At 60.8% G+C, this 57275-nt stretch carries 52 protein-coding genes (2 of these 52 running past the window's edge); 32 read left to right on the forward strand and 20 right to left on the reverse strand.

Translation table 11 applies throughout. From position 1 onward, the window contains the following. Positions 1–117, forward strand: the final stretch of a protein-coding gene (locus tag K2Q04_RS13840; RefSeq protein WP_291164840.1) for a TetR/AcrR family transcriptional regulator. The gene continues 480 nt to the left of window position 1, outside the view; the window shows 117 of its 597 coding nt (coding positions 481–597); its start codon lies off the left edge, out of view; its stop codon occupies positions 115–117. Here K2Q04_RS13840 and K2Q04_RS13845 read toward each other — a convergent pair. Next, positions 98–1033 (reverse strand): metal-dependent hydrolase, encoded by a 936-nt coding sequence (locus K2Q04_RS13845; RefSeq protein WP_291164843.1) that lies wholly within the window; start codon positions 1031–1033, stop codon positions 98–100. The genes K2Q04_RS13840 and K2Q04_RS13845 overlap by 20 nt on opposite strands. Positions 1034–1256: 223 nt before the next feature. Between K2Q04_RS13845 and K2Q04_RS13850 the strand changes: the two genes are divergently transcribed. Continuing rightward, positions 1257–2174 carry a cation diffusion facilitator family transporter gene (locus K2Q04_RS13850; RefSeq protein WP_291164846.1) on the forward strand — a complete coding sequence of 306 codons (918 nt, stop codon included), beginning with the start codon at positions 1257–1259 and terminating at the stop codon, positions 2172–2174. Here the strand turns inward: K2Q04_RS13850 and rimO are convergent. Then, on the reverse strand, positions 2171–3562 hold the full coding sequence (gene rimO / locus K2Q04_RS13855) for a 30S ribosomal protein S12 methylthiotransferase RimO (RefSeq protein ID WP_291164848.1): 1392 nt from the start codon (positions 3560–3562) through the stop codon (positions 2171–2173). The genes K2Q04_RS13850 and rimO overlap by 4 nt on opposite strands. Positions 3563–3633: 71 nt before the next feature. Between rimO and K2Q04_RS13860 the strand changes: the two genes are divergently transcribed. Together K2Q04_RS13860 and K2Q04_RS13865 are read left to right on the forward strand one after the other, a co-directional pair. Next, on the forward strand, positions 3634–4662 hold the full coding sequence (locus K2Q04_RS13860) for an XdhC family protein (protein WP_291164851.1): 1029 nt from the start codon (positions 3634–3636) through the stop codon (positions 4660–4662). After that, a complete protein-coding gene (locus K2Q04_RS13865; RefSeq protein ID WP_291164854.1) occupies positions 4659–5270 on the forward strand; it encodes a nucleotidyltransferase family protein in 612 nt (203 codons plus the stop codon). The genes K2Q04_RS13860 and K2Q04_RS13865 overlap by 4 nt, the downstream gene beginning before the upstream one ends. On the opposite strand, the gene K2Q04_RS13870 is transcribed toward K2Q04_RS13865, so the two are convergent. The 5 genes from K2Q04_RS13870 to K2Q04_RS13890 are packed head-to-tail and all read right to left on the reverse strand — an operon-like array spanning position 5249 to position 11393. Further along, entirely contained in the window at positions 5249–6352 is a 1104-nt protein-coding gene (locus K2Q04_RS13870) for a DUF1513 domain-containing protein (protein WP_291164857.1), read from the reverse strand. The two genes, K2Q04_RS13865 and K2Q04_RS13870, sit on opposite strands and share 22 nt — an antisense overlap. Then, a complete protein-coding gene (locus K2Q04_RS13875; protein WP_291164859.1) occupies positions 6342–7412 on the reverse strand; it encodes an imelysin family protein in 1071 nt (356 codons plus the stop codon). Before K2Q04_RS13875 ends, K2Q04_RS13870 begins: the two co-directional genes overlap by 11 nt. Next, complete coding sequence (locus K2Q04_RS13880) at positions 7409–8572, reverse strand: di-heme oxidoredictase family protein (RefSeq protein ID WP_291164861.1); 1164 nt, start codon at positions 8570–8572, stop codon at positions 7409–7411. The genes K2Q04_RS13875 and K2Q04_RS13880 overlap by 4 nt, the downstream gene beginning before the upstream one ends. A gap of 8 nt (positions 8573–8580) precedes the next feature. Further along, on the reverse strand, positions 8581–10059 hold the full coding sequence (locus K2Q04_RS13885) for a multicopper oxidase family protein (RefSeq protein WP_291164863.1): 1479 nt from the start codon (positions 10057–10059) through the stop codon (positions 8581–8583). A gap of 47 nt (positions 10060–10106) precedes the next feature. Continuing rightward, complete coding sequence (locus K2Q04_RS13890; RefSeq protein ID WP_291164865.1) at positions 10107–11393, reverse strand: imelysin family protein; 1287 nt, start codon at positions 11391–11393, stop codon at positions 10107–10109. A 215-nt stretch (positions 11394–11608) separates the two neighbouring features. On the opposite strand from K2Q04_RS13890, the gene K2Q04_RS13895 reads away from it, so the two are divergent. The 8 genes from K2Q04_RS13895 to phoB all read left to right on the forward strand — a co-directional run bounded on the left by K2Q04_RS13895 (position 11609) and on the right by phoB (position 19075). Further along, positions 11609–12106 (forward strand): Rrf2 family transcriptional regulator, encoded by a 498-nt coding sequence (locus tag K2Q04_RS13895; RefSeq protein WP_291164867.1) that lies wholly within the window; start codon positions 11609–11611, stop codon positions 12104–12106. A 48-nt stretch (positions 12107–12154) separates the two neighbouring features. Beyond that, positions 12155–13420: an ATP-binding protein gene (locus K2Q04_RS13900; protein ID WP_291164869.1), complete on the forward strand. Its 1266-nt coding sequence runs from the start codon at positions 12155–12157 to the stop codon at positions 13418–13420. A 396-nt stretch (positions 13421–13816) separates the two neighbouring features. Then, positions 13817–14845, forward strand: a complete 1029-nt coding sequence (pstS, locus tag K2Q04_RS13905; RefSeq protein WP_291164951.1) for a phosphate ABC transporter substrate-binding protein PstS — start codon at positions 13817–13819, stop codon at positions 14843–14845. 83 nt (positions 14846–14928) lie between these two features. Next, positions 14929–15921 (forward strand): phosphate ABC transporter permease subunit PstC, encoded by a 993-nt coding sequence (pstC, locus tag K2Q04_RS13910; RefSeq protein ID WP_291164871.1) that lies wholly within the window; start codon positions 14929–14931, stop codon positions 15919–15921. Between the two features lie 2 nt (positions 15922–15923). After that, positions 15924–16775 carry a phosphate ABC transporter permease PstA gene (pstA, locus tag K2Q04_RS13915; RefSeq protein ID WP_291164873.1) on the forward strand — a complete coding sequence of 284 codons (852 nt, stop codon included), beginning with the start codon at positions 15924–15926 and terminating at the stop codon, positions 16773–16775. Then, positions 16772–17557, forward strand: a complete 786-nt coding sequence (gene pstB, locus K2Q04_RS13920; RefSeq protein ID WP_291164875.1) for a phosphate ABC transporter ATP-binding protein PstB — start codon at positions 16772–16774, stop codon at positions 17555–17557. Before pstA ends, pstB begins: the two co-directional genes overlap by 4 nt. A 62-nt stretch (positions 17558–17619) precedes the next feature. After that, positions 17620–18333 carry a phosphate signaling complex protein PhoU gene (gene phoU / locus K2Q04_RS13925; protein ID WP_291164877.1) on the forward strand — a complete coding sequence of 238 codons (714 nt, stop codon included), beginning with the start codon at positions 17620–17622 and terminating at the stop codon, positions 18331–18333. Between the two features lie 34 nt (positions 18334–18367). Further along, on the forward strand, positions 18368–19075 hold the full coding sequence (gene phoB, locus K2Q04_RS13930) for a phosphate regulon transcriptional regulator PhoB (RefSeq protein ID WP_291164879.1): 708 nt from the start codon (positions 18368–18370) through the stop codon (positions 19073–19075). Between the two features lie 33 nt (positions 19076–19108). On the opposite strand, the gene K2Q04_RS13935 is transcribed toward phoB, so the two are convergent. Next, the gene (locus K2Q04_RS13935; protein WP_291164881.1) at positions 19109–20095 is read right to left on the reverse strand and encodes a zinc ABC transporter substrate-binding protein; all 987 of its coding nucleotides are present in this window, start codon (positions 20093–20095) and stop codon (positions 19109–19111) included. A 180-nt stretch (positions 20096–20275) separates the two neighbouring features. Here K2Q04_RS13935 and K2Q04_RS13940 point away from each other — a divergent pair, with 180 nt between their 5' ends. From K2Q04_RS13940 to K2Q04_RS13970, 7 genes are all read left to right on the forward strand, one after another. Continuing rightward, entirely contained in the window at positions 20276–20938 is a 663-nt protein-coding gene (locus tag K2Q04_RS13940; RefSeq protein WP_291164883.1) for a DUF1007 family protein, read from the forward strand. Positions 20939–21043: 105 nt separating this feature from the next. Further along, positions 21044–21436 carry a hypothetical protein gene (locus K2Q04_RS13945; RefSeq protein WP_291164885.1) on the forward strand — a complete coding sequence of 131 codons (393 nt, stop codon included), beginning with the start codon at positions 21044–21046 and terminating at the stop codon, positions 21434–21436. Between the two features lie 163 nt (positions 21437–21599). Next, the gene (gene purE, locus K2Q04_RS13950) at positions 21600–22097 is read left to right on the forward strand and encodes a 5-(carboxyamino)imidazole ribonucleotide mutase (RefSeq protein ID WP_291164887.1); all 498 of its coding nucleotides are present in this window, start codon (positions 21600–21602) and stop codon (positions 22095–22097) included. Further along, positions 22094–23203, forward strand: a complete 1110-nt coding sequence (locus K2Q04_RS13955; protein ID WP_291164889.1) for a 5-(carboxyamino)imidazole ribonucleotide synthase — start codon at positions 22094–22096, stop codon at positions 23201–23203. Before purE ends, K2Q04_RS13955 begins: the two co-directional genes overlap by 4 nt. A 187-nt stretch (positions 23204–23390) precedes the next feature. After that, positions 23391–24059 carry an intradiol ring-cleavage dioxygenase gene (locus K2Q04_RS13960; RefSeq protein ID WP_291164891.1) on the forward strand — a complete coding sequence of 223 codons (669 nt, stop codon included), beginning with the start codon at positions 23391–23393 and terminating at the stop codon, positions 24057–24059. A 335-nt stretch (positions 24060–24394) separates the two neighbouring features. Beyond that, positions 24395–24733 carry a hypothetical protein gene (locus tag K2Q04_RS13965; protein WP_291164893.1) on the forward strand — a complete coding sequence of 113 codons (339 nt, stop codon included), beginning with the start codon at positions 24395–24397 and terminating at the stop codon, positions 24731–24733. A gap of 150 nt (positions 24734–24883) precedes the next feature. After that, on the forward strand, positions 24884–25012 hold the full coding sequence (locus K2Q04_RS13970; protein WP_291164895.1) for a hypothetical protein: 129 nt from the start codon (positions 24884–24886) through the stop codon (positions 25010–25012). 17 nt (positions 25013–25029) lie between these two features. On the opposite strand, the gene K2Q04_RS13975 is transcribed toward K2Q04_RS13970, so the two are convergent. The 4 genes from K2Q04_RS13975 to K2Q04_RS13990 all read right to left on the reverse strand — a co-directional run bounded on the left by K2Q04_RS13975 (position 25030) and on the right by K2Q04_RS13990 (position 29196). Next, positions 25030–25404, reverse strand: a complete 375-nt coding sequence (locus tag K2Q04_RS13975) for a GIY-YIG nuclease family protein (RefSeq protein ID WP_291164897.1) — start codon at positions 25402–25404, stop codon at positions 25030–25032. A gap of 175 nt (positions 25405–25579) precedes the next feature. Next, positions 25580–26554 carry an HAD family hydrolase gene (locus tag K2Q04_RS13980; protein WP_291164899.1) on the reverse strand — a complete coding sequence of 325 codons (975 nt, stop codon included), beginning with the start codon at positions 26552–26554 and terminating at the stop codon, positions 25580–25582. A 115-nt stretch (positions 26555–26669) separates the two neighbouring features. After that, entirely contained in the window at positions 26670–27341 is a 672-nt protein-coding gene (locus K2Q04_RS13985) for a TlpA disulfide reductase family protein (protein WP_291164902.1), read from the reverse strand. Between the two features lie 85 nt (positions 27342–27426). Further along, a complete protein-coding gene (locus K2Q04_RS13990; protein WP_291164904.1) occupies positions 27427–29196 on the reverse strand; it encodes a glycosyltransferase family 39 protein in 1770 nt (589 codons plus the stop codon). Positions 29197–29256: 60 nt separating this feature from the next. Here K2Q04_RS13990 and pyrE point away from each other — a divergent pair, with 60 nt between their 5' ends. Beyond that, complete coding sequence (gene pyrE / locus K2Q04_RS13995) at positions 29257–29835, forward strand: orotate phosphoribosyltransferase (protein WP_291164906.1); 579 nt, start codon at positions 29257–29259, stop codon at positions 29833–29835. Positions 29836–29852: 17 nt separating this feature from the next. On the opposite strand, the gene K2Q04_RS14000 is transcribed toward pyrE, so the two are convergent. Continuing rightward, entirely contained in the window at positions 29853–30524 is a 672-nt protein-coding gene (locus tag K2Q04_RS14000; RefSeq protein ID WP_291164908.1) for a dienelactone hydrolase family protein, read from the reverse strand. Between the two features lie 156 nt (positions 30525–30680). After that, positions 30681–32270, reverse strand: coding sequence for a phosphoenolpyruvate carboxykinase (locus K2Q04_RS14005; RefSeq protein ID WP_291164910.1), 1590 nt, complete (start codon positions 32268–32270; stop codon positions 30681–30683). A gap of 458 nt (positions 32271–32728) precedes the next feature. Between K2Q04_RS14005 and K2Q04_RS14010 the strand changes: the two genes are divergently transcribed. The 5 genes from K2Q04_RS14010 to K2Q04_RS14030 all read left to right on the forward strand — a co-directional run bounded on the left by K2Q04_RS14010 (position 32729) and on the right by K2Q04_RS14030 (position 36591). After that, positions 32729–33433, forward strand: coding sequence for a response regulator transcription factor (locus K2Q04_RS14010; protein ID WP_092863498.1), 705 nt, complete (start codon positions 32729–32731; stop codon positions 33431–33433). Between the two features lie 26 nt (positions 33434–33459). Beyond that, entirely contained in the window at positions 33460–35307 is a 1848-nt protein-coding gene (locus tag K2Q04_RS14015; protein WP_291164913.1) for a stimulus-sensing domain-containing protein, read from the forward strand. A 37-nt stretch (positions 35308–35344) separates the two neighbouring features. Beyond that, the gene (locus K2Q04_RS14020) at positions 35345–35767 is read left to right on the forward strand and encodes an aldolase (protein ID WP_291164953.1); all 423 of its coding nucleotides are present in this window, start codon (positions 35345–35347) and stop codon (positions 35765–35767) included. Positions 35768–35874: 107 nt separating this feature from the next. After that, positions 35875–36276 (forward strand): PTS sugar transporter subunit IIA, encoded by a 402-nt coding sequence (locus K2Q04_RS14025; RefSeq protein WP_092863489.1) that lies wholly within the window; start codon positions 35875–35877, stop codon positions 36274–36276. Positions 36277–36285: 9 nt separating this feature from the next. Then, positions 36286–36591: an HPr family phosphocarrier protein gene (locus K2Q04_RS14030; protein WP_291164915.1), complete on the forward strand. Its 306-nt coding sequence runs from the start codon at positions 36286–36288 to the stop codon at positions 36589–36591. 74 nt (positions 36592–36665) lie between these two features. Here the strand turns inward: K2Q04_RS14030 and K2Q04_RS14035 are convergent, their stop codons facing one another. Then, positions 36666–38093 carry a pilus assembly protein gene (locus K2Q04_RS14035; protein WP_291164917.1) on the reverse strand — a complete coding sequence of 476 codons (1428 nt, stop codon included), beginning with the start codon at positions 38091–38093 and terminating at the stop codon, positions 36666–36668. A 359-nt stretch (positions 38094–38452) separates the two neighbouring features. Between K2Q04_RS14035 and ahcY the strand changes: the two genes are divergently transcribed. The 7 genes from ahcY (at position 38453) to trxA (ending at position 52046) form a co-directional block, all read left to right on the forward strand. Continuing rightward, the gene (ahcY, locus tag K2Q04_RS14040; protein WP_291164919.1) at positions 38453–39862 is read left to right on the forward strand and encodes an adenosylhomocysteinase; all 1410 of its coding nucleotides are present in this window, start codon (positions 38453–38455) and stop codon (positions 39860–39862) included. Between the two features lie 204 nt (positions 39863–40066). After that, the gene (locus tag K2Q04_RS14045) at positions 40067–42580 is read left to right on the forward strand and encodes an ATP-binding protein (RefSeq protein ID WP_291164921.1); all 2514 of its coding nucleotides are present in this window, start codon (positions 40067–40069) and stop codon (positions 42578–42580) included. Positions 42581–42591: 11 nt separating this feature from the next. Further along, the gene (gene tsaE, locus K2Q04_RS14050) at positions 42592–44139 is read left to right on the forward strand and encodes a tRNA (adenosine(37)-N6)-threonylcarbamoyltransferase complex ATPase subunit type 1 TsaE (protein WP_291164923.1); all 1548 of its coding nucleotides are present in this window, start codon (positions 42592–42594) and stop codon (positions 44137–44139) included. 22 nt (positions 44140–44161) lie between these two features. After that, positions 44162–44902: a nucleotidyltransferase family protein gene (locus K2Q04_RS14055; protein WP_291164925.1), complete on the forward strand. Its 741-nt coding sequence runs from the start codon at positions 44162–44164 to the stop codon at positions 44900–44902. Then, complete coding sequence (gene addB, locus K2Q04_RS14060) at positions 44902–48033, forward strand: double-strand break repair protein AddB (protein ID WP_291164927.1); 3132 nt, start codon at positions 44902–44904, stop codon at positions 48031–48033. The genes K2Q04_RS14055 and addB overlap by 1 nt, the downstream gene beginning before the upstream one ends. After that, on the forward strand, positions 48030–51614 hold the full coding sequence (addA, locus tag K2Q04_RS14065; RefSeq protein ID WP_291164929.1) for a double-strand break repair helicase AddA: 3585 nt from the start codon (positions 48030–48032) through the stop codon (positions 51612–51614). The genes addB and addA overlap by 4 nt, the downstream gene beginning before the upstream one ends. A 99-nt stretch (positions 51615–51713) precedes the next feature. Then, positions 51714–52046, forward strand: coding sequence for a thioredoxin (gene trxA, locus K2Q04_RS14070; protein WP_291164931.1), 333 nt, complete (start codon positions 51714–51716; stop codon positions 52044–52046). Positions 52047–52138: 92 nt separating this feature from the next. Here the strand turns inward: trxA and K2Q04_RS14075 are convergent, their stop codons facing one another. The 5 genes from K2Q04_RS14075 to accD form a co-directional block, all read right to left on the reverse strand. Continuing rightward, complete coding sequence (locus K2Q04_RS14075) at positions 52139–52738, reverse strand: cysteine hydrolase family protein (RefSeq protein WP_291164933.1); 600 nt, start codon at positions 52736–52738, stop codon at positions 52139–52141. Between the two features lie 35 nt (positions 52739–52773). Continuing rightward, a complete protein-coding gene (locus K2Q04_RS14080; RefSeq protein WP_291164935.1) occupies positions 52774–53169 on the reverse strand; it encodes a DUF779 domain-containing protein in 396 nt (131 codons plus the stop codon). 78 nt (positions 53170–53247) lie between these two features. After that, positions 53248–54768, reverse strand: coding sequence for an aldehyde dehydrogenase (gene adh, locus K2Q04_RS14085; protein WP_291164937.1), 1521 nt, complete (start codon positions 54766–54768; stop codon positions 53248–53250). 246 nt (positions 54769–55014) lie between these two features. Then, positions 55015–56364 carry a folylpolyglutamate synthase/dihydrofolate synthase family protein gene (locus K2Q04_RS14090; protein ID WP_291164939.1) on the reverse strand — a complete coding sequence of 450 codons (1350 nt, stop codon included), beginning with the start codon at positions 56362–56364 and terminating at the stop codon, positions 55015–55017. Between the two features lie 24 nt (positions 56365–56388). Further along, on the reverse strand, positions 56389–57275 hold the 3' portion of the coding sequence (accD, locus tag K2Q04_RS14095) for an acetyl-CoA carboxylase, carboxyltransferase subunit beta (RefSeq protein WP_291164941.1). The gene runs 199 nt beyond the window's last position; only the last 887 of its 1086 coding nucleotides appear in the window; the start codon falls outside the window, past its right edge; its stop codon occupies positions 56389–56391.

A 57275-nucleotide genomic window follows, 5' to 3' on the forward strand; every position in this document is an offset into this window, starting at 1 on the left:
CTCAACGGCATCACGGCGATTGCGGCAACCGAGAAGGGCGTCTACCTCACACCCGCGACCGCGCAATCATTCGCCAAGGAATTGACGACCATCTTTATTAGGGGTTTGCGCTGCTAGGCAGGACATCACTGGCCGGAGCGGGAGCCGGAAGCGGTGCCGCTTCTGCCGCCGGCTGAGGCTGCGCAATTGGAGCTGCGGTGTCCTTCGCCTCTCCAGCATGACCGACTGAATGCTCGCCGATCGAACTCGTCGTTATACCGCTCTCACTATCAGGCTTGCTGCTCGCAAAGTGCGGACCTTGAACGATGCCGAACCACTTGTCGGTCGGCAGCATCCGCTGCTGCAAGCCCGTCCACATGCTGTGCGAACTAAGCCCGTCGACGAATGTCGTTGTTTGCGGTGAAATCATGATGGCCGCCGCAGTGGCCCCCGCCATCGCGAGCGAAGCACCGAGATGCCGGCGATCGAAAAACTTCAACGCCGTGCCGAATGACGATTTGATGCGCGTGTCCATCACGTCGACCGAATAGATCTCATCGAGCGTCAGATGGGTTATGTAGCCGACGAACATGAACGCGGCGGCGAGCCACGAAACGCCCTCGGGCTTGCCGAGCAGATACCGAAACACGATGGCCGTCGCGACTGATGAAAAGACCGCCGCAAGGATCGAATGCCAGATCCCTCTGTGCACCGAGATACGATGGAAGATCGCGTGCAAACCGTATCGAACGACGAGAAGCGTTCCAAGCCACAGCACCCAAAGCTCGGCAATAGAGAACTCCGTCGCCGCATTGAACAGCACCGCGAATGAAAAGAAGATCGCAAGCCCCGCGAACATCGCCCGGCTCGGCCGCGAGTCCTTGAGGTCGATGTCGGGCAGCACGGAACCGAGAACGCCGGCTAAAGTTACCGCGACCAGATTCTGCGGGGCGACGACGTCCGCGGCGAGGGTCAGGGTTGCAAGCGCGCCCGTTACAACGGTACCAATCGCGATGTGAGTGGTGAAATTCGCCATCGTTGCCACCAACCGCATTTGCCCGCTCGCAAACCGAGACGTATGGACTGGCTAGCGGCCCTCTCTTCGGTTAATGGAGCATCAGATTCGCACCGCCCCGGCGAGGGCCTGATGCGGCACGGATGTGGATAATCCTCCAACGAACACGGCCTGCTGAGGCCGAAACGCTCTTTCCAATTGCGGCGCTGCGATTCGACTATAAGACCTGGGCGCAGCCATCGACGACGGAACACCGCTTTTAATGTCCACCGCCTCTAAAAATGAACACGACAGGATCGCACGCATAGCGGTGATCAATATCGCTGTCGCGCTGACCGTCGTGACGTTGAAATATATCGCCTACGCGGTTTCGGGATCGGTCGCCCTCTTCTCCGATGCGCTCGAAAGCATCGTCAACGTGATGACCGCCATCGCGGCCTTTAGCGCTATCCGCCTCAGCGCCAAACCGGCCGACGCCGATCATCCCTTCGGCCACTACAAGGCCGAATTCCTCGCGGCCATGTTCGAAGGCGCAATGATCGCCGTCGCCGCGGTGCTCATCATGATCAAAGCCTATTCGGGCCTGGTCAACGGCGTCGAACTCGCGCATCCGGGTCTCGGCCTCGTAATCAACATCGTGTCGACCGTGATCAACGCCGGTTGGGCTTGGGCGTTGATCAAGTGGGGAACGAACTGGCGCTCGCCTGCGCTCGTGGCGGATGGCCAGCACTTGTTTACGGATGTCATCACATCAGTCGGCGTCGTCGCTGCCTTGATCGTGGCTATCCTCACGGGCTGGACAATCCTCGACCCATTGATCGCCGCCGTGGTAGCGACCCACATCCTCTTCATGGGCTACAACATCGCGACGGAATCCATGTCGCGATTGATGGATCAGGCGGCGAGCCCGGAGATCGAGGGCCGCATCAGGGGCGTCATCGAGGCGAACGGCCACGGCGCGCTAGAAGCACATGATATCCGCACCCGCCAAGCCGGACGCGCCCTGTTCATTGAATTCCATCTCGTCGTGCCAGGCACCATGACCGTCGACGACGCTCACGTCATCTGCGACCGGCTCGAGGATTCGATTGAGCAGAGCATCGAAGGCTCGGAGGTCGTCATTCACGTCGAGCCGGAACACAAGGCAAAGCCCGAGGAATCCGGCGCCGTACCGCTTTAGACGCGTTCGGCCCAGAGATCGTACTCATCGGCTTCGACGACCTTGCCGCGGATAATCTCCCCGGCATTCAGATCGTCTTCGCCGTTGAGAAACACGTTGCCGTCGATATCTGGCGCGTCCCACTTCGAACGGCCAATGGCGCCGTCTTCGTCGACTTCATCGATGATGATGTCGATCGTCGATCCGACCTTTTCTCGCAGTATCTCGCTGCTGACGTCCTTCTGCGCGGCCATGAAGCGGTGCCAGCGTTCCTCTTTCACCTCTTCCGGAACCGCGCCCTCGATAGCGTTGGCCGTCGCGCCCTCGACGGCTTCATATTTGAAGCATCCGGCGCGATTGATCTTGGCTTCCTTCAGCCAGTCGAGCAGGAATTGAAAATCCTCTTCGGTTTCGCCCGGGAACCCAACGATGAACGTCGAGCGAATGGCGAGATCCGGACACACGTCACGCCAGCGGCGAATGCGTTCCGCCGTCTTCTCCTGCGACGCGGGCCGCCGCATCGCCTTCAGGACTGACGGAGAGGCATGCTGAAACGGGATGTCGAGATACGGCAGGATCTTGCCTTCCGCCATCAGCGGGATGACGTCGTCGACATGCGGATAGGGGTAGACGTAGTGCATCCGCACCCATGCGCCGAGATCGCCCAGCGCCCGCGACAAATCGAGAAAGCGCGCTTTGAGCGGACTGCCCTTCCAAGGGCTCTCCGCGTATTTCAGATCGAGGCCGTATGCGCTCGTATCCTGGCTGATAACGAGCAGCTCTTTGACGCCCGCGCTGACGAGACGCTCTGCCTCGGTCATGACGTGGTTCGACGGCCGGCTCGCGAGATCACCCCTGAGCGAAGGGATGATGCAGAACGTGCAGCGATTGTTGCAGCCTTCCGAAATCTTCAGATAGGCGTAATGGCGCGGTGTGAGCCTAAGCCCCTCGGGCGGCACGAGATCCAGAAACGGATCATGGAGCGGCGGCACGGCGTCATGCACGGCTTCGACGACCTGCTCGTATTGATGCGGCCCCGTCACCGCGAGAACACCCGGATAGGCTTCGCGAATTCGATCCTCTTCCACGCCGAAACAGCCGGTCACGATCACCCGGCCGTTGCCGTTCATCGCTTCGCCAATGGCGTCGAGACTTTCCTTTTTGGCTGAATCGAGAAAACCGCACGTGTTCACCACGACGACGTCGGCGCCGTCGTAATCGCGGGCTATCGAATAGCCTTCCGACCTGAGCTTGGTGATGATGCGTTCGCTGTCGACCAGGGCCTTCGGACACCCGAGAGATACAAACCCGACTTTGGGCGTGCGTGGTTGCGGCGCGGCCGCGCCATGCGCCAGCCGCCGCACCTTTGCACTTGCCTTTGCCTTGATCTTTACTGAGGGTCTCGCCATCTTCGCGCTTCTAGCCTTCGGGCCGGACAAGCGCAATCGCGACACTATGGCCGTTATCCAAAGATAAGCCCGTGACCGACCTCCAAGCCGATCAAGTTGCTTCCAAAACAGACGCTCCGCTCACCAATGCAAGGGCGGCTGCCAGAGCCTGGCTCGAAGCCGGGCGGCCCGTTGCCATGGCGACGGTGATCGACACCTGGGGCTCGGCGCCCGTCCGCGCCGGCGGCCAAATGGCGATCGCCGATATCGACGAGTTTCAGGGCTCGGTTTCCGGAGGCTGCGTCGAAGCCGACGTCATCGCCGCGGGCATAGACGTCATCGAAAACGGCAAACCGCAGATCTTGAGCTTCGGCATCGCCGACGAGACCGCCTGGCGCTCCGGCCTCGCCTGCGGCGGCAAGATACGCGTCTACGTCTCGCGGCTCGACCCGGGAACCGACCTCGAATTCATCAAGCGATTGGACGAAGCCACGGCCAACCGGTCCCCACTCGTGATTGCGACGCGTCTCTCGGACGGCGCCCGCGAGATCCACGATGGAACCGCAGCCACCGACCCGGCAATTGCCGAAACGGTCCGCCGCGCCCACAGCGCCGTCGACAAGAGCGGAGAGACATTCCTGCACGCGTTGACGCCGCCGCCACGCATCATCATCGTCGGCGCAACGCACATCGCCCAGCATCTCGCGACGATGGCGACGGCAGCCGGATACGACGTCAAGGTGATCGATCCGAGAACCGCGTTTGCAAGCCCCGCACGTTTCGATCCCTCGCAGATCATCGCCGGATGGCCGGAAGAGTGCTTCAGGAAAATGACCGCCGATCCGTTCTCGGCAGTCGTGACGCTGACCCACGTCAATCATATCGACGACGAAGCTCTGTCCGTCGCGCTCAAATCACCCTGCCGTTACATCGGCGCGCTCGGCTCGCGAAGAACGCACGCAAAGCGCGTCGCCCGTCTGCAGGCCGCCGGTTTTACCGACGCCGACATCGCGCGCATTAACGCCCCCGTGGGTCTCGATATCGAAGCCGAGACGGCAGGAGAAATAGCAACCTCGATCCTGGCGCAGATCATCTCGGCATTCCGGAAAGCGCCGGAGTGAAGCTGGCCGCGGTCATTCTCGCCGCCGGAAGCTCGACGCGCTTCGAGAATGGTCACAAGCTGCTCGTGGAGATCGATGAAGTCCCGATCGTCAGGCGCGTCTGTTCCGCCCTCGCACAATCGAAAATCGATGACATAATTTTAGTGACCGGCGGAAGTGACGACCGAGTTGCAAAGGCCGCTGGACAAGGCCGCTGGCGGGTCGTCGAAAACCCTGACGCTGGCGAAGGACTTTCCACGTCACTTCGTGCCGGGCTTCGCAATGTCGACCGCACTGCCGACGGCCTCCTCATCGCGCTCGCCGACATGCCGGGACTATCGAGTGCCTTGGTTGATAAATTGGTGTCGGCTTTTGAGATCAACCCTGATGCGATCGTCTTTCCCGCCTCGCCGGACGGTCGCCGGGGCCATCCGATCATCTGGCCCCGCTCGCTCTTCGCGGCACTTGAGGGAGTGAGCGGCGATAAAGGCGGACGGGAGATCTTAGCCCAGCATCAAGATCTTTTGTGCCCGGTCGCGTGCGAGGACCCGGGCGCCTTCGCCGACATCGACACCCGCGCTGATCTCGCAACGTTTATCGCGCCGGATCAGCCGACGCGCCGCAAGTGATTGTCGAACGAGATGTCTTGGAGCTCGTGCTCCGTGATCGTCGAAGCGCGCGCCGTTTCGTAACGCACGACGCCGAAGCCCGATGACGCCGCGAAATCTTGCTGGCCCTCGGGCGCAATTCCGCACACGTCCTTCAAGTTGCTCTGCCCCACGACGGTTGCGGTCGTCGTATCGACGTAGAGCACATGTCCGGCTTTCGGAGCGCTGGCCGCGATGTAGCGCCCGTCGGCGCTCACCGCCATCGCGCCGATATATCCCTTGAGATCGCTGCCGCCCTTCCCCTGCGGCTCGATGAGCTTCGGCGCACGATCCACACCCGCGCTGCCGACGAGCTGCGGCGTCTCGCTCGGGCTGCCTTCCCATTGGGCGCCGAACCACACGAGGCCCGTGGCGTCCTGCGTGACGTGGCGAATGGAAAGCGATTGGAGATCGCCCGTCATCGTGTGCTTGGCGATCAGCTTCCCGCTTTCACGATCGACGAACGCCAGCGATGGTTCCATCGTATCGACGTTCAGATTCTCGCGCCCGGCATCCGGCACGGTGTCGAGACCGCCGTTCCCGACGGCAATCGTCTTGCCGTCAGCCAGCAACATGATCTCGTGCGGCCCCGTACCGTAACTCGGATGTTCGCCGATTTTCTTGAAACCCGAAGCGACATCGTAAATGCCGATCACGCCGTCGCCGCTGTCGATATCGTTTTCGGAAGCGTAGAGCACCCGGCCGTCCTGCGAGAAGCTGCCGTGACCGAAGTAATGCCGCCCCTCGCCCGGCGTGAAGACAACCGGCTGACGCGTCGTTTCCAGATCGAAAGCGACCCCGAAGGCTCCCGGCCGCCGCGCAAAGACCGCAACCTTGTTCGAGGGCCGGTGAATGGCGATGTCATGTCCACGGCCCGAGAGCGGAACGTCCCTGAGGACGGATCCGTCAGCGCGAAGAAGAAGAACCGTGTACGAGCCGTCCGCGCGACGGGCGGCCGTCACGTAGGCGATATCGTTTGCACCCAATGCGAGCGCGCCGCGCATCGGCGTCGCGCCGACGAACGCGAGCGTGCCGAGCAACAACGACCTGCGGTCAATCGCCATCGAGTTCATTGAACCCCACAGTCAGCTTGGCCGCCACCGACAGCCTGTTGGACACCATGTTGCGAAGGCCGTTTGCCCGGTCGAAAATTTCACGCGGCGTCGGAGAATCGTCGCGCTCCATATGCGATGAATGACCGCCCGCGCCGTCGCTCGCCTCGAGCGCGCGCCAGGTTCCTGCAACCCAATCTTTCATCCATCGCCTCTCGGGCGGCAGATAGCTTTCGAGCTGCAAGGCATCGTAAAGCTGGTGCAGTGACGCGATGTATGCGGCATAAAACGGCTTCTGAAGCCCCGACTTGTCGTACGGCGGCTTCAGCCGGATCTTGGGATCGATCTGCGGCTTGATCTGAAGATCCGCCATCAGCGACAGCCCGACGATCAAAGCCTTGACGACCTCGACCGCGGCTTCACTGTCATTCTTGTAAGTGTCGTTCTCCGGCCCCGGATGAAGCATCTTGTCGGCCCAGCCGCCGGGCTTTTCCCATTCCGTTGAGACTTCACCCACGAGGCGAACGATGTTCCCGGCAATCGCCTTCGCGACGACGCAACGATAACGCGCAGCCTCGTCCGGCCCGAGCGGCACGTCTTTATCCTGGATCAGATATTCAAGTGCGACGAGACCCTGCACAGCCGCGCTCTGCTTGGCGAGCGCCCCAGGCTGAGCAATCGCATCATCCTTCGCCGTCAGGATGAGGCGCATCTGCCGCCCGAGAAAACCGCGCGGGTCAGGCCAGAATGAAATCTGCTCGCGACGGCCTTTTTCCAGCATTGGCCCGAAGCGAAGAAAATCGATTCCGGCATAGGCTTCGACCGCTTTCGCAAATTGCTGTGAAAGCTGCTGCCGCGATTCCGCCGATCCGCTTTTGCAAACGCTTTCAACAGCAGCCGGCAAAGGCTCTGCGGCAGCCTTCAGAGCGTCGATGTGCGGAATGATGTGCTGCTCGATAGCCGCCTTCACCATCGCTGCGTGGCTGACCGGTTCGCTCGCCCTAACGCCGGCAACTTGGCTGATCAATGCGAGGAACGACAACCCGACCAGCAGCACTCTATGTACCATCATAACCCGTTCACATATTCGACGAGCCGCTTCTTGTCGTCAGGCGAGAGCGCCTCGAAAAGATTGCGGCTGCGTTCAGCTTCGCCGCGATGCTTCCCAATCGCTTCCTCGACGGTCTCTGCCGACCCGTCATGAAGAAAACGCCGCTGCTCCGAAGGCAAGCGGTGACCGATAAGCGGTGCGGTTCGCCATTCCGATGATTTGACGCCCGGCTCTCCGACACCGTCATCGAGCCGAGGACCCATATCGTGAAGAAGCAGATCGGTGAAGGCCGGAATTTGCCGCCCATCGCGCGTTGCAAGCGTCGGCACATGACAACTGGCGCAACCGCTCGCCGCAAAAATCGCTTGGCCCTCCGAAGATTCAGCGTCCGCAGGCACCCGGAGCGTTTTGAGGTAGCTCTCGACCATTCTAAGCATCAGGGACGAAATTTCGCGCCCCTCGAACTCCGGGCTCTCGCCATTGGGCGCGGCCAGGCACTCGGTCTGGAGCTTCGTGCAATCGCCGTAAGGGAACGGCATTTTCGGACTGGACATGCCAATGTCGATCGCGAAAGCATGCGCGACCTGTTCGTCAAGCGTCACGTGCCCGGCTTTCCAGCCGTATCGCCCAATCCCCCGTGGCGTCACGTTCGCACGCCCCTTGATGCCGTCGCCGTTGCGATCGTCAGGATCGGCGCGCTTCAAAATCTCTTCGTCGGCAACGTCGTCGAACGCCGCCCTGCCAAACAGCGGGGGCGCGAGCCGAATGCCCGCGTGCATGCCGGCAGCCAGCGCCGGACCCTCCAAGTTGTATTTAAGCTCCGGAAGGAAGCGCGCCTGCCCCTCCGGCATCAATCCGGGCACGGCATTGGTTTGCAGCTGCAGCCCGTAATAGGGATCGGTCGCCCCACCGGCATTGCCGAAACGCACGACAGCACCCGAAATATCGGCCTTCCCGTCATCGCGCGTCACGACGCGCGCACCTTCACCGCGCGAATGGCAGCCAGTGCAGGATCGCGACGAGAAAAGCGGCCCCAGTCCGTCGGTGGCTTTGGTCGAGGCCGGCGCGGGAATCCATTGACGGTCGAAAAGCGCCTTGCCGACGGCTGCATCGAGTTGGTCGGCGAGCGGCGCATAAGCAGGCACAAAGGTGAAAAAGAAAAGCGTAAGCGCAACGCGCATGCGGCCCTTCACACGACCTCGATGTAGCCCATCATGCCGGCTTCTTGATGTTCGAGAATATGGCAATGGAACATCCATTTTCCGGGATCGCCCGCAACGAAGCCGACCTCAATTCGCTCATTCGGGAGCAGGAGCACCGTATCGCAGCGAACACGCGGAATGCGACGCACGCTCGAATTCAATACTTCGAATGTATGCCCGTGAATATGGATCGGATGCGCCCGCGGCGTCGTGTTCTTCAACTCGAAAATATAGCTCTGCCCCGCCTTGAGAACGGCGAGCGGCGGTCCGAGATCCTTATGTTCGTGTCCCGGCCAAGCCTGCTTGTTGATCGCCCAGAACGTGTGCTTCGTGAGGCACAGCGGCCCAATCTCAATGCCCGAATTCGACGCGTTCTCCGCAATTGCAGCACCCGTCGGCGTGGCGGAAAATTCGATCGGTATACGCTGGGCGTTGGCCTCGTCGAGTTTCGCGAACGGCATGACCTTAAGGGGCGTCGCCTTGAACTTGCCCTTACGCTTCGCCGGCCCCTCGGACTTGAACTCTGCCAGAACGTACGGCTCCTTCGAAAAATAATCGAAGAGCTTCACGGACTGGCCCTTGGGCGCCGTGCGCAGCAAGACGTCGAGACGCATGGCGGTACCGAGCCGCCAGGATTCGAGCGGCATCGGCGGGATTCCGTTGCCGTCGACGGCGATGATTGCAGCTTCCGCGTTCTCGAACCCGATTTCGGATACGCGCATCGGATCGAGATTGTAAAAGCGAATGCGGACGTCGGCCGACGATGGCACGGTGATGACCGGAGATTTCTCGCCGTTGACGGACCGGACTGTCCCGGCCGTGCCGCTACGTGCGGCGCCCTCATCCGTCGTGAATGGCAGGAACGCACCGTCGGGCCCGATGCGCCAGTCCTTCATCAGCAGCACATATTCCGCGTCGGGCGGCGCGATCTCGTCGCCCTCGACGATCAGCACACCAACCAAACCTCGCCCGAAATGCTCGGTCGAATTGCAGTGCGTGTGAAAGAAGAACGAGCCCGTGTCGGGCGGCACGAAGGAATAGCGCCCTTCCGCACCCGGAGGTATGGGCTGCTGCGTCATATACGGGACGCCGTCTTGATCGTTGGGAATGCGCAGGCCATGCCAGTGGATCGACGCGACCTCGCCCGCAACCGGCAAATTATTTTTGAAAACCGTATCGAACCGCTCACCGAGCTTGAGGCGCACGATCGGAAAGGTCGTGCCCTCTTCGAACGTCCACAACGGCAGCGTCTTGCCATCGAAACACGGCAACGCCGTCGGCCGCTCGGCAAGATCGAAGGTGACGGATTTGACGCCGTTTGCGATCGGCTTCGCGATAACTTCGGGCGTGCCGGCCGCCTTGGCTTTGGTTTTGGCTTCGACTGTCCTCGCGACGCCGAGGAAACCGGCGGCGGCACTTGCCGAAAATGCTGCCGCACCGGCGATGAGGTCTCTGCGTGTCACCATGCGAAGACCTCATCTGATACAACGGCTTTTGTTACGAGGCAGGTCAACTATTTCGCCTTGGCGACCTTGGACGGATCATCGAGACTGTCCGAACCCTCGATCTTCACCTTGAGGTTCAGCGCAGCAACGACCGATTCGATGGCACGCGCCTGTGCGACGAGAGCATCGACGGCATCGAGGATGAGCTTGTTGCCTTCGTCGTTACCGGCAGCGAGCATCTGATCATACATCATTGCGCCGGAATCGGCCTTCGTTTTGATGGCAGTCATCTTTTCGAGCGTGGTCGCCATCGCTTCGTCGACGCGCTTTGCGGCATCGGGCGCCTTCGCACGCGCAAGTTCCGCAATGCTCGGACCGCTGATCGGAGTGGAACCGTCGTATTTTCCGTTCCAAATCGCGGTCATTCCGACTTCGTCGTAATAGTGGCTGTTGTGCGTGTTGTTCGAGAAGCAATCATGCGCTTCTTCAGGATCATGCAGCAGCACGCCGAGCTTCATGCGCTCGCCCGCAAGCTCACCGTATGAAAGTGATCCGAGCCCCGTCAAAACGGTCGACAGCTGCGTGCTCTCGTCGAGACCAGCAAGGGCCTTACGCGCGGCACCATTCGGCTTCCAGTTCCCGGCCATCTCCGCGAGATCGTCAACGAGCAGACCCGACGCCGCCTTCAGATAGGCGCGGCGGCGATCGCAATTTTCGTGCGTGCAGTTCTTGAGATCGAAGTCGCTGGCTGCCCGTTCGCCCGATTTGACGCCGGGCTTGTGAAGGTTCTGGCCCCACAGCAAGAACTCGATCGCGTGATAACCGGTCCCGACGTTCGTCTCGACATCGAGCGCGCTGTTGAGTTTGGCGATGACCTTCTTGTCGATCTTCGAAGCGTCGAGAATTTTCGGTCCGAGGCGGATCTTCTTGTTGGCGATGATATTCGCCGTATAGAGAGGATTCTCTTCCTTGGTGTCGCCGTAGCTGTCCTTGTCGACGTAGTCGATCAAGCCTTCATCGAGCGGCCACGAGTTCACGTTGCCTTCCCAATCGTCGACGATCTTGTTGCCGAAACGAAAGCCTTCCGTCTGCATGTAGGGAATGCGCGAAGCTTTCCACGCCGCGCGTGCGGCCTCCAGGGTCTCCGCATTCGGCTTAGCCAGCAGCGCGTCGATCGATTTATCGAGATCCTTGGCCTTGGCCAGGGCATCGCCGTAGATCGCATGCGCGAGGTCGCCATAATTCTTCATGATGTCTTTGGTCGCGGGCGCGGCGAAAGCGGGGGCCACCGTCATCAGAACCGCAGTCAGCGCGAATTGAGTTGCGCAGGCCCAGGCGAATGCCTTTTTCGACATCTCGGTCTCCGTAGCTGCTAGGTTTCGACGGCACTAAATTCAGTGCGGGATCACCGGATCCGGTTAATATTGACGGCGTAGGTATAGAATGCGGGTCGACCCGACTGTCAAGTGAACTTGGATCGGTGCCGCCCCTTGCCACGCCGATAAGATTTGTGAAACAAGCAAGTCACGGACATTTGAGCCACGGCCGCGCGGCACCGGGTAAATTAAAGATGCGCTTGACGAAGCAAACCGGCCACGCAATCCGCATCCTGATAGATTGCGCGCTTGCCGGAGATCAATTGATAAAGGTCGCCGATATCTCCGACCGGCTCGGCGTGACCAAGCAGAACGTCTTCAAGATTGTCCACATCCTTTCGCACGCCGGGTTTCTCGCGGCGGTCAGGGGCCCGAACGGCGGCGTCAGACTCGCCAAATCCGCCGCATCGATCAAGATCGGAGACGTTGTCCGCGCCATTGAAGTAACTCGAGTACAAGTCGAGGGCGGCAATGATCCGACGTCAAATGATACGGACCCCGGCAATATCAACGCGATGTTCGACGACGCCCTGACGGCGTTCATCACCGTCCTTGATCAGCACACGCTTGCCGAACTCGCGGTTCGATCGCCCATGGGATTGAAACAGATCGAAGAGCCCGGCGAGAATGATCACGGCACCAGCAAGGCACGGAGCAAAAAGCCCGCGGCCCGCGGTTCGCGGCGAAGTTGACCATTGCTAACTAGCTTATCGCGCGCATCCGGAATACTTGCACGGGCCATGACCCGTGACACCGTCCGCTTGCCTTTCGCGGCGCTTGCCGCAGTGGCGCTTCTGGCGCTCATTCCCACGTGGATTTGGGTAAGCGATCCGCTGCGCACCATCATTTTCGTGGGGCTCGGCTTGCTCGCTGGAATTGCCGCGCTCTTAGCTTGGCCGCGCACCGCACTCGATCAAAAAGCAAGTGAAATGGCTGGAATTAGCTCGAATTCCGACACAATGCTCACGTGGACCGATCTTGCTGCGGCAATACCTGATCCTGCGATCATCCTCGATCGATCGTCCGTCGTCCTGAATTATAACGAAGCCGCGTCGAGCCTTTTCGACAGGCTGAGACAGGGCGCGCCTCTCGAGCACGTCGACCGGGACCCCGAGCTCATCGCCGCTGTTTCTGGAGCTTTTGAAACCAGCGAGAAGAAGACGGCGCGCCTCGTTCCCCGCGGCGGCCTGGGGCAACGCCTCATGGCAACCGTGACGCCGCTCGGCCGGAACAGTCAGCTTGGACCGCTTGCGGCTCTGGTTACGATCCAGGATGAGTCCCCGCAGCATCGCCTCCTCGAGATGCGCACCGATTTCATCGCCAACGCCAGCCACGAACTGCGCACGCCGCTCGCATCCGTCCGAGGCTTCATCGAAACGCTTCAGGGACCGGCGCGAAACGACGAAGCCGCCCGCGAGCGATTTCTCGCCATCATGGCGGACCAGGCAGAGCGCATGACGCGGCTGATCGACGATCTACTTTTGCTCAGCCGCGTTGAAGAGAAAGCCAACCTCAAGCCGACTGGCCGCGTCGATCTCAACGATCTGATGGAAGATGTCGTGCGATCGCTGGCGCCATTTGCGCACGAACGGAGCATTACGATCAGTGTAGAGCCCTTGGCCACCCCACTGGTGGCGATGGGCGACCGCGATGAGCTCTTCCAGGTCTTTCACAACCTCGTCGAAAACGCGGTCAAATACGGCCGCGACGGCGGCACTGTGAAAATCGCCCTGAAAAAGAAAGCGAGCGTCCGCAACGAAAGCGTCGGGGCTCGCGCGTTCGTTTCGATCACCGACGACGGGCCTGGCATCGCGCCTGAGCATTTACCACGGCTGACGGAGCGCTTTTATCGCGTCAGCACCGAGCATAGCCGCCGCATCGGCGGCACGGGCCTCGGCCTCGCCATCGTGAAGCATGTGCTGAACCGCCACGAAGGCGAGCTTTCGGTCCAATCCGTGGTTGGCCAAGGAACCACATTTGACGTGGTCCTGCCGGCCTATAGATAAAATTCATGTAAAACAGACGCTTGAGCTGTCACAAATCCATTGCGTCCCATCGCTAGAAGGAGTGCAGCGACGGACGACGGGATTCGAAAGCGGCCGCTTAGCGGCTCACCCTCAGAACGCCAAGTTCGTCGCGATGCGCGCCTTGGGGAAGGCGCGGAGGATTCGGTAACAGCATGTCAGCATGACAAGCCGGAGCCGCCCGATGAGACCCATCACGGCCACTGTAAGAAATGTAGGCAACGCCAAGAATACATAGCAAATTCAAAGCGTTAACGTTTCACATAGCCGTGACCTTACTGGACTAGAGAGTGCGGGCCGAGCTCAGCTCGGCGAGAGAGTGGCGAGGGCTTGAACGCCCCCCCGTTCAACAAGGAGACCACAGTGAAACAGTCTTTTCTGGCGTTATTTGCGGCGTTCGCGGCAACTGCTGCTGTAACCGCTCCGGCCTCGGCGGCGGACATTTCCGGCGCGGGCGCGACCTTCCCGTATCCGATCTACGCAAAGTGGGCTGACACCTATAAGAAAGAGACGAACGTCGGTCTGAACTATCAGTCGATCGGTTCGGGCGGCGGCATCAAGCAGATCCAAGCCAACACGGTTACCTTCGGCGCAACCGACAAGCCCCTCTCGGGTGAAGACCTCGAGAAGAGCGGCCTCATTCAGTTCCCGACCGTCATGGGCGGCATCGTTCCGGTCGTGAACGTCGAAGGCGTCAAGCCGGGCGAACTCGTATTCGACGGCCCGACGCTTGCAAAAATCTATCTCGGCGAAATCACCGCCTGGAACGACCCGGCAATCCAGAAGCTGAACCCCGGCCTGAAGCTTCCTTCTGACGCCATCGCCGCCGTTTTCCGCTCTGACGGATCGGGCACGACGTTCGTCTGGACGAACTACCTCTCGAAGGTCAGCGCCGACTTCAAGTCGAAGATCGGCTCTAACACGTCGGTTCAGTTCCCGGTCGGCCTCGGCGCCAAGGGCAACGAAGGTGTCGCCAACAACGTGATGCAGACGAAGGGTTCGATTGGCTACGTCGAATACGCGTACGCCAAGCAGAACAAGCTGTCCCACACCAAAATGATCAATAAGGACGGCAAGACGGTTGCTCCCGTCATCTCGTCCTTCCAGGCCGCCGCTGCCGGCGCAGACTGGTCTTCGGCTCCTGGCATGGGCGTGATCCTCACGGAGCAGGCTGGCGCCGAATCCTGGCCGATCACGAACCCGACCTTCATCCTCATCCACAAGAAGCCGACGGACGTCGCAGCCGTTAAAGAAGCCCTCAAGTTCTTCAACTGGGCCTATGCCAACGGCAGCAAAGAAGCCGAAGCGCTTGATTACGTGCCGCTGCCCGACAGCGTCGTAGCTCTCGTCAAGAAGAGCTGGGAAGGTGTCGTCGGCGAGGACAACAAGCCAGTCTTCTCGAACTAATCTATCGGACGACGAGAAGCGCCGTACGGCGCTTCTCGATTTGTTTATAACGCAGACGTCATTCTTCAGTCTGGAGCGATATCTTGACCTTCATGGCAGACGTTCACTCTAACGCGACGGCTACCGCCGTAGCGCGGCGCAAAGTTCTCGAACGTCTTCGCACGACAGACGGAATTTTCCGCGGTTTGACCCTCTCCTCCGCGTATTTCGTCCTGATCCTTCTAGGTGCGATCTTCGCTTCACTCGTAGTCGGCGGCTATCTCGCATTCAAAACCTTCGGCTTCAGCTTCCTGACGACCGAAGTCTGGAACCCGGTCACCGAGCAATTCGGCGCTCTGGCAGCGATCTACGGAACGCTCATCACGTCCGCCATCGCGATGATCGTCGCCGTACCGATCAGCATCGGTATCGCAGTATTTCTGACAGAACTTTGCCCGATGTCTCTGCGCCGCCCGATCGGCATCGCAATCGAGCTTCTCGCCGGTGTCCCGAGCATCATCTACGGCATCTGGGGCCTGTTCTTCTTCGCTCCCATGATCCAGCAGTACGTGCAGCCGGAATTGATCGCGGCGTTCAAGGACGTACCCGTCCTCAACCAGCTGTTCGCTGGCCCGCCCTACGGCATCGGCATCCTGACGTCCGGCTTGATCCTCGCAATGATGGTTCTGCCGTTCGTAACGGCCGTCTGCCGCGACGTCTTCGAAACGGTCCCGCCGGTACTGAAGGAAGCGGCGTACGGCATGGGCTGGACGACCCGCGAGGTCGTACGCAACGTCGTAATCCCATACACACGCGTCGGCATCATCGGCGGCGTGATGCTCGGCCTCGGCCGAGCACTCGGCGAAACCATGGCAGTCACCTTCGTCATTGGTAACGCCCACCGGATCTCCGCTTCGATCTTGGCACCGGGAACGACGATCTCGGCAACGATCGCAAACGAATTCACCGAAGCGGTCGGCGACATCTATACCTCGTCCCTGATCGCCCTCGGCCTCATCCTCTTCTTCATCACGTTTATCGTCTTGGCTCTCGCGCGCCTCATGTTGATGCGCATCGAGAAGAAGGCGGGAGCATAAACATGGCCTTGGATATCGCGAAATACCGCCGGCGCCGCCTCAGAAGCACGATCACGGTTGGACTCTGCTGGGCGGCCTCGGGCCTCGGCTTGACCATCCTCGCCGTTATTCTTGCGACGCTTCTCTACAAAGGCGTGGCCGGTCTCGGCCTCAAGGTCTTCACCGAAATGACGCCGCCACCCGGCAGCGACGGCGGTCTCCTCAATGCCATCGCCGGCAGCCTCGTCATGACGTTCGCCGGTGTTATCGTCGGCACGCCTATCGGCATTCTTGCGGGTACCTACCTCGCTGAGTACGGCCGCTACAGCAAGGTTTCGTCGGTGATCCGCTTCATCAACGACATCCTCCTGAGCGCACCGTCCATCGTCACCGGCCTCTTCATATACGAACTGCTGGTGCGCCCGATGGGTCATTTCTCGGCATTCGCGGGCGCGGCCGCTCTCGCCGTGCTGGTCATACCGACAGTCGTTCGCACCACCGAGAACATGCTTCTTTTGGTACCGAACCAGCTCCGGGAAGCATCCTCGGCGCTCGGACTGCCCCAGTCGCTCGTCATCCGCAAGGTGGCCTACAAGGCGGCCCGGGCCGGAATGATCACTGGCGTGCTTCTCGCAGTCGCGCGCGTCAGCGGTGAAACGGCACCGCTGCTGTTCACTGCGCTGAACAACCAGTTCTGGAGCACGAACCTCAACGCTCCGATGGCTAGCTTGCCGGTCGTGATTTTCCAGTACGCTCTCAGCCCCTACGAGGACTGGCAGCGCCTCGCTTGGACAGGCGCACTACTCATTACCGCAGCCGTGCTGACACTTAGCATCGCCGCACGTTGGTTAAGCTCTTCGAGGACGCAGCAATGAACTTGATGTCAAAAGACGTTGATACGGGGCTTACCGAAAAGATCTCGGTCAGCAACTTGAAATTCTTCTACGGCTCGACCCTTGCCCTGAAGAATATCTCGTTGCCGCTTTATGAGCGCCAGGTGACTGCCTTCATCGGCCCGTCCGGTTGCGGAAAGTCCACGCTGCTTCGCGTTCTGAACCGCATGTACGACCTCTACCCGAACCAGCGGGCCGAGGGCGAGGTGATGTTCGATGGCGAGAACATTCTCGGCATGAAGGACCTCAACCTTCTCCGCTCGCGCATCGGCATGGTCTTCCAGAAGCCGACGCCGTTCCCGATGACGATTTACGAAAACATCGCGTTCGGCATCCGCCTTTACGAGCGCCTGCCGAAATCGGAAGTCGACGCGCGCGTAGAATCCGCGCTCGAGAAAGCCGCGCTCTGGAAAGAAGTGAAGGACAAGCTTCAATCGAGCGGCCTCAGCCTTTCAGGTGGCCAGCAGCAGCGCCTTTGCATCGCCCGGACAGTCGCGATCCGTCCTGAAGTCATCCTGTTCGACGAGCCATGCTCCGCACTCGACCCGATCTCCACCGCGAAGATCGAAGAGCTGATCGACGACCTGAAGAACGAGTTCACGATCGCCATCGTCACGCACAACATGCAGCAGGCCGCCCGCGTCTCGCAGCGCACGGCGTTCATGTACCTCGGCGAGCTCGTCGAATTCGGCGTCACCCAGAAGCTCTTCACGAACCCGACAGACAAGCGGACTCAGGACTACATCACCGGCCGCTTCGGATAAGATAGGGCGTACTCGGATAGTGCCCGGCGTCCAGTCAAAATCTGACTTTAGGAATTGAGACCATGAACGAACATACCGTGAAGTCCTACGAAGACGAGCTGAGGCTCCTCGATCGCCGCATCGCGCAGATGGGCGGCTACGCCGAGAAGCTTCTCGTCCAGGCCATGGATGCCCTCGAGCGCCGCGATCCGAAGCTTGCGGAGAAAGCTGTTGCTGACGACGTCATGGTCGACCAGCTCGAACGCGAGTTGCAGGAACAGGTGATCGTGATGATCGCCCGGCGTCAGCCGCTTGCGAACGATCTCCGTCACATCATGACGGTCATCAAGATCGCGGGCGATCTCGAACGCATCGGCGATCTCGCAAAGAACATCGCCAAGCGCGCCCTTGCGATTGCCGGCGAAGCCTACCCGAAGCCCTTGATGACCGGCATGCGCCACATGACCGAGATGGTGCAGCACCAGCTCAAGGACGTCCTCGATGCGTTGACGACGCTCGACGCCGAAAAGGCGATGCAGGTCTGGCGCGACGATCAGCAGGTCGACGCCATGTACAATTCTCTGTTCCGCGAACTTCTGACCTACATGATGGAAGATCCGCGCAACATCGGCATCTGCACGCACTTCCTGTTCGGCGCCAAGAACATCGAACGCATCGGCGACCATACGACCAACATCGCCGAGAACGTCTACTACCTCGTTCACGGCGTTCCGATCGCAGACGACCGGCCGAAGGGCGATGAGACGTCGTCGACACTCATAACGCCGCGTCAATGACCAAGACAGTTTGAAGGAACACTAACGAAACGCCATGCCAGCTAAGATCATCGTCGTCGAAGACGAATTACCTCTCGCAGAGCTTCTGAAATACAATCTTCAATCCGAAGGCTATGACGTCGTGCATGCCGCGGATGGAGAAGAAGCAGAGCTGCTTCTGTCGGAGCAAAGTTTCGACCTCGCGATACTCGACTGGATGATCCCCAAGATCTCCGGCATCGAGCTGTGCAGGCGCCTTCGCAATCGGACCGAGACGCAAAGTCTGCCGATCATCTTGCTCACTGCACGCGGCGAAGAAACCGACCGCGTGCGAGGGTTGACGACGGGCGCCGACGACTACGTGACGAAGCCCTTCTCCGTTCAGGAGTTGATGGCGAGGATCAAGGCTCTGCTTCGGCGCGCGTCGCCGGAGCGGATGAGCGACATCCTGGTCTCCGGCGAGATCACGATGGATCGCGGCGCACACAAGGTGACGCGTGGCCCCCGCGAAGTTCGCCTCGGCCCGACAGAATACCGGATGCTCGAAGTTTTCATGGAAAGCCCGCGCCGCGTGCTGTCGCGCAGCCAGCTGCTCGACCGCGTCTGGGGTCAGTCCTCTGAGGTCGACGAGCGGACGGTCGATGTTCACATCGGTCGCCTCCGGAAGTCGCTGATCCGCGGCAACGAAAGCGATCCGATCCGCACCGTACGTGGCGCCGGATACGTATTCGACGGCCGCGAGGCGGAAGCCCAAGCCCAATAACGAACCCCGCGACGGGCTCAGCAATCGATTTGCTCAGCCCTCGCCCTTCAGGCAGCTCGCAATGTTGTGGGCCATGCCGCGCATAAGCTCGAAATAAAGTCCGGGGCCGGGCGTCAGCATTTGCCCCTCCGCATCGATCGTACCAGCGCGCGCGTTCGTTCCCTCAGTCACGGCCGCGACGAGGTTTGGCTGAAAACTCGGTTCGGTGAAGACGCAAACGGCGCCAAGAGACGACAGCTTGCGCCGAACTTCCGTCAAGCGCTTGGCGCTTGGGGGCACGTCGGGACTGACGGTGATCGAACCCGCTGCGCTCTGCCCGAAGTGGTTCTCGAAATACTGTGTCGCGTCGTGAAACACGATGAACGGCTTGCCCTTCGATCCGTTGAGTTCCGCCGCAAGCTCGCCATCGAGCGCGTCGATTTCGGCAATGAGAGACGACGTATTGGCTTTGATCTTTTCGGCTTGCTCAGGATATCGCGCCTCGAGAACCTTCGCGACGTCGGCAGCGATAGCCTTGGCATTCTGCGGATCGAGCCAGATATGCCCGTCCTTGCCATCCTCGTCATGATCGTCGTCGTGCTCGTCTGCCGCACCTGAATGCGCAGCCGCTTCAGTTGCCGCCTCCTCATGCCCGTGCTCGTGTTTTTCGAACGTGCTACCTTTACGCTGGTCGAGAAGCTTCACGCCGTCCGCACCCGCCAGCGTCAACACCGTGACGTTCGCTGGCAGCGAACTCACGATTTTCCGCGTGAAGGGTTCGAGTTGATCTGACACCCGGACGAACACATCCGCATCGTGGATGGCCCGCGCAGTCGATGGCTTCAGCGTGAAGGTATGGGGCGAAGCGGAACCCTCGACGATGAGTTGGGGCACGCCGACACCCTCCATCACCCGGCTGACGAGAGAATGAATGGGCTTCGTCGTGACGACGACTTTCGGCGCCTCCGCAGCTTCCGTGCCCGGAACTGCGAATTGCGCCAAAGCTATCAAAAACACCGAATACCGCGCCGCCCGCCCCATTATTCTGCCCTCTCCACGGATTGATCGTATGTTATAACAACCATTTTGAACGTTACAACTGGCGCCGCGTGCCTCTTAGGCCACTCGGTAGATTAGAGGCGTCGCAATCTCGCCATGTTAAATGTGCGTCCGTAGCTGTCGCCGAAGAGATTCCCATCGCACGAAAGGTCTGAGCTCAGCGTGCTCGAAATCAGCAAGACATACCGCCACTTGGCTTTGATCCTCATTTCCATGTTGGCCATCGTCGTCCCCGCATCCGCTCATCCGCATATGTGGGTCACGTACGTGTTGACCGTCGACTACGACAAAGGCGCCGTCAGCGGCGTCGATCACGCGTGGACTTTCGACGACTCCTACACCGCGATGGCGCTCGAAGGGCTCGATACGAACAACGATGGCAAGTATGACCAGCACGAACTGGCCGAGCTTTTGAAGGTCAACATGGATGGCCTGAAAGAGTTCAACTACTTCACACTGGCGAAACTCGGAGAGGACCAGCTCGAATTCTCGCCCCCGACTGATGCACGTCTCGAATATACGAACGGCGTGTTGCGCCTCTACTTCCATTTGCCGCTCGCGAAGCCCGTGCCAGCCGATTCCGAAGGCCTGACGTTCGCCGTCTTCGATTCGTCCTACTTCATCGACTTCCAACCCGAAAAGACGGACGCGGTGAAGCTTGCAGCCGCACCCGAGGGCTGCTCGGCGACGCTCATCGATCCAGATGCGGAGAAAATCGACGCCCAGGCGAAGAAGCTCGGCGATGCTATGGCCCAGCAATTCGGCGCCGGCTCCGTCGGCTTCGGTTCCTACAAGACGATCGCCGTGACCTGCAAAAGATCCTGACGTTTCGATCTGCTACAGGAATTAACTAGCTCTTCACTTTTCGAGGCTGGCTGGCAGCGTTTGAATTAAATTCGACGGGTTCCTTGCGAGCCCGAGACGACGCCCATGCCGATGATGATCCGAGTACTGCTGTTGGCGTTGTTGACGCTGTCGCCCGTGGCGGCGTCGCGCGCCGGTCTCGATACGGACGCCGTGGCGAACCCGTATGGAACGTTCGAACTGATTGTCGTCGAAGCTGAAGGCTGCATTTATTGCGAGATCTTCAGGCGCGACGTACTTCCGGCCTACGAAACCTCCGAGCAGGGCAAAAAGGTGCCGATCCGCTTTGTCGATGTTAACGACGTCGACGCCGGCCACCTCGATTTCAGCGCCTCGGTCGACATCGTGCCGACGTTCGTGGTCGTCAAATCGCAGCACGAAGTAGGCCGCATCTCAGGCTATGTGGGCCCCGAGAACTTCTTCCACTCGATCAACTATCTGCTTGGCACCGCGCCCTAAAGGCGAGCGAAATGCCGCCCGGACTGCTGCCCGGGCCCGCAATTTGGGCGAACGGCGGTTGCAATGCCCCATTTTCTCCACTGCGAGACGCCGTAAACGCTTGTAAACTGGGGCCCGCTCCTGTACCGACGCGGTTTCCGTTTTCGGGGCTTTGGACGCCATTATGAGCCGGATCAGGCCGCAAGTCGGCATAATCATGGGAAGCCAGTCAGACTGGCCGACGATGCAGCTCACCGCTGACATTCTGACCGAACTTGGCGTCGCGTTCGAAACCAAGATCGTATCCGCGCATCGCACGCCGGAGCGGCTTTACAGCTACGCCAAGGGCGCGAAGGCTGCGGGCCTCAAGGTCATCGTCGCGGGCGCTGGCGGTGCCGCCCATCTTCCGGGAATGACGGCGTCAATGACGCCGCTGCCCGTCCTCGGCGTGCCGATCGAATCGAAAGCGCTCAAGGGCCAGGACAGTCTCTATTCGATCGTCCAGATGCCGGCTGGCGTGCCGGTCGGTACGCTCGCCATCGGCGAAGCCGGTGCAAAGAACGCGGGCCTCTTGGCGGCTCAGATCCTGGCACTCTCCGATGCTGGTCTCGCCGAGCGGCTCGAAGCCTGGCGCAAGCAGCATTCGGCTGACGTCGCCGAAACGCCAGTGCGGGTTTCATGACTGCCACGATGACCGCATTACCTCCCGGCTCGACAATCGGAATTCTCGGCGGCGGCCAGCTCGGCCGCATGCTCGCCTTGGGAGCCGCGCGCCTCGGCCTCAAGTCGCACATCTACGCCCCCGAGTCCGACAGTCCGGCATTTGACGTCGCAACCAAATACACGGTTGCCGCCTACGAGGACGAAGCACGCCTCACCGCCTTCGCCGATGCCGTCGACGTGGCGACTTACGAATTCGAAAACATCCCGGTCAAAACCGTGGAGTTCCTCTCCGCGCGCATTCCCGTTCGCCCAGGCGCAAAAGCTTTGGCGTGCGCCCAGGACCGCATGAACGAGAAATCGCTGGCGCGCGAGCTTGGCGCGATGACGGCAGAGTTCGCGCCAATCGATAGCCTCGACGATCTCACGAAGGTCCTCGACGGCGGCTTCCAGATTCCCTCCGTGCTGAAAACACGCCGGCTAGGCTACGACGGCAAGGGCCAGGCCAAGATCCTGAAACGCGCGGATGCTGGCGCCGCATGGGCTGCCATGCACGGTCAGCCGTCAATCCTCGAAAGCTTCGTGAATTTCCGCGCCGAAGTTTCCGTTGTTGCGGCACGCGCCGTCGACGGCACATTCCGCGCCTTCGACGTAACCGAGAACGAACACCGCAATCACATTCTCCATCGCTCCGTAGCGCCCGCTGCGCTCGCGCTGGAGACGGCTGCGGAGGCGATCGAGATCGCCCACAAGATCGCCGAAACACTCGACTATGTCGGCGTGTTCGCGATCGAGTTCTTCGTCGTCACGGAAAACGGCCGCGACCGCCTCTTCGTCAACGAGATGGCGCCGCGCGTCCACAACTCCGGCCACTGGACGATGGACGGCGCGCTGACATCCCAATTCGAGCAGCACATCCGCGCCGTCGCCGGATGGCCCCTCGGCGCAACGGAGCTGAAAGGCCCGGCTGCAGAAATGATCAACCTGATCGGCGACGACATTCTTGCCTGGGAAAAGATCGCGGCCGAACCCGGCGCATTCTTCCACCACTACGGCAAGCGTGAAGCCCGGCCCGGCCGCAAAATGGGTCACGTCAATCGTCTGCTCGCGAAAAAGCCGAGCGCCTGACGCACATCCAGTCTCGCAAACGAGACGCGCCGCTACGTTGTTCAAGCCCATTCACAAAATGCGAATTGAACCCGGCGTCTGCGCGTTTCTGGCGCCGTTGAACTCGCCACAAATTCACTATGTTTCAGGCATCAGCCAGCGGCACGCTCGCGCCGTTGTTCATCTGTGAATTTGAGAAAAATAGCCAATGACCAAAACTCTTTCGCGTCGACAAGCTTTGACGAGCGTGCTCGCCGCGCCGGCCGCGTCCACGATCATGGCGAGCTCCGCGTCTGCGGCAAGCGATACGCCGGCTGCAGCTGAACAACCTCATGGCCAATGCGTACTGCTGCCCCAAGCCGTCGAAGGTCCCTTCTACTTCGATCCCAAGCTCGTGCGATCCGATATTTCGGAAGGCCGTCCGGGCGCGCCGCTTCGGCTTTCACTACGTGTCATCGAAACGGGTCCCTGCACGCCGATCGAGAACGCGCGCGTCGACGTCTGGCATGCTGACGCAAGCGGCATCTATTCCGGATATTCCGGCCAGGGTGCATCGCGCGAGATCTCGACGAAAGGCCAGACCTATCTGCGCGGTACCCAAATGACCGACGCCGACGGACGCGTTACGTTTCAGTCGGTCTATCCCGGTTGGTATCCGGGACGCACGCCGCACATCCACGTCAAGGTATTCCTCAACGAGACGAGCCTCGTCATCGGACAGATCTATTTTCCCGACGAATTCAGCGCGCGCATTTATTCGACGCGCGAGCCCTACGATGCGCGCGCCGTTCCCGACACCACGAATGCCACCGACTGGATCTACCGCGACGGCCAGCGCGAAGGCGGCGGCACGGTGCTTGCGGAGCGAAGACGGTGACACCATCGTCGCGGGCCTGCTCATCGGCGTCGACAAGAGCGGCGAAACCGCAGCGAAAGCCGGACGCGGATTTTTCCGCCGGATGCTCGGACTCTGATGTTGCAGTACGGCAAACGAGAAACGGGCCGACTTAACGCAGAACTGTCGAAAATCCGTCGCAACCCCGCAAAAAATCCCGCCGCTTTAACTGCAAATAAAAGTTAGCAGCCAATTTAGCTCGACTTTGCGCACCGATCGGAACTGATCGCGAGTGCTTGCCGTTTGCGCAAGTAGCATCATTCGCTGGTGCGCACTGCGCCGCGTTGCGGCACCACAAAGAAGAACAAGGAGCCACCATGAAACGAGGTCTAGCATTTGTCGCGGCGATGATCGCAGCGCTGGCGATGCCGTTAGCGGCAGACGCACGCCAACACGGCGGCGGCGGTCATAAGGGCGGCGGCCATCACATGAGCGGCGGTCACCACCGCAGTGGCGGCCATATGGGCAATCCAGGACATCGCGCCGGCAAGCATTTCCGCGGCGGCGGCAAACACTACGGACGCCATTTCAACCGCGGCCGCCATCATGGTCACCACGGACGCCGGTTCTGGCACGGCCGCTGGTACGCCTACGGAATCGGCCCCTGCTGGCGCTGGTCGCCGCGCTACGACGAGTTCGTCTGGGTCTGCTACTAAACGGCTCGTGCGTCCAACCTCGCGTTGAGGTAGAAGCGTAACGATTATCAGCGGCTCCGCTCTGCGGGGTCGCTTTTTTATGACGTCGACGGATAGCTGAAATTCATGCTGATTGATGGCATGATGAAAGGCCAACACAGGTAGGGAATCATGGACATCAAATCGGTCATCATCGGAGTGCTCGCCGGAACCGTGATCGTGCTCGGCTATCTCCTCTGGGATTCGCAGCAGACGAAGGTCAAAGTCGACCTGCCGGGCATCAAGATCGAAGGGCGCTAGTCGCTCGACTGGCGGCGTCATCCCCGCGTATGCAGGGATCCGCCTAAGTCGCCAACAGGATCGACTTGCAAATCGGGCTCATCCGCCGATCCGAAAGCAATCTCGCCCGTCGCCGGATCGAATAGATTTCGCCACTCCGGATTCATTTGTCCGATGAGCCGATACTTCCATTCGCGGCGCCATCGCTTCAAGCGCTTCTCCCGCAAAATCGCGGCATCCATAGCGTCATGCATCTCGTAATAGACGAGCGTTTTGATGCTATATTTTTTCGTGAATCCCTCAATCAAACCCTGTTCGTGCTGCGCCATTCGATGCGCAATATCGCTCGTCACGCCGACGTAGAGCGTCCCGTAAGGCTTACTGGCAAGAATGTAGACACACGGACGCCTCATGACACGCAAACCTAGCGATGTCTTTTCTCGCTGTCATGCCTGCCCCAGAACGTCATCCCCGCGCAGGCGGGGATCTGTCCAAGCGTCCGCTCATCGCAAGTGTCCGGCCTGGATGGATCCCGGCCTTCGCCGGGATGACGGAAATGGAAAACCGCGAGCAGGTTAGATTATGCTGTCAGCTCGCCGCACCCAACCCCCGCGCCTCTTCCTTCACCCGCACATCCGCAATGATGCGATCGAGGAGCAGGCACGTTCGCTTGAATAGATCCGAGCCCTTGCGGTAATCGGCGCCGGCGTAGAAATCGCAGCGGCCGGCCTTGAAAAGCTCGACGCACTTGGCTCCGCTCTCGCCCGGATCGTGCACCGCAATCGCGTGCCCACCGTTCTTCTTCAACAGCGCCATCGACGGCACGTCCGTGTCGCCGTCGCCGAAATAGATGAAATTCGAAAACGGGATCGGCCGCTCATCCTCGGGCATGTGCGCGTTGATGTTCTCGCCGAGATCCTCGATGCCCTTGTTGATCCGGAACAGGAACTGCGTCTTGCCCGTATCGGAGATGACGCGCTTCGGAAACGGCAGATCGTAGGCGTCGAACCAGTATTCGCTCGCAAACACGTTGGCGAAGTGCGGGAAGATCTTCGTCCCCTCGATGATTTCCGTCAGCCCCGACGACACGAGGTAATGCTTCACCGTGATGCCCGCATCGCCTGCACGCTTCTTCACATAGGTGTGCATCTGCTCGAACCAGGCTTCGACGCCGGGATAAAGCTCCACCTTCTTGCCTTGCGCGACGAGATCGGCACGGTCGATGCGAACGCCTTTCTCCTTCGCCTTCTTGTAGAGGAGATGCATGTACGTGATCAGCGAGTCGGCACGCTCGGCCTTCGACACGCGCGTGCACTCCGCCCAAAATTCCTTCGGCTCGATTCCGAGCTTTGGAAGGAATGCGTATTCCTGCATCGGACGCGGCGACAGCGTGCCGTCGAAATCATAGACGAGCGCGATGGTCTTCTTGCTTCGAGCAACCCGCTGGCTTCGCGAAGAGGCGTCGCCTTGATCTGACGCCCGCACAGACCGCCGGCGCGAGCTGGCTGCCTCGGCCTCGCCCGCTTGCGCTCTCGTCCCTCGTCCGCCTGCTCGCTCGACCATGAGCTTTCTCCGCTCTCGACTTGTAGAGCGGAGAAAAGCGTGATTCGGGTGGCGCAAGAAAGTCAGGCGTCAGCCGCCGGAGCGTTCCGCGTAAATTTCTTCGCTTAGCCGCGCCTTAGTGTTTGCAGTCAGGCCCGTGTACGTGCCCCGGCTCGCCGTGCCCGTGGTCATGTGCGTGATCATGCCCGTGACCATGATCATGGCTGTGATCGTGACCGCAGCCGCATTGGTCGCCATGATCGTGATGATGCGCCTCGGGATCGACGAGCGCGGCCGCGAGCTTGCGCTCCAACGCGATCGACATTTCGCGCGGGCTATCCTTGTCCTCGATCAGCAACGCCATCACTTCCGCGCCGAGCCGGAAATCGTCGACCGCGCCGAGATAGTGCCGCCGCAACCGCCCCTGACGATCGAATATCAAGAGCGCCGGCGTACCCTGCAGCTCGTAAGCCTTCATCGTCTCCGGAATACCTTCCGCACTCGGCTTATCGAGCGCGACAGGAATGGTGATGCCGTTTTCCTTCAGGAAGGCTTCGACCTTCTCCGGCGTCTGCTCGTCGAACTTTTCGAAGGCCATGTGCAGGCCAAGCACCGACACCTCGTCCTCGGTGAAGCTCCCGCGAAGACGCATGGCTTGCGGCAGGCCGAACTTCTGCGAGCCCGGACATGCGAGCTGCCAGATCGCGATGACGACCACCTTGCCCTTCTCGGCCTTCAACGTGCGCTTCGTGTCGGAGTTGAGCCAGCGCTGTGCGATGATCTCGGGCGGGCGTTCAGGGTTGAACATCTCAAAGCAATCCTTGCGCTAATTTCTTCTCGTTTAGCATCCCGGCGTCCCAACCGGCAGTCACCGGAGAGGAACGAACCGGAGGTCAGTCGCAGTCGCCTGATTTCTCGGGCCCCGTCTTAGGTGTATTTTCGGGGCACGCGAACTCGGCAGGAATGGTGCACGGCTCTGACGGATTTGGCGAATAGATCCGGAAATGCAATGGGCAGCCGCGCATCACATTATAGGCCGAGACGCAGCCTACCGGCGGTGGCAGGGGCGCGAGCGATTTCGACTGGAGCGTCCAGTTCGTTCGCTTCTTCCAGCGGTCCTCGACGATCGTAAGCGTCGGAATTTTGGCCTCCGCACTGTCCGCGAGAGCCTCCGGCATCTGCCGGTCGGGAGGAATGCCAAGAACGAACCGGCCGGATGGCTCGCGGAACCCGATGAGGGCCGCTTCCTTCGCCGGACAGGCCGCAATCGCTTTTGCGAGCTGCTGCGCAGGCCAGATCTTATCGATGCTGGGCATTACCACGCCGAGCAGCGTGATGGCGAACAGGCCGAGCGCAGCAACTCCAACCGCGGCCCAGCGTCGAAGCTGTCCCTCCCAGCCAAGGCGTCCGCTCCAGATGAAGAGCACAGCAATGAGCGCAATGAGCGCGGCCGGTATGACGCCCGGAATCTCTCCGGTAAAAAGATAGACGCCCGCAAAAACCGCCAGCGGCAGCGCCGCAAAGTACGTCGGCCATGTCGTGAAGAGGCTCCACGGCGGACGCTTGCCCAATCCGCCCTCGCTCGTCACGACAATCGCGACGCCGAGCGCGAGCGCTGGAAACATCGTCTGCACCATGTAAGTGCCGGGCTTCGACGACAGCGCTTCGAGATAGACGAGGTAGCCGATCACCCACGCAAGCAGAAACCGCGAAAGCGCCTGGTCCCGGCTGCCCCAGAAGCGCTTAAACGCCGTGCCGATCAGCACCGTCCCCGGAATAAAGCCGAGGACGAGAGCAAGCACGAATGTGCCCGGAAACGCGCGAAGCTTCATATCTTGCGCACCGCCGAGTGCGGCCAGGAACTCGCGCCAGTCCATCCCGGCGAAAGGCGTTCCGTCCTGGTGCGCACGAATAACAAGCCACGACGCCCCGATGGCAAGCGCAATCGGAATGCCGATGAGTGGCCGCAAGCGCTTCAGCCACGTCAGATCCCGATCCATCACATAAAGCGCGATCAGCGTCGCGAGGACGAGGATCGGCACGAGCAGAGCGTTGATGAGAACGCCGAAACCGAGAGCAACCCAGAAGAGGAGAGCCATCGGATAGCCTTCGTCAGGCTTGGTATAGAGTCGCGCCAGCGCCACCATCGCGACCGTCGCGGGTAACAGCGACAACCCTTCCGCGATCGCAAGCTGCGAAACGAGTACCGTCAGCGGCGCAACCGCGAACAGCGCCGACGCGATAAGCGCTGTTTCCGCACCGACCAGCCCGCGTCCGAGCCAGAACAACGCCAGCACCGCAAGCGTGACCGCCAGCAATGACGGGATCCGGTAGATGGTGATGTCGCGCGCGAGCGAATCCCCGGCGAGCCATCCTGCCGCGCCTTGCGCCCAGAACGTGCCTATCGGCCGGAATTGATGGACGACGCTGCCGTAACGCGGGTCGGTCCAATCCCCCCGCGCCACCATATCCCGCGTCGTTTCAGCGTAAACGATCTCGGTCCGATCGACCGCTGGCAGCCGCAAGACGCCCGGCAAATAGACGGCGAGGCACAGCCCCAGAAGGGCAAGCGATGGCGCCCACGGCCGCGCTGCGATCGTTGCCCACCAGTTCCACATTGCGCGTTGGCGCTCCACCACAATATGCCCTTCGAAACTTGACATGCCTCCGGAACTCGGCTGTTTGCGCATCGAACGCAGAAAACGCAAGGGCTCAACTACCGCATGCCAGTAAAATCGGCTGATCGCACAGCTCGCCGCGCGCGGCTCATCGAGATCATTAAAGAGCGGTCTTTTCAGGAAGGCCCGGCGTTCAAGCTCGCCTCCGGCAAAACGTCGACTTTTTACTTTAACATGAAGCCGACGATGCTCGACAGCGAGGGCGCTTACCTCATCGCATCACTGATCCTTGATCAGCTCGAAAACACCGAAGCTGATTTGATCGGCGGCCTCGAAATGGGCGCGGTGCCCATCGCATCGGGCGTGGCCGCCGTTTCCTATACGCAAGGACGAAAGTTACCCGCGTTCTTCGTCCGCAAACAGGCGAAAGAACACGGCACGCAGGCACTCGTCGAAGGTCTGGCCAAGGGCGAGAGCATGGCCGGCAAGAAGGTCGTCGTCGTCGAAGACGTGACAACGACCGGCGGCTCGGCCTTGAAAGCAGCCGATGCTCTCCGCGCCGCCGGTGCCGAGATCGTCAGCGTCATCACCGTCGTCGACCGCCTCGACGGCGCGGCGGAAACGTTCGCGGCTGCCGGACTGAAGTTCGAACCGCTTCTGACGCTCGCGGATTTCCGGAGCTAAGAACCGGCCCCGCGCGCCTAACCGATGTGCGTCTTCAGGAATTTGCTCGTCCGCTCCCAAGCGAGTTCGGCGCAGTGACGATCGTGCACCGAACGCTGCTCGTTCATGAACGCGTGGCTCGCGTCGTAGCGGTAGAACGCACCCGGCTTGCCGGCGTCTTTCAAGCCCGCTTCGAACGCATCGACCATCGCAGGCGTAATGAAATCGTCGCTGTTGGCGAAATGCCCCTGGAAAGGCACTTTCAAGTCAGCTGGCTTCGCGACCGTTGCGGGCGGCAGGCCGTAGAACGAGACCACCGCGGAAAATTCAGGCACGCGGCAACCAGCGAGCACGGCAACCGCGCCACCCATGCAGAAACCCGAAACGGCGACCTTCGGACTAGACCGCAATAGAAATTGGCCCGCGCCCCGCACGTTCTGATCAGCCGCATCGAGGAAATTCAGCGAATTCATCTCGGCGTTCGCCGCATCCGCATCGTGATAGGGAATAACGACGCCGTTGTAGAGATCGGGCGCCAGTGCGTCGTAACCCAGGAGCGCAAACCGGTCGCACAAACCTTTGATCTGATCCTGCAAACCCCACCATTCCTGAATGACGACGACGCCCGGCGCGTTCGCCTTCCCGGCGAGCGACAGATAACCTTCCGCGGTCTTGCCGTCCGGACGGGCGAATGGAATGCGGGTACCCATTTGATGCAGCCTTGTAAGTTCGAGCCGATTGATTGCGCGGCACTTGTTTATGCGCCGCGCCGGAGGTGAGCAATGGCCCCGTGCTGCGCAACACGCACGGTGAACCCTCGGCAATTGCCGGCTTCAAGGAGATGCGAGGCTGATTCCGCGTCCTGTCTATTCCGCCGCGACGCTCGGATGTCCAACCGGGCTCGCTTTCAACACATCGGAATCGACGTATGGCGCGAACTTCGCGAAATTGTCGTGGAACATCTGCGCGAGTTTCGCTGTCATCGCATCGTAGGCTTGCGGATCGGCCCACGTCTCACGCGGGGTCAACAATTTCGGATCGACTCCTGCGACGGCGACGGGTACCGCGAAGCCGAAGACGGGATCGGTCCGCATCGGCTGATTCTTGAGATCACCGGCAAGAGCCGCCTCGAGAAGCGCGCGCGTAACTTTGATCGGAATGCGCGTCCCCTCGCCATACTTGCCGCCCGTCCAGCCCGTGTTGACGAGCCAGCAATCGACGCCATGCTGCGCGATGAGGTTTCGCAGAAGGTTGCCGTAAACGCGGGGATGACGCGGCATGAACGGCGCGCCGAAGCAGGTGGAAAATGTCGGCTGCGGTTCGGGGCCCATGCCCTTCTCCGTTCCGGCGACTTTCGCCGTGAAACCCGAAAGAAAATGGTACATCGCCTGGCTCGGCGTCAGCTTCGCAATCGGCGGCAGGACTCCGAAAGCGTCCGCCGTCAGCATCACGATGTTCTTGGGATGACCCGCGGTGCCGGTCGCGCTCGCGTTGGCAATCGCGTCGAGCGGATAGGCGGAGCGGGCATTCTCCGCGAGCCTATTGTCGTCGAAGTTTGGAACGCGCGACACGGGATCGATGACGACGTTCTCGAGCACCGTCGCGAAGCGGTTCGAGGCGGCCCAGATCTGCGGCTCAGCCGACTTCGACAAGCGGATCGTCTTCGCGTAGCACCCGCCCTCGAAATTGAAGATGCCGTTGTCGGACCAGCCATGCTCGTCGTCGCCGAGAAGTTCGCGCGAAGCATCCGCTGAAAGCGTCGTCTTGCCGGTTCCCGAAAGACCGAAAAAGACAGCCGAGCTTCCGTCCTTGCCGACATTCGCCGAGCAGTGCATGGGCATGACGTTCTTGCCCGGCAAAATATAGTTCAGGAACGAGAACACGCTTTTTTTGATCTCGCCCGCGTAGCTCGTGCCGCCGATGAGCACGATGCGCTTCGTGAAGTTGCACGCGATGACCGTCTCGGAGCGCGTCCCGTGGTAGAGCGGCGCAGCGCGGAAGCTCGGCAGATCGACGACTGTGAATTCGGGAGCAAAGCCTTCGAGTTCGCTTGGCTCGGGCCGGCGAAGAAGATTGCGAATGAAGAGCGACTGCCAGGCATGCTCTGTCACGACACGCGTTTTGAGCTGGTGGCTCTTTTCCGCACCCGCAAAAAGGTCTTGGACGAAAAGCTCCTTGTGCCGCGCAAAGCTGATGAAGTCGGCGAGCAGACGGTCGAACTCCTCTTCCGTCATGCCGCGGGCATTGTCCCACCAGATCGCGCCTTCGGTTTCCGCGTCGCGAACGATGTATTTGTCTTGGACCGAACGGCCGGTGTGCTGACCCGTCTCGACGACGAACGCGCCACTCGCGGCGAGCTTTCCTTCGCCTCGGCGGATGCCGTACTCGACGAGTTCCGCCTCTAGAAGATTACGGCGCACGCGCTGCGAACTTAACGTCGGGAACAGTTCAGCCATCGATATCAGCCCCATAAAAATAGACGCTGCGCGCATCTAAGTTTTCAGCGCCTGCGAAACAACGTCTGGTCAGTCATTTTGTGCCGCACAAAAGAGAATCATTGGGCCCAAATGACGCTGGTGGCGAAGGGCCTAGCATAAAGTGGGGCCATTTGGTGGCCGAACGCTAATGCCACACGAAAAAACCGGTAACATTATGTTACCGTTTGAATATTTCGAGATTCGTCTTTACGCAGAGGATGGGCGCAACAATCCCGGCAAACAAGCGGATTTTGGAAGTTGTGACCACACAAATTGCCCTGTTCGCTTGCCGTTGAGGGCGTGGTCGCCTATTCAGGGGCCATTCAGCCTCCGGCGTCCATTGGACGGGGCGCCACAATTGGTACACCATGCCGCCATAAGCGCCTAATGCTGGCGCGGTGCACATCCGCTGCGGCCGAGGGGCACAAGAGGAACAGATGAAGGAAAAGAGCACCATAGCGCTCGTCGATGATGAGCGGAACATCCTGACCTCCCTGCGGATGGCCCTGGAGGCCGAGGGCTATAAGGTCCGAACCTATGGAGACGGGGTCTCGGCGCTCGAAGCGCTGACGGAAGAACCGGCCGATCTCGGGATATTCGACATCAAGATGCCGCGCATGGACGGAATGGAGCTTCTCCGCCGCGTCCGTCAGCAGTCGGCGATGCCGGTCATCTTTCTGACGTCGAAGGATGAGGAAATCGACGAGCTTTTCGGCCTCAAGATGGGGGCCGACGATTATATAGCCAAGCCGTTTTCGCAGCGGCTCATCGTCGAACGCGTCAAAGCTGTTTTGCGCCGTGTTGCGCCCAAGGACGGCACGACAACGGAAGACGAAGCCAAGCGCGTGCTCGAAAGAGGCAAGTTGAAGCTCGATCCCGAGCGTCACACCTGCCACTGGGATAACCGGGGTGTCACGTTGACGGTGACGGAGTTCCTGATCTTGCAGGCGCTGGCGACACGGCCGGGCGTCGTCAAGACGCGCGACGCCCTGATGGATGCAGCGTACGACGATCAGGTCTATGTGGATGACCGCACGATCGACAGCCACATCAAGCGCTTGCGCAAGAAGTTCAAGCAGGTCGATGACGATTTTGACGTGATCGAAACACTTTATGGCGTCGGCTATCGCTTCAAAGAGTAAGCGGCCGATCAGCCACCGGGGACGGGATGGCGCTCGACAGCAATGACATTGCAGCGGCCGCAGCGCTGAGAAGCGCTGCGGACGTCTCCGCGCCTTCCATAGGCGTGAAGAAGCCGAAATTTGATTTCCGTGCCGCGGCCGCAAAAGCGAGCGCCGCGACAGGCCGCTGGCTGTCGCAAAGCTTCATCGGCCGCGTCATCGGAAAAAACCTCCGGCGGCGCATTCTTCTGGCGAACGTCTTGGGGCTCGCCGGCCTGCTCTTTGCGATGCTCTATCTGAGCCTCCATCACGGCTGGCTGCTCGACGCGAAAGTCGACGTCGTAAAAACGGTGTCGCGCATCACGTCGGAGGCGATTGCATATCGGGCGGTCAACGAGCGCGCGATTTTCGATCCGAACCGGATTCCCGAGAAAACGATGGCAAGGGCCCAGCGCGACGATGCGTTCGCCGCGCTCGAATTGCCCATCGATCCGCATCAGGCTGCGATTATCCTGAAAAAGCTTGTGGGCCCTGCGAACCTCAAAGCGCGCATCTATTCCGCCAAGGGAACGTTGATCCTCAACGGCGAGACACTCTTTTCGAACGACGACCCGACCGCCGAAACCGTCACGGTCGCCGCAGACGAACCCGCCCCACGCCTCAAGAATTTTTGGACCCGGCTCCACTATTGGGTGATCAATAAGGAGCTCAAGGTCTATCGCGAGCTTGGAACGGCCAACGGGTTTCTCTACCCGGAAGTGCAGCGCGCCGCGCAGAATGGCGTTGAAACCCCCATTTTGCTGCTCAACCGGCACGGCCAGCAAATCGTGTCGATGGCGGAGCCCATCAAACGCGGCAATAAAATTCTGGGCGTCCTCCTCCTGTCGACAAATCCCGGCGATATCGACGACGTCCTTTGGGACGAACGTTGGCTGATCCTGCAGATCGCGGCGATGGCGCTGCTGGTCGCGATCGGCAGCTCGCTTGTTCTCGAGAGAACCGTTGCAGGGCCGATGCGTCGCCTGTCGGAAGCAGCCAACCGCGTGACGCAGAATATTTCCGCCCGCGAACAGCTGCCGGATCTCACGGAACGCCGCGACGAGGTCGGGCAGACGGGCCGTGCATTCGTCGCGATGACGAACGCACTTTATCGGCGCATCGAAGCCAGCGAGAAATTTGCGGCCGACGTCGCCCATGAATTGAAAAATCCTCTGGCGGCTGCACGGTCGACCGCCGAGGCCCTCGCCTACGCGCGATCCGACGCCGACCGCACCGAGCTCGTGCAAGAGATCCAGACCGAGTTGAAGCGCCTCAACCGGCTGATCAACGACATTTCAAGCACATCGCGTCTCGATGCGGAACTCGCCCGCCAGGAAATGCAGGCCGTCGATGTCCGCACCGTGTTGGACAGCGTCAACGGTCTTTTCTCGGAGATGCTTGCGGACGACACGCGCAGCATCCGCCTCATCGTCGAGCCCGGAACCGCCGCAGCCTACACGGTGCGCGGCAACGACGGGCGCCTCGGCCAGGTCTTCACAAATCTCATCGACAATGCCTTGTCGTTCTCCCCCGAAGGCGGAACCGTCACGGTTCGCGCCAAACTGAACGACAGAAAGATCGAAGTATCGGTCGAGGACGAGGGACCAGGCATCCCGCCGGATAAGCTTGCCCAGATCTTCGACAGGTTTTACAGCGACCGCCCGCAGACCGACGCCAAACGCGGAAAGAACTCGGGGCTCGGCCTATCGATTTCCCGCGAAATCGTCGTCAGCCATAACGGTGAGATTTTCGCAGAGAACCGTGGATCAAGCGGCGTGCAGGCGCCAAGGGGCGCTCGCTTTACCGTCCGTCTGCCGCTGGCGACAGTAGGACCGGGACTTGTCTGGAGAAGTTGAGCGCGTCCACGCGACCGCAATCGCCGTTGGCGGCCGTGTGGCTTTGATCCGCGGAGCTTCGGGTTCCGGCAAGTCCGACCTTGCATTCCGGTGCCTGGGTCTCCCGCTGTCTCCGATCGTTCGCGACAAGGTCCTGCTGGTCTCGGACGACCAAGTCGTATTGAAGCAGGAAGGCGCCTTTCTGCACGCAAGCGCCCCGGCTCAGTTGCGCGGCAAGCTTGAAGTGCGCGGCATTGGCATCCTTGAGGTTGATGCCGTAGGCGAAGGGAACGTCGTTCTCGTTGTCGATCTCGTCCGCGACAGCGCGATCGAAAGGTTTCCAGACCCCTGGCAGTTTGCCCATATTCTAAACTTGGACGTACCGCTTATCAGGTTATCGCCCTTTGAGAGCTCAAGCCCCTTGAAACTTGTAGCAGCCATCGACATGGCCCCTCAGCCACGTGTGCGACCAAAGGCCTGAATGAGGTCCAGAAACTTCTTGCGCCCGCACCAAACACTTGCCAATTTCCGCGCCATACGGCGGCGAAACACGAATTTGCCGCACGAGAATGAAATGGCCCGTCGCTCATGATCGGACTTGTCATCGTCACGCATGGCGGGCTTGCGCAAGAATTTCGCAACGCGCTCGAGCACGTCGTCGGCAAACAGCAGTCGCTGGAAACGATCGCCATCGGCCCAGACGACGATATGGAAGCGAGACGCATGGAAATTTTAAGCGCGGTCCAGCGAGTGGATAACGGCAAAGGCGTAATCGTTTTGACGGACATGTTCGGCGGAACACCTTCCAACCTGGCCATCTCGGTTATGGACGAGACGAAGGCGGAAGTGATCGCTGGTATCAGCCTTCCCATTCTGGTGAAGCTTGCCAGCATTCGCGGCGACACGCCGCTCGAACAAGCTGTCATCATGGCGCGCGACGCCGGCAAGAAATATATCAAGGTCGCAAGCCAAGAGCTTTCCGGCGGCTGAGAACAAACAATGCCTGAACTGGTCAACAGTCTGAAACCGGAAGCAATAGTCATCATCCGCAATGTCAAAGGCCTGCACGCACGGGCCTCGGCGAAGTTCGTCAAATGCGCGGAAAGCTACGAAGCGCACGTCACGGTCACGCACCACGGCAATTCCGTCGGCGGAACATCAATCATGGGGCTGATGATGCTCGCCGCGGGTCCTGGATCCGAGCTCCATATCGTAGCCGAAGGCCCGCAGGGTCCCGAAGCACTCCAAGCTCTCGTCCGATTGGTCGAAGCGGGCTTCGACGAAGAGTGCGTCGGCGACGCCTGATCTCATTCCCTCGAAGACTTCGCACTCGGCGGCGGCTCCCCACAGGAGAGTCGCCGAGTGCAATCAAAAACCCATCACTGAGCCAGATAAAGCGTCGAGATTTTCAGCGCGATATCGCGGAACGCTGCCTTGAGGGCATCGCCGGTCGTCGAGTTGTAGAAGTGATTAGCGTCGGTCGCGCAGTTCTTGAGGGTATTGACAGCAAGCTGACTGTTCCCGAGTTGAAAGCCCACCGTGTAGACTTCAATTCCCTGCGCTTTCATCTGCGTGCATAAAGCGCTAGCCTGCGCGGAAGAACAGCCATTCGTGGCATCGGGGCAACTCGGATTAAGTGGCGGGGTATCGACGTAGTTAACACTGTAGCCGTTGCCGTTGTACTGAGTGTTGAAAACACCATCCGTCATAAGCACGGCGATCTTTTTCAGCTTGTCCGTTCCATAGGCTGCGGGCACGGCATCGGCCGCCACTAAATTCCAAATTGACTTCCATTTGGGAGACAGCATGTACCAGGCCCATGCAGTCCCCAAGTGACCTGCCGTACCGCCGTATGTCGTAAGCCCGGAAATTTTTGTCAGCAACGCGGATGTATCGCTTGTCAACGGCAGAAGCTCGGAACTCGCGTTTGATAGATCGCACGTCGCGGTGAGCGAAGACTTGTTCTTCGAGTTGTCCACCATGAAATACGCATTAGCTGCCGGAGCAGCGTCCGTCGCCTTCTGTGCACCCGTTCGCTCCACGACACAGGGCTTTGACGTACTGCTTGTCAAACTCTGAACTTTCGTGAAAATTTTAGTCGGCAAACGAACATCCGCCGCAAACGGCACGATCGCGATTTTCGACGTGTATTTGCTCTGATCTTTCCAGACCACGATGTTCACGAGATCGCTCGCGGCTGATTTGAGATCCGTCAATTTCTGACCGGCCATCGACCCCGTGACGTCGAGCATCATGCTGACTTCGAGGTTGAGTTCCGCGTTGCCGCCAACCGCAAGAACAGCCTTCGCGTAATCGGACCCGTCGGCATGGAGAAGCGGCAAGGTTTTCACGCCGGCCACACTCATGAACGGGGTCGAGATCTGGGCGTTGCCGTTCGAAATAACTGCCGTTCCGTTGTCGGTGACGGCAAAGTTGATGGTGTCGGAGTTGGAAACGAGCGAGAGGCGGCTTTCGACGGCCTGCTTATAGAACGCCTGCGCCACCTTGATCGCGGCAGCTTGATCGCCGCCGTTGGTCTGAAGTGCACGAGCCCCGGCCAGCACCGCTGCGTCTGTCGCTTCGAGCGTCTGATTGCGCGCGTTGACGAGCCGACCATAATCCACGGCCAACCCAATCAACATGACGAGGACGAGCGTCATGAGACCGAAAAGGATCGCGACGTCGCCCCGCGAATCGGCGGCGAACCGGTAAAAAGCCGTCCTCCCGCTCGGACGCTCCGCTGGGACATCCCCTGCCTTCCAGTAACCGCACAGCGCACGCCGCAGCGAAAAAGACGCGAACTTCATCGACCGACTCCGGTGAATACTTTGAGGTCACCCTGCGGCCCTGTTGATTTATGTCGAATTAATGAGATATTCCGACTTGTTATTGAGATTAACGGGACATTTACTTCAAAAAATTGATTTGAGATAAACTGTATGCTTTGAATTTACTTTTCATTCACACACGAGATCCCGCCGCCGCCGCGCCCATATCGAAGTTGAGCAGGACATAAAGACTTGCTTATATGTTATTGCGTGAGGGGCCCGAGTTCGATATAGCAACGCGCAACGACAGTTTGCGCGGCCTGACAGGCCAAAGCGTGCATGTTCACGCACCACGCAACCCTCCGCATTGCAGGCGCATCCATGAGGAAAAGAGCCCTATGAGCACGAAATTCACGGATTACATCGTCAAGGACCTCGGCCTCGCCGACTGGGGGCGCAAGGAAATTGCCATCGCTGAGACCGAGATGCCGGGCCTCATGGCGACCCGCGAGGAATACGGCTCTTCCAAGCCTCTGAAGGGCGCGCGCATCGCCGGCTCGTTGCACATGACGATCCAAACCGCCGTCCTGATCGAGACGCTGGCAGCCCTCGGCGCCGACATTCGGTGGGTCTCGTGCAACATCTACTCGACCCAAGACCACGCCGCGGCAGCCATCGCAGCTGCCGGCATTCCGGTATTCGCGTGGAAGGGTGAAACCCTCACGGACTACTGGGACTACACACGCAAGCTCTTCGAGTGGGGCGACGGCGGCATGCCGAACCTGATCCTCGATGACGGCGGCGACGCGACGATGTTCGTGCACCTCGGACTGCGCGCAGAGAACGGCGACACCGCCTTCCTCGATAAGCCCGGCTCGGAAGAAGAAGAGGTGTTCTTCGCCCTTCTCAAGAAGACGCTGGCCGAGAAGCCCAAAGGCTGGTTTGCGTCGCTCGCCAAATCCATCAAGGGCGTGTCGGAAGAAACGACGACCGGAGTTCACCGCCTTTATGAAATGCAGAAGAGCGGCAAGCTCCTCTTCCCGGCAATCAACGTCAACGACTCGGTCACGAAGTCGAAGTTCGACAACCTCTACGGCTGCCGCGAAAGCCTCGTCGACGGTATCCGCCGCGGCACCGACGTGATGATGGCCGGCAAGGTTGCGATGGTCGCGGGCTTCGGTGACGTCGGCAAGGGGTCGGCTGCGTCTCTGCGCAACGCCGGCTGCCGCGTCATGGTCTCCGAGATCGATCCGATCTGCGCACTGCAGGCCGCGATGGAAGGCTACGAAGTCGTGACGATGGAAGACGCGGTTCCGCGCGCCGACATCTTCGTGACGGCAACGGGCAACAAGGACATCATCACGATCGAACACATGCGGGGCATGAAGGACCGCGCGATCGTCTGCAACATCGGCCACTTCGACAACGAGATCCAGGTCGCCGGCCTCAAGAACCTGAAGTGGAACAACATCAAGCCGCAGGTTGACGAGATCGAATTCGCGGACGGCAAGCGCATCATCCTTCTCTCCGAAGGCCGCTTGGTGAACCTTGGCAACGCGATGGGTCACCCCTCGTTCGTCATGTCCGCGTCGTTCACGAACCAGACGCTGGCGCAGATCGAGCTGCACATCAACCAAGGCAAGTACAAGAACGAGGTCTACACGTTGCCGAAGCACCTCGACGAGAAGGTCGCAAGGCTCCACCTCTCCAAGATCGGCGCCAAGCTGACGAAGCTCAGCCCCGATCAGGCGTCCTACATCGGCGTCAAGACCGAAGGCCCCTTCAAGGCGGATCATTACCGCTACTAATGGCCGAGTTCCGCTTAGCCGGACCGAAATTGCGCGGCGCCAGGGGAACACTCTGGCGCCGTTTCATTTTGTGGCACCCGCAGCGGTAGCGGCGAGGGCCCCGGCACCCCATACTCGGGGTGATTCGTGCCGCAAGGCCCGGACTCCCATTAGCGTGCCCGCGCATGGTGTGCGGACCGCTTTCATGCCCTACAATGGAACTAAATGCGCACTACGCCCGGCCAGAACCGACGGTTGACGACCCGGCTGCAGCTGGCGCTTCTGCTACTCGCGGCAATGGCCTGCGTCGCCACGATGCTCGCAGTCTTCGTGGGCGGCCACCAGATCGAGTCGAACCAGCTCAGCGAACGTCAGTTGGCCGTCGTCGGCATCGTAGCGGCGGCCGTGTTCATGGCGGGCCTCCTCATCTGGCACATGGGCAGCGTCGCCCGTAAGGAAGCGGGCAAGGCAAAAGCCGAGAGCCAACACCTTCGTCGCAACCTCGCGGCAGCGGACGCCATCATCCGCGCAGAGCCCCAGGTCCTCATATTTTGGGAGCAGGAACAGGCTGTCCGCATTGCCTCTCACACGCTGACCGGAATTCCGGGCCTTCCCGAACAGCACGCAGAAATTCTCCGCTTCGGACAATGGCTCCAACCGGCATCCGCCGACACGCTGAAGACGTCGCTCGACATGCTCTTCACCAATGGCCGTGCCTTCAGCATCATCGTGAAGACGACAGCCGGCGCCGCTATCGAAGCGGAGGGCCGCGCCGCCGGCGGACGCGCCGTGCTGCGCTTCAAGGACGTGTCGACTTACAAAGCCGAAATCGCAAGGATCGATGAGCGCCACGCCGCACTCACGCGCGACGTTCACTCGAGCCGCGCCCTTCTCGACACTCTTCCGATGCCCGTCTGGTTGCGCGATCCGGCCAACCGGCTCATCTGGGTCAACAAGGCGTACGTCAAAGCGGTCGAGGCCGACAGCGAACTCGAGGTCCTGGACCGCCAGATCGAACTGCTCGAGACGCGTCAGCGTAAGCATGTGTTGAAGGCCGTCGGCGCCGGTCAAAGCTATCGCGCGCGCGTTCACCTCATCGCAGGTGGCGAGCGCAAACCCCACGACATCGTCGTCATACCCGTCGACGGCATGATGGCCGGAGCGGCAATCGACGTCACGGATATCGAAACCGCCCAAGGCGAACTCGATCGCCAGGTTGAGGCTTACGACCGGACGCTCGACCGCGTGGAAACCGCCGTTGCTCTGTTCAATCGCGAGCAGAAGCTGGTTTTCTACAACGCCGCCTTCACGAAGCTCTGGTCGCTCGATCCGGAGTGGCTGTCGACGCGTCCGACCGACGCCGACATCCTCGACCGCCTGCGCGAGATCGGCGTTCTTCCGCCGGTCGTCAGCCATCGGGATTGGAAAGCACAGATTCTCGCCGGCTACCGCTCCGGCGCGCCGCTCGAAGATATCTGGAATCTGACGGACGGACGCATCGTCAACGTCATCGCCGAGCAGCGCCCCGATGGCGGCGTCACCTACCTCTTCGGCGACGAGACCGACCGCCTCGCACTCGAAGCCCGCTATAACGCCCTGATCGACGTCCAGCGCGAAACGCTGGACAGCCTCAAGGAAGGCGTCGCCGTGTTTGGCACCGACGGCCGCCTCAAACTGTTCAACCGCGCCTTTTGCGGCATCTGGCATATCCCCGCCGGCAAGCTGAACGAGCTGCCGCATATCGGCGAAATCATCGCCGCGGTCCAGAACCTCTATGATGATGCCGGCACGTGGATGCGCATCGGCCGCGCCGTCACCGCATTCCAGGACGAGCGCGAGACATTCTCCGGCCAGATGATCCGCAAGGACAACGTCGTCGTCGACTACGCGTTGATGCCGTTGCCCGACGGCGCGACACTGCTGACCTACGCCGACGTGACGGACGCAAAGCGCGCCGAACGCGCCCTCGTCGAACGCAACGAAGCACTCGTCGCCGCCGACCGCCTGAAGACGAACTTCATCGGCCATATCTCCTACGAGCTGAGAACGCCGCTGAACACCATCATCGGTTTCTCCGACATGCTCGCAAGTCCGATGTTTGGCGAACTGAACGACAAGCAGAGAGAATATCTCGCCGACATCATGTCCTCGTCGAAGACGCTGCTCGCGATTATCGACGACATCCTGGACCTGACGACAATCGAAGCCGGCGGCCTGGAGCTGAAACTTTCGCCAGTTAACGTCAACGACATGATCCATGCTGCCATTCTCGGCATCCGCGAGCGTGCGGTCCGCTCGCGCCTGACGATCGACATCGCGATCGCCGATGACGTGACGGAGATCATGGTCGACGAAACCCGAATGCGGCAGGTACTCTACAATCTCCTGTCCAACGCAGTCGGCTTCTCGAAAATCAACGGCACCGTGCGACTCGCCTGCTGGCGCCAGGGCGGAAACATCTTTTTCCGGGTCGAAGATGCCGGGATCGGCATCCCGAAAGATCAGATCGGCCGTGTCTTCCAGCGCTTCGAAAGCCGCAGCCGCGGCTCCGAGCATCGTGGCGCGGGTCTCGGCCTTTCAATTGCCAAAAGCCTCGTCGAGCTTCACGGCGGCAATATCGAAATCACCTCGGAAGAGGGTCGGGGAACATGCGTGGTCGTTCGAATTCCTGAACGTCCCGTATCCCGGACATCCGGCGGCGACAGAGACAGGCTGGCGGGCGGCGAGCGCGCAGCATAAAACCGAGCGCGATGACAAACCCGGCATTCTTATTCAACGACCTGACGGAAGGCGACGTCTCGCGAGTGGCGCAAGAGGTCGCGTTCCTCGTGCAGCCCGGAGATACGTTGGCGCTGGAGGGTGATCTCGGCGCCGGCAAATCGACATTTGCACGCGCCCTCATCCGAGCCATCTCGGGCAATCCGTCGCTCGAAATTCCAAGCCCCACCTTTACCCTGGTGCAAGCCTACGAAACTCCACGTTTCGACATCGCACACTTCGATCTCTACCGTCTTTCCGATGCGAGCGAGATCGACGAACTCGGTCTCGACGCCGCCCTGACGCGCGGCATAGCCGTGATCGAATGGCCCTCGAAGGGCGACGACCGCATCCCGCGCGAGCGGTTCACCATTCGCTTCGACGAAACCGGCGCGCCGGACCGCAGAAACGTCAGCATCGGCACACCGGCCGATTTCGTGGCGCGTATCGAGCGCTTCGCGGCGATCCGGGATTTTCTGTCGCGCGCAGGCTGGGGCGAAGCGTCGACGGCCTTCAGCTATCTGCAGGGCGATGCCTCACCGCGCCGCTATGCCCGGCTTCAGAAAGCCGATGGCACCCGCGCGATCCTCATGGACTCGCCGCAACGGCCGGACGGTCCACCGATACGCGACGGCAAGTCCTACAGCGCCATCGCGCATCTGGCCGAAAGCGTCAGAGCCTTCGTTGCAATCGACGGTGCGCTCGCAGCGAACGGACTATCTGTTCCGCGCATACTTGCCGAGGACCTCGCGCAAGGACTGCTGATCATCGAGGATTTCGGCGACGAAGTTTTCGGCGCTGAAGTTTCACGAGGGCGCGATCAAGCCGGGCTCTGGAAGCGCGGCGTCGACACGCTGATAGCAGTGCAGAGCGCTCCTCCGCCGTCACGCATCGTGCTTTCCGATGGCTCGACGTTCGCACTTCCCGAAGCCGACGAGGGCGTGCTGGAAATCGAAACCCAGCTCCTTCTCGATTGGTACTGGCCGGCGCTCCACGGCGAACCTGCGCCCCAACCGGCTCGCGACGCATTCACGGCGCTGTGGAAGAGCACATTCGAGCGCCTGTTGAGCCAGCCGAAGACATGGCTGCTGCGCGACTTTCATTCGCCAAACCTGATCGCGCTCGATGACCGGCCGAGCCCCCGCGACGTCGGCATTATCGATTTCCAGGATGCCATGATTGGGCCCGCTGCCTATGACCTCGTCTCGCTTCTTGAGGATGCGCGGGTCGACGTGCCGGAAAACCTGGAAAAACAACTGCTCGACCATTACGTCGCGGTCAATTCCTCGCGGAACCCGGCATTCGACGAGCCCGAATTCCGCTTCAGCTATGCCGCACTAGGGGCACAACGAAATACCAAAATCCTCGGCATCTTCGCGCGGTTAGCTATGCGCGATGGGAAAAGGCAATACCTGGCCCACATGCCACGGATCTGGGGGTATCTCGAACGAGACCTGCAGCATGAGGCTCTCGCCGGACTGAGAGCATGGTATGACGCAAACCTACCTCGGAGCCTGCGCGCAGAAGCCCTGAAGATCTAACCCGATTTCGGAGACGCTTCACATGACGTCCGCCAAGCGCCCCACGAGCGCTTTCGTACTGGCAGCCGGCAAAGGCGAGCGCATGCGTCCGCTGACCAATACCCTGCCCAAGCCCCTCGTGCCGCTCGACGGCAAACCACTGATCGATCACGTCCTCGATCGTTTGGCCGACGCGGGCATCAAGCGTGCCGTGGTCAACGTTCATTACCTCGCCGACAAAATCGAAAAGCATCTGGCGCACCGCTCCGCTCCGAAAATCACCATTTCCGACGAGCGCGACAAACTTCTCGATACGGGCGGCGGGGCATTGCGTGCGCTGCCGAAGCTCGGCGCAGGACCGTTCGTCATCCATAATTCCGATTCAGTATGGATCGAAGGGCTGGGTTCCAATCTCGACCGCCTGCTGAGCGGTTTCGATGCAGACCTGATGGACAGCCTGATGCTCATGGCGCCTCTCGCCGCGAGCATCGGCTACGATGGCCTCGGCGATTTTCAGATGGACGCGACAGGCCGCCTGACGCGTCAGACCGGACCACGCCTTGCGCCATTCGTCTTCGCCGGAGTTTCAATCGCCCATCCGCGTCTGTTCGAGAACGCGCCAAGCGGGCCGTTCTCGTTGAACAAGCTGTGGGATCGCGCCATCGACAAGGGTAGGCTTTATGGTCTCCGCCTCGAAGGCGTTTGGATGCACGTCGGCACACCCGATGCCCTCAAGGAAGCGGAAGCCGCGCTCAGAGCACCGCTGACGACGAGTTCCGACTGATGCCGGGAAACGTCTTTACCTTGCCGCTCGGAGTGCCGTTCCTTGAAGCGCTTGCACGAGCGATCTTGAACGGCGACCTGCCCACCGCCGGCCGCACTCCACCCGATATTCTGACGCTTCCGAAAATCACGCTACTGCTGCCGACACGCCGCGCGGCACGCGTCGCGCGCGAAGCTTTCCTGGCCGTCGCGAACACGCGTGCGCTGATCATGCCGCGCATTCTGCCGATCTCCGAAGGCGAAGGCGATCTCTCCCTGATCACGAACATTGCCGAACTTGGTCCATCCGGCGCCGAAGCACTGGAGCAGCCGCCCGCGATCAACACGCTCGACCGCATGCTGACCCTGATGCAGCTCGTCGCGCGGTGGCGCCAATCAATGGCGGAAACCGCCTCGCAATCGGGCAACACCACGCTCGGGTCGACGCCCGCTCAAGCAGCCCAGCTTGCCGGTGAACTCGGCAAACTGATGGACGACATCGAACGCGAGAACGTCTCGCTGTCGGGCATTCAATCGCTTGTTCCCGAAGCCTACTCCGAGCACTGGAACAAGACGGTCGAATTCCTGAAGATCGTCACCGAGTACTGGCCGCTCCATCTCGAGGCGCACGGTCTGACGTCTCCCGAAGCCCGCCGCAACGCGCTGATCCTCGCCGAGGCTGACCGCATCTCGAAACTGAAGCCCGACGAGGTCGTGATCGTCGCGGGCGTCACCGGCTCCATACCTTCGACGGTCACGTTGATGCGCGCCGTCGCCGCCCACCCCTCTGGTGCGATCGTCCTTCCCGCTCTCGATCACACGCTCGACGAGGAAAGCTGGAACCAGATCGTGCCGCTCCACCCGGAGCATCCGCAGTTCGGTTTGCGGAAGCTGCTCGACGGCCTCGGCATTTCGAGAAGTGACGTGAAGACATTGCCCGGCGTCAACGTTGACGCGGCCCGCACCGCACGGTCGGCGTTCTTCAGCGAGGCGATGCGGCCCTCCGCGACGACGGCGCGCTGGCACGCATTTGCGGCCAACGCCGACCGCGACGAACTTAAGGCCGCGCTTTCCGGCGTATCATTGATCGAAGCACCGTCCGCACAGGACGAAGCCGAAACCGTCGCGTTGATCCTGCGCGAAGCCATCGAAACGCCCGGCAAAACCGCCGCGCTCGTTTCGCCGGACCGGTTGCTCGCGCGCCGCGTCGCCATCCGTCTCGAAGCCTGGGGCGTCCGCGTTGATGACAGCGCCGGGCGGCCGTTCGCGAAAACCGTCCCGGGCGCGTTTCTCGCCCTCGTCATCAACGCAGTCGTCAGCGATTTCGCACCGGCCGAGACGATGGCGCTGCTGCGTCACCCGCTGTGCCGCGCCGGCATGAAAACCTTCGATATTCGCCGCTTTGCGCGCGCGCTCGAAATCAGCGCCTTCCGCACGGCGTACCTCGGCCGCGGCGTCGAAGGGATTATCGCTGCGCTCGACACGGCAGAACTCGACGATGGCGGCGACAAAAAATTCATGCACGTCGCCGCCCGCCGCCTATGGAACGAAGACCGCGAAGGCGCACGCTTGCTCGTGACGAAGGTTGCAGAAGCTTTCAAACCGCTGACCGATCTCTACGCCGATCAAACGCCGCACACGCTCGCCGATTTCGCCCGTGCCCATGCCGAGAGCGCCGAAGCTCTCGCCGCGCTGCCCGAGGATGAAGCACCCGCATCGAACGGCCAGAACCCGCTTTGGCAGGGCGAAGCCGGCAACGTCGCAAGCCGCTTCTTCATGGAGCTTCTGAAGCCTGAAACACCTGACGTCGAAATACGCGCCACCTATTACGCCGATCTTTATGCGACGCTGCTCGCCAAGGAAAACGTCCGCGAACGTAACGCGGTGCACCCGCGCATTGCGATCTGGGGTCCCTTCGAGGCGCGCCTGCAGCAACCCGACGTGCTGATTATCGGCTCGCTCAATGAAGGCACCTGGCCCGAAGCCGCCGAGCCCGGCGCTTGGCTCAACCGGCCGATGCGCACCGAGCTGGGCCTCCCCTCACCCGAGGAAGAAACCGGCCGCGCCGCGCACGACTTCGTCTCGCTTCTCGGCGCCGAGACTGTCTATCTGACACGCGCCGAAAAAGTCGGCGGCGTTCCGACGGTACCGTCGCGCTGGCTTATGCGCACGACGGCACTCCTCAAAGGCATGAATCTCTTGCCCGCTCTCGAGGCCGATAAACCGTGGCTGGCCTGGGCGCGCTCGAGAGATTGGATCGATCCGGCAAACCAGATTCGCGTCGAGGCTCCGGAGCCAAGGCCGCCCGTCGACGCACGTCCGCGAAAATTGAGTGTGACCGAGATCGAACGTTGGACGAGTAATCCTTACGCGATCTTCGCACGCCACGTCCTGAAGCTCGATCCGTTGCCCGTGCTCGGCGCAGCGCCCGACGCGAGCCTCCGCGGCGGACTGGTGCACAGCGTCATGTCGCAATTTGCGACCGAGTACCCCGGCGCGCTGCCCACCGATCCGCGTGCGGAACTCGAACGCATCGCCACCGCCGTGCTCGAAACATACACGGGACATCCCCGCGTCGCCGCCTTCTGGCTGCCGCGCCTCAAACGCTTCCTCGCATGGTTTGCGATGACGGAGGCCGCTCGGCGCGACGGCGTCCAGGCAATCATCGCCGAGACTTCTGGAAGGCTCGTCCTCGCCACGGGCGTCAAACCCTTCACGCTGACCGCGCGGGCCGATCGCATCGACGACAAGGGCGCGGCGATTATCATTACCGACTACAAGACGGGAGCCGCACCGAGCGACGCAGCCGTCAAGGCAGGACGCTCGCCGCAGTTGCCGCTCGAAGCCGCAATCGCGCTCGGCGAAGTCGGATTTCCGCATCTCAGCGGACATACCGTTGAGGCGTTGCGCTATATCCGCGCTTCAGGCGCCGAACCGCCTGGCGAAGAGCGCACGATCAAATGCGACGACGTCGCTACACTCGCCGCCGAAGCCCGCGCCGGACTTGAACAACTGATCACCGCATTCGATCGCGTGGAAACGCCCTATCGCGCCATCCGGCGGCCCGGCTATCGGTACGATTTCGATGCGTACGCGCATCTCGCACGCGTTGCGGAATGGTCGGCACACGTCGACGAGGAGGCCGCGTCTTGAACCTCGAGATCAAGAAGACCTCACCGGAAGACATCCGCCGCCTCACCGATCAGGCGCAGAGTGGCGCCTCCGACCCGCAAAACTCCGCATGGGTCAACGCCAACGCCGGAACCGGCAAGACGCACGTTTTGACACTCCGCGTATTGCGCCTGTTGCTCGCTGGAACGCGGCCCGAGCGCATCCTCTGCCTCACTTTTACGAAAGCGGCCGCAGCCGAAATGTCGAAACGCGTTTTCGATCGTCTCGCCGGCTGGGTAACGGCCGACGACGAAACACTGCATAAAGATCTTTCCAAAATCGTGGGCGCGCCCGCTTCCGTCGACTTGATGCAACGCGCCCGAACGCTATTCGCGCTCGCCATCGAAACGCCCGGCGGCCTCAAGGTGCAAACTATCCACGCCTTCGCCGAACGGCTCTTGCAGCGCTTTCCGCTGGAAGCGGGCGTGCCGCCGGATTTCAAGATCCTAGACGACCAGGCCGCGCGCGAACTCAAGGCCGACGCGATCGAGGCGACGTTGACCGAGGCGACGGGCGCACCGAATACGTCGCTTGGAAAGGCGCTCGATTTCGTCATTCGCTACGCCGCCGACGCGCATTTCGATCAGCTTATTTCCAAGGCGGTCGAGGAGCGCAAATGGCTCGAAGCGACTGCCCACATTGAGCCCGGCAGGATAGAAGACGGGCTCGCGGCGATGGACGCTCATCTTCGCAAAGAGCTCAACGTGCGTGCGGCCATCGCGGTCGTCGATCTTCATATCGAATGCGCGAACGTTCTCTCGAGAGAAGACGTCCGCGAACTCACGGAGCTGCTCGCGTCCGGCGGCAAAACGGATGCCGGCCATAGCGCAAAATTGATCGGGATGATGGCGCACACCGAGCCCCAGCGCCGCGCGCTTGTTCTCGGCGATTACTTCCTCGTCGACAACGGAGAAGCGCTCCGAAAGAGCCTCATGACGAAGGCGCTTTCCCAGGCGAAGCCGGGCTTGCATGATCGCTGCCAGCAAGCGCAGCAGAATTTCTTCAAACTCTCTCAGGAATTGAGAGCGCTGACGCTGATCGATGCGTCGCTCGCCCTTTATCAGCTCGCCGGCTCCGTGCTGATGCGCTACGCGGCTGCGCGAAATTCCGCCGGCGCGCTCGATTTCGACGATCTCATTCTGAAAACCCGCGAACTTCTGACGAGCGAAAAAGGTCAGGCGCAGTGGGTGCTTTTCAAGCTCGACGGCGGTCTCGATCATATTCTCGTCGACGAAGCGCAGGACACGAGTCCCGAGCAGTGGGAGATCATTTCCGCGCTCGCGCACGAGTTCTTCGCCGATATGGGCGCGGGCGCCGTGACGCGCACGGTATTTGCCGTCGGCGACGAAAAGCAGTCGATCTATTCGTTCCAGGGCGCCGCGCCGAAGATGTTCGCCGAAATGGGCCAGCGTTTCGCAGCGCTCGCGACCGGCGCCAATCTCGCGTGGAGACGCGTGCCGCTTACGCTGTCCTTCCGTACCGTCGCGCCCGTATTGGCGGCTGTCGACCGCGTGTTTGCCGATCCGGCGCGTACGCCAGGATTGACGGCCGACAACGGCAGCATCGACCACGTCGCCAACCGCATCGGGCATGCGGGCCTGGTCGAGATATGGCCGACCGAGATGCCCGACGAAACGGTCGTCGCCGATCCGTGGAACCCCCTTTCCGATACGAACGAGCGTTCGCCGGCTAACCGGCTCGCGGATCGCATCGCGGATACGATCAAGAACTGGATCGACGGGGCCGAGCGATTGCCTTCCGAGAACCGCCCCATTCGCGCCGGCGATATCCTGATCCTCGTCCGCAAACGAAACCCGTTTGCGGTGCCCATGGTCGCGGCACTCAAGCGGCGCGGCATTCCCGTCGCAGGTTCAGACCGCGTCAGACTGACGGATCAGATCGCAGTTCAGGACCTTATCGTCCTCGGCGACTTCTTGACCTTGCCTGAAGACGATCTAGCATTAGCAACCGTTCTGAAGGGTCCGCTCTTCAATCTCAACGACGATCATCTTCTTGAAATCGCGCATGGCCGCAAACGGACGCTCTGGTCCGCGTTGCTCGAAAGCGCGGACACGAATTCCGCATTCAAAGACGCAGCCGAAACGCTGAAGCGCTGGCGCGCCAAATCCGACTTCACGCCACCGTTCGAATTCTTCTCTGGCATTCTCGATCGCGACGGCGGCCGCGAGAAAATGCTGAACCGGCTCGGGCCCGAAGCTGCCGACGTCATCGACGAATTCCTCGACCTCGCGCTCTCCTACGATGAAAGCGATCCGCCGTCGCTCACGCAATTTCTCGCCAAGCTCCGCGACGCGAACCCCGAGGTGAAGCGCGACATGGAGCACGGCCGCGACGAAGTTCGCGTCATGACTGTGCACGGCGCCAAAGGGCTCGAAGCGCCTATCGTCTTCCTACCCGACACCTGCACGACGTCTTCCGGTGACGACGCATCTTCGCGCCTCGTGAAACTTGCGGGACATTCGGTTGCCGAGGAATCCGCCGAAGCGATCGTCTGGTGTGTCAAAGGCACAAATCGCGTTCCGGCCGTCGAAGGGGCACGAAGAGAGAAGGAGCAGGCCGACACGGAGGAGCGCAATCGGCTCCTCTACGTCGCCATGACGCGAGCCAGGGACAGGCTCTACATCGCGGGCTTCGAAACCAAGCGCGGCCGTGCCGATGGCTGCTGGTATGACGTGGCTTCGGCTGCGTTGATCCCGGCCATGGATGAAATCGATCTCGGCGACGGCAAGAAAATTTGGCGCATGGAACGGCCGCAAGTAGCGGACCCTGAAAAGCCGAAGCATGAAAAGCGAGCCGAACAGAGCGCGTTTGCCAGGCCCGGCTTCGCAACGCGCCGCGCGCCGGCCGAACCAAAACTTTCCGTGCCGCTCGCGCCCTCTCGTCTGGAACCCTATGCACCCGATGCCGAGGGCGAGCCGCGCGTCCCAGTCAAACAGGACGCTGCAGCGACAAACGACATGCCCTCGCCGCTCAGTGTCGGGGGCGCCAATCGGTTCTTGCGCGGAACGATCACGCACGCGCTCCTTCAGCATCTGCCCTCGATTGCGGTGGACCAGCGCGAGATGATCGCGACCGCCTTCGTCGACAAACGCGGCGCAGCTCTGCCAGTGAGAGTGCGCGCGAGCATCGTGAAGGAAACGCTCGCCGTTTTAGAGCATCCGAGTTTCGCCGCGATCTTCGGAGCCGACAGCGTTGCTGAAGCCCCGATCGCCGCCGTCATACCGCGGCCGAACGGCAAGGGACCGGCCCTCGACCTCTCGGGCCAGATCGACCGCTTGGCGCTGACCGAAGGCGAAGTTCTCATCGTCGATTACAAGACCAACCGCCCGCCGCCAGCGGACGTGCGCCAAGTTGCAGACGCCTATCTTTATCAGCTTGCGGCATATCGGCTGGCGCTCAGAGAAATCTATCCTGGCCGGATCGTGCGGGCTGCGCTGCTCTGGACGGATGGCCCCCGACTCATGGAAATTCCGGGTGACATCCTCGATCTTTATACGGTCCGTCTTTGGGACCTCGATTGGGGGAGCCTTGACGCTTCCTGACCTAATCCCTACTTCATGGATCGGTTTTTCATTTGCCCGCCGACGGGCGGCAAGTCGGGGATCGGCCGATAGTACCGGCCCGAAAATGGAGCATAATCAATGTCTAACGCAGTGACAGACGCCAGCTTCGAACAAGAAGTCCTGAAGGCCAGTGAACCGGTTCTCGTCGATTTCCACGCGACGTGGTGCGGGCCGTGCAAAGCCATGGCGCCCGCTCTCGATCAGGTCGCCAAGGAGATGACCGGCAAGGTAAAAGTCGTGAAAATCGACGTTGACGAGAACCCGCAAGTCACCGGTCATTACGGTATCCGAGCGATGCCGACGCTGCTGATCTTCAAGGGCGGCAAGGTGGCTGCCCAGCACACCGGCGCGATCGTGCAGAAGAAAAAGCTCGAAGACTGGATCACGTCGAGCGTCGCCGCTGCCGTTTAAGGCGCGCACGAGTCACGATACATGTGAAATTGAAAAACCCCGCCGAACGCGGGGTTTTTTATTTTTGGAATTTTCTTTCGGGACCGGCCCGATCAGTCCGTGATCTTGTCCGCGGCCGGCACGACGACGGCAAATATATCGTTGAGCGCCGCGAGGCTCGCTTCGTGAAGATCCTTTGCCGAAATAACGCCGCCGGAAGGATTGGGAAGCGAGCGGGTCGCCGTCGCATTGCCGACTACTGTTGCGCGATAGCCGTGATTGAAAGCGGCCCGCGCCGTCGAATTCACGCACACGTGCGTCATGAACCCGGCGATGGTCAATTCCTCGACGCCATAGCCTTTCAGAAGCTCATCGAGGTTCGTCTTTTCGAACGAGCTCGGATAGTTCTTCACGACGACAGGCTCGCCTGCTTTCGGACTAACGACGTCTGCGATGGCGCCGATACGGTCGTTGATGTCGTAAGGCGATCCGGCTTCGTCAGCGTGCTGAATGTGAATGACGGGTCGCCCGGCATCGCGGTAACGCTTCAGGAGACCCTGGCATTCAACGAGCGCGGGCTCGACGCCCTCGAGCTGCGTCACGCCTTCGCGATACGTATTCTGGCAATCGATGAGGATCAGCGCAGAGTTGGCCACGCGCGCAGGCGTATAGCCAAGCCCCGTGAGGTCGCGCAGTGTCCGTGAAACCGTCATCGGTTATTCTCCCGAATTTGAATGGATTGAAACGCCTATAGAGGCGGATGTTCGACGCCGCTCGGCGGCGGACCCAGAGCATCGAGTTCGTCGTTTTCCGCATCCGAATAGACGCGCGACCGCGTCAGGAAGCGAACGCCCTCCGGACTTTCGACCGAGAAACCCGATCCGCGTCCCGGCACGACATCGATGAGGAGCTGCGTGTGCTGCCAGTATTCGAATTGCGACCGGCCCATGTAGAACGGCTGGCCGCCGATCTCGCCCATGTACACGTCTTGCGCGCCAACCTTGAACTCGGCCCGCGGATAGCACATCGGCGCGCTGCCATCGCAGCAACCGCCCGATTGATGAAAGAGCAGCGGTCCGTGAATACCCTCAAGCTTCTTGATCAGCGTCAGAGTATCGGGTGTGGCCGTCACGCGATTGACCATCTGGCTCGCCTCCGTGTTGAGAAAAAGGGCATGCACCGGAATCGGCGCATGCCCTTGGATCTTACGCGAGGCTGGGCATCAGAAGAAGCCGAGAGCCTTCGGGCTGTAGCTGACGAGCAAGTTCTTCGTCTGCTGGTAATGGTCGAGCATCATCTTGTGCGTCTCGCGGCCGATACCCGACAGCTTGTAGCCGCCGAATGCAGCGTGCGCCGGATAGGCGTGATAGCAGTTCGTCCAGACGCGACCTGCCTGGATGCCGCGGCCCATCCGATAAGCCCGCGTTCCGTTACGCGTCCAGACGCCCGAGCCGAGGCCATAAAGCGTGTCGTTGGCGATTGCCAGCGCTTCCGCCTCGTCTTCGAAAGTCGTGACGGAGACGACCGGCCCGAAGATTTCTTCCTGGAACACGCGCATCTTGTTGTGGCCTTCGAGCACGGTCGGCTCGACGTAGTAGCCGTTCGCAAGCTCGCCGCCGAGGGTCGCGCGACGGCCGCCCGTCAGAACGCGAGCGCCTTCGCCCTTGCCGATCTCGATGTAGCTGAGAATCTTCTCGAGCTGATCGTTGGAAGCCTGTGCGCCGATCATCGTCGAGGCATCCATCGGATGACCCTGCTTGATCTTCACGACGCGCTCCAAAGCCCGCTCCATGAACTTCTCATAGATCGAGCGCTGGATGAGCGCGCGGCTGGGGCACGTGCAAACCTCACCCTGGTTCAACGCGAACATCGTGAACCCTTCGAGGCACTTGTCGAAGTACTCGTCGTCGGCGTCCATGACGTCGGCGAAGAAGATGTTCGGCGACTTGCCGCCGAGTTCCAGCGTGCACGGAATGATGTTCTCCGATGCATACTGCATGATGAGACGGCCCGTCGTCGTCTCGCCCGTGAACGCGATCTTGGCGATACGCTTGTTCTGGGCAAGCGGCTTGCCCGCTTCGATGCCGAAGCCGTTGACGATGTTCAAGACGCCCTCAGGGATGAGGTCGGCGATCAGATCGGCGAGAACCATGATCGACATCGGCGTCTGCTCGGCGGGCTTCAGCACAACGCAGTTACCGGCTGCGAGCGCGGGAGCGAGCTTCCAGACTGCCATCAGCAGCGGGAAGTTCCACGGAATGATCTGCCCGACGACGCCTAGCGGCTCGTGGAAATGATAGGCGACGGTGTCGTGATCGATTTCAGCGATCGAGCCTTCCTGTGCGCGAACGCAACCGGCGAAATAACGGAAGTGGTCGATCGCCAAGGGAAGATCTGCATGCGTTGTCTCGCGGATCGGCTTGCCGTTGTCGATCGTTTCGACGAGGGCGAGGATGTCGAGATTTTCTTCCATACGGTCGGCGATTTTCGACAGCACGCGGGCACGCGCCGCGGGAGACGTATTGCCCCAAGCCTCTCTCGCCTTATGCGCCGCGTCGAGCGCGAGTTCGATGTCTTCGGCGGTCGAACGGGCGATCTCGCAGACCTGTTGTCCGGTGATCGGCGTTACGTTGGAGAAGTACTGGCCGCGTACAGGAGCGACCCACTTGCCGCCGATGAAATTATCATAGCGCGACTTGATGATCTGCCGCCCTTTGAGCTTGTCCATTGCTACATGCTGCATCGTGCATCTCCTCCGAATGACGCCTAAACGGCGATCTTGTTGGTGTTGGAGTTCTCTAGAGTTGCTCTGTTACGCTTTGGTCCAGCAAGCCTCTACTTGTCAGTTGGTAGGTCGGCTTTGCGTCGCCATTGGCCGTGGCCGACATTGTCCCACCAACCTAGCGATTTTTGTGACCTTTCGAACTGTAAATATCGAATGCGAGCGAAGCACTTTGACCTTGCGCAACGAACGCCGTTTTAGCCGAGTTTATTCGAGGCCTTTGTGCAATAAAAGTACATAGCCTGCAAGATAGAGCGATCCGCATATGAGAACGCGCTTCGGCCCCTTCGAGAGCCCGGCGATCGTTTGGAGCGCATCAACCACGTTCTTGCGATCGGCCGCCTGCATTCCGGCACCGCGCGCGACCTCGGCCAGGTTCTCTTCGCTGTGCGGCGCCTCGTGGGCTCCGGGGATCGGAACAGTGTAGATGGCCCGCACAAGCCCCCGGAAAGGCGCAAGAAAACCCAACGCATCCTTCTGGCCCATCATCCCGACGATCAGATAGACGGGCTTGGGTGACTTCTCATCGAGCGTTGCCAACGTATCGGCAAGCATATCTCCGGCCGCCGGATTATGACCGCCGTCGAGCCACAGTTCGGTCTCGTCGCCAAGAATGTCCGCCAGGGGCCCCGACGTCAGGCGCTGCATCCGCGCCGGCCATTCGACGGCACGAAGTCCGGCTTCGAGAGCCGCCTCGTCGATCGCAAGGGACGGTATTCTTTCGCCAAGCGTCAGCGCAGCCGCCACTGCTGTACCGGCGTTGATGATCTGATGCCGCCCGATGAGCGCCGGCAACGGCAAGTCGAGCAGGCGGTCGTTCTGCTGCACGATAAGACGGCCTGTTTGCTCGTAAGCGTCGTAATCGCGACCCCAGACGGTTAGCGGCGCCTGGACTGCCCGCGAGCGCGATTCAAGGACAGTCAGAACGTCATCGGTTTGCTGCGAGATGATCCCCGGAACGCCGCGCTTCAGAATGCCGGACTTTTCGAAAGCGATCTTCGCGAGGGTCGGACCGAGCTTCTCGGCGTGGTCCATCGAGATCGGCGTGATGATGGTGAGCGCGGGCTCGGCAATGACGTTCGTCGCGTCGAGCCGGCCGCCGAGTCCGACTTCGAGTAGGAGAACGTCGGCCGGCCGTTCGGAAAACGCCAGAAATGCCGCCGCTGTCGTGATCTCGAACTGCGTGATGTCCTCGCCGTCGTTCACCGCTTGGACGCGCGTCAGAACATCGACAAGCGTGTCTTCGTCGATCGGATGCGATTTACCGTCACCTCCGGCAAGCGAAATTCGCTCGTGAAACCGCACGAGATGAGGCGAGGTATAGACGTGCACGCGTTTTCCGGCAGCTTCGGCAAAAGCGCGAAGATACGCCGTAACCGAACCCTTGCCGTTGGTGCCCGCGATGTGGACCACCGGCGGAAGCTTCGTTTCGGGATGTCCGAGCTTCGCAAGCAGCCGCTCCACGCGGCCGAGCGAAAGGTCGATCAGCTTCGGATGCAAGAGCATCATGTCGGCCAATAAAGCGTCGCTTGTAGGCCGTGTCGTTGACGAGGTCATGCCCCGTAATACCCTCGAGAAGTGCTAGGCGCCGCGAGGCGCATCTTTGGGATTTGCGGATGTTGACGATCCCGCCTCATCGCGTTTGGGCTTGTCGCCCTTGCCCGGCTCGAAGCGTTGGCTGTTCGGCACAGCCTCCGGCTCGACGACGCCGCTTTCCCGTGCGGCCGTCTCGATGACTTTGCTATCGACTGAAGCGCCGTTGACGTACGGCTTGCCATTCATCTTGCGTGTGTCTTTTGCCTTCGTCGCGTGCACCCCGCTCATCAGGAGTTTGCAGACGCGTGCGAGCGTCTCCCGCATCTCATGACGATGCACGACCATATCGATCATGCCATGCGAAAGCAGATATTCGGCGCGTTGGAAGCCGTCCGGCAACTGCTCGCGGATCGTCTGCTGAATGACGCGCGGACCCGCGAAGCAAATAAGCGCGCCGGGCTCCGCGATATGGATATCTCCGAGCATCGCATAGGAAGCGGTCACGCCTCCCGTCGTCGGATCGGTCAGAACGACGATGTAGGGAAGCCGCGCATCACGAAGACGTTGCACGGCGATGGTCGTACGCGGCATTTGCATGAGGGACAGGATGCCCTCCTGCATGCGCGCACCACCCGAGGCCGCGAAAAGAATAAATGGCGTTCTGAGATCGAGCGCGCGCTGCATGCCGGCGATGATCGCCTCGCCTGCAGCCATGCCGAGCGAACCAGCCATGAAACGGAAGTCCTGAGCAGCAGCGACAACCGGCCAACCATCAAGTTCGCCTTCGCCGACGAGAACCGCATCGTCGAGCTTCGTCGCAGCCTTCGCGTCTTTCAGTCGATCCGTGTACTTGCGGCCGTCGCGAAACTTCAGAGGATCTTGCTGCACGGTCGGCACCGGGACGGTGCGATACTCTCCGCCATCGAACGTAT

The sequence above is a fragment of the Hyphomicrobium sp. genome, from assembly GCF_019753045.1.
Classification (GTDB): domain Bacteria; phylum Pseudomonadota; class Alphaproteobacteria; order Rhizobiales; family Hyphomicrobiaceae; genus Hyphomicrobium_B.

What these genes read in the sequence shown, in the direction of transcription:
- K2Q04_RS14010 (WP_092863498.1), top strand. Translation starts at nt 32,729, where the DNA reads ATGAAGGAAAAGAGCACCATAGCGCTCGTCGATGATGAGCGGAACATC.
- K2Q04_RS14035 (WP_291164917.1), bottom strand. Translation starts at nt 38,093, where the DNA reads ATGAAGTTCGCGTCTTTTTCGCTGCGGCGTGCGCTGTGCGGTTACTGG.
- K2Q04_RS13945 (WP_291164885.1), top strand. Translation starts at nt 21,044, where the DNA reads ATGCCGATGATGATCCGAGTACTGCTGTTGGCGTTGTTGACGCTGTCG.
- trxA (WP_291164931.1), top strand. Translation starts at nt 51,714, where the DNA reads ATGTCTAACGCAGTGACAGACGCCAGCTTCGAACAAGAAGTCCTGAAG.
- K2Q04_RS14030 (WP_291164915.1), top strand. Translation starts at nt 36,286, where the DNA reads ATGCCTGAACTGGTCAACAGTCTGAAACCGGAAGCAATAGTCATCATC.
- phoU (WP_291164877.1), top strand. Translation starts at nt 17,620, where the DNA reads ATGAACGAACATACCGTGAAGTCCTACGAAGACGAGCTGAGGCTCCTC.
- K2Q04_RS13850 (WP_291164846.1), top strand. Translation starts at nt 1,257, where the DNA reads ATGTCCACCGCCTCTAAAAATGAACACGACAGGATCGCACGCATAGCG.
- K2Q04_RS13960 (WP_291164891.1), top strand. Translation starts at nt 23,391, where the DNA reads ATGACCAAAACTCTTTCGCGTCGACAAGCTTTGACGAGCGTGCTCGCC.
- K2Q04_RS13985 (WP_291164902.1), bottom strand. Translation starts at nt 27,341, where the DNA reads ATGTTCAACCCTGAACGCCCGCCCGAGATCATCGCACAGCGCTGGCTC.
- K2Q04_RS14005 (WP_291164910.1), bottom strand. Translation starts at nt 32,270, where the DNA reads ATGGCTGAACTGTTCCCGACGTTAAGTTCGCAGCGCGTGCGCCGTAAT.
- K2Q04_RS14025 (WP_092863489.1), top strand. Translation starts at nt 35,875, where the DNA reads ATGATCGGACTTGTCATCGTCACGCATGGCGGGCTTGCGCAAGAATTT.
- K2Q04_RS14000 (WP_291164908.1), bottom strand. Translation starts at nt 30,524, where the DNA reads ATGGGTACCCGCATTCCATTCGCCCGTCCGGACGGCAAGACCGCGGAA.
- pyrE (WP_291164906.1), top strand. Translation starts at nt 29,257, where the DNA reads ATGCCAGTAAAATCGGCTGATCGCACAGCTCGCCGCGCGCGGCTCATC.
- tsaE (WP_291164923.1), top strand. Translation starts at nt 42,592, where the DNA reads ATGACAAACCCGGCATTCTTATTCAACGACCTGACGGAAGGCGACGTC.
- K2Q04_RS13990 (WP_291164904.1), bottom strand. Translation starts at nt 29,196, where the DNA reads ATGTCAAGTTTCGAAGGGCATATTGTGGTGGAGCGCCAACGCGCAATG.
- K2Q04_RS13955 (WP_291164889.1), top strand. Translation starts at nt 22,094, where the DNA reads ATGACTGCCACGATGACCGCATTACCTCCCGGCTCGACAATCGGAATT.
- K2Q04_RS14080 (WP_291164935.1), bottom strand. Translation starts at nt 53,169, where the DNA reads ATGGTCAATCGCGTGACGGCCACACCCGATACTCTGACGCTGATCAAG.
- K2Q04_RS13980 (WP_291164899.1), bottom strand. Translation starts at nt 26,554, where the DNA reads ATGGTCGAGCGAGCAGGCGGACGAGGGACGAGAGCGCAAGCGGGCGAG.
- K2Q04_RS13885 (WP_291164863.1), bottom strand. Translation starts at nt 10,059, where the DNA reads ATGGTGACACGCAGAGACCTCATCGCCGGTGCGGCAGCATTTTCGGCA.
- K2Q04_RS13965 (WP_291164893.1), top strand. Translation starts at nt 24,395, where the DNA reads ATGAAACGAGGTCTAGCATTTGTCGCGGCGATGATCGCAGCGCTGGCG.
- K2Q04_RS13890 (WP_291164865.1), bottom strand. Translation starts at nt 11,393, where the DNA reads ATGTCGAAAAAGGCATTCGCCTGGGCCTGCGCAACTCAATTCGCGCTG.
- pstB (WP_291164875.1), top strand. Translation starts at nt 16,772, where the DNA reads ATGAACTTGATGTCAAAAGACGTTGATACGGGGCTTACCGAAAAGATC.
- K2Q04_RS13970 (WP_291164895.1), top strand. Translation starts at nt 24,884, where the DNA reads ATGGACATCAAATCGGTCATCATCGGAGTGCTCGCCGGAACCGTGATC.
- K2Q04_RS13900 (WP_291164869.1), top strand. Translation starts at nt 12,155, where the DNA reads ATGACCCGTGACACCGTCCGCTTGCCTTTCGCGGCGCTTGCCGCAGTG.
- pstA (WP_291164873.1), top strand. Translation starts at nt 15,924, where the DNA reads ATGGCCTTGGATATCGCGAAATACCGCCGGCGCCGCCTCAGAAGCACG.
- K2Q04_RS14055 (WP_291164925.1), top strand. Translation starts at nt 44,162, where the DNA reads ATGACGTCCGCCAAGCGCCCCACGAGCGCTTTCGTACTGGCAGCCGGC.
- addB (WP_291164927.1), top strand. Translation starts at nt 44,902, where the DNA reads ATGCCGGGAAACGTCTTTACCTTGCCGCTCGGAGTGCCGTTCCTTGAA.
- K2Q04_RS14090 (WP_291164939.1), bottom strand. Translation starts at nt 56,364, where the DNA reads ATGACCTCGTCAACGACACGGCCTACAAGCGACGCTTTATTGGCCGAC.
- K2Q04_RS13845 (WP_291164843.1), bottom strand. Translation starts at nt 1,033, where the DNA reads ATGCGGTTGGTGGCAACGATGGCGAATTTCACCACTCACATCGCGATT.
- K2Q04_RS13875 (WP_291164859.1), bottom strand. Translation starts at nt 7,412, where the DNA reads ATGATGGTACATAGAGTGCTGCTGGTCGGGTTGTCGTTCCTCGCATTG.
- K2Q04_RS13935 (WP_291164881.1), bottom strand. Translation starts at nt 20,095, where the DNA reads ATGGGGCGGGCGGCGCGGTATTCGGTGTTTTTGATAGCTTTGGCGCAA.
- K2Q04_RS13895 (WP_291164867.1), top strand. Translation starts at nt 11,609, where the DNA reads ATGCGCTTGACGAAGCAAACCGGCCACGCAATCCGCATCCTGATAGAT.
- K2Q04_RS14075 (WP_291164933.1), bottom strand. Translation starts at nt 52,738, where the DNA reads ATGACGGTTTCACGGACACTGCGCGACCTCACGGGGCTTGGCTATACG.
- K2Q04_RS13870 (WP_291164857.1), bottom strand. Translation starts at nt 6,352, where the DNA reads ATGGCGATTGACCGCAGGTCGTTGTTGCTCGGCACGCTCGCGTTCGTC.
- K2Q04_RS13975 (WP_291164897.1), bottom strand. Translation starts at nt 25,404, where the DNA reads ATGAGGCGTCCGTGTGTCTACATTCTTGCCAGTAAGCCTTACGGGACG.
- K2Q04_RS13880 (WP_291164861.1), bottom strand. Translation starts at nt 8,572, where the DNA reads ATGCGCGTTGCGCTTACGCTTTTCTTTTTCACCTTTGTGCCTGCTTAT.
- rimO (WP_291164848.1), bottom strand. Translation starts at nt 3,562, where the DNA reads ATGGCGAGACCCTCAGTAAAGATCAAGGCAAAGGCAAGTGCAAAGGTG.
- ahcY (WP_291164919.1), top strand. Translation starts at nt 38,453, where the DNA reads ATGAGCACGAAATTCACGGATTACATCGTCAAGGACCTCGGCCTCGCC.
- adh (WP_291164937.1), bottom strand. Translation starts at nt 54,768, where the DNA reads ATGCAGCATGTAGCAATGGACAAGCTCAAAGGGCGGCAGATCATCAAG.
- K2Q04_RS14045 (WP_291164921.1), top strand. Translation starts at nt 40,067, where the DNA reads ATGCGCACTACGCCCGGCCAGAACCGACGGTTGACGACCCGGCTGCAG.
- purE (WP_291164887.1), top strand. Translation starts at nt 21,600, where the DNA reads ATGAGCCGGATCAGGCCGCAAGTCGGCATAATCATGGGAAGCCAGTCA.
- phoB (WP_291164879.1), top strand. Translation starts at nt 18,368, where the DNA reads ATGCCAGCTAAGATCATCGTCGTCGAAGACGAATTACCTCTCGCAGAG.
- K2Q04_RS14015 (WP_291164913.1), top strand. Translation starts at nt 33,460, where the DNA reads ATGGCGCTCGACAGCAATGACATTGCAGCGGCCGCAGCGCTGAGAAGC.